Genomic DNA, 44,681 nt, shown 5'->3' with positions numbered 1-44,681 from the left:
TTTTTTTTATTCTAAGTAGCAAACTACTAACTATTTACTAATAATTTGCTAGATGGTTTAAACTTGGTTAAATTAATACCATCAACAGCTGCTTGATATTCAGTAATGTTAGGAGTTCTTCCTAATATGGTAGACAGTACTACTACTGGCGTTGATGACAACAATGATTCTCCTTTTTTCTCTTGAGAGTCTTTTACCACTCTTCCTTGAAATAAACGGGTTGAAGTAGCCATCACTGTATCTCCAGGCTCAGCTTTTTCCTGATTACCCATACATAAGTTACATCCAGGTCGCTCTAAATACAAAATATTTTCGTATCCAGTACGTGCTGTTGCTTTAGGCGCATTGTCGTCAAATTCGAAACCTGAGTATTTTTGCAATACTTCCCAATCCCCTTCTTCCTTCAATTCATCTACAATATTATAGGTAGGAGGCGCTACTACTAACGGCGCTTTAAATTCAACTTTCCCATGTTGTGCCTCGATATTTTTTAGCATTTGCGCTAAAATTTTCATATCACCTTTGTGCACCATACAAGATCCAACAAATCCAAGATCTACTTTTTTATCACCTCCGTAGAAGGAAAGTGGCCTAATCGTATCATGCGTATAACGTTTAGAAACATCTTCGTTATTTACATCAGGATCTGCAATCATGGGCTCAATTACCTCATCTAAATCTACCACAACTTCCGCATGATATTTAGCATTGGCATCAGGACGTAGCGCTGGCTTTTCTCCTGACTTGATTTCTGCTATTCTAACATTAGCTTTATCTACCAACCCCTGAAGCACTTGCTTATCGTTATCCATTCCTTTCTGGATCATGATTTCAATTCTTCCTTTAGCAATTTCTAAAGATTCAATTAAAGTATCGTCCTCAGAAATACAAATAGAAGCTTTTGCTTTCATTTCAGCAGTCCAATCCGTAAATGTAAACGCCTGATCAGCAGTTAACGTTCCAATATGTACTTCAATGATTCTTCCTTGGAATACATTTTCACCGCCAAACTGCTTTAACATCTGTTGTTGTGTAGCATGTACCACATCACGGAAATCCATATAAGATTTCATATTGCCTTTAAAAGTCACTTTTACGGATTCTGGAATTGGCATTGTAGCTTCACCTGTAGCCAAAGCCAAGGCGACAGTTCCTGAATCTGCTCCAAAGGCAACCCCTTTTGACATTCTCGTATGCGAATCTCCACCAATGATAATATCCCAGTCTCCTACAGTAATATCATTCAATACTTTATGAATTACATCCGTCATTGGAAAGTATTTTCCTTTAGGATCACGCCCGGTAATTAAACCAAAGTCATTCATAAAACTCATCAGCCTTGGAATATTCGCCTTTGACTTATCATCCCAAACGGAAGCTGTATGGCAACCCGATTGATAAGCCCCATCAACAATTGGAGAAATCACAGTTGCTGCCATCATTTCCAATTCCTGAGAGGTCATTAAACCTGTGGTATCCTGTGATCCTACAATATTTACTTCAACACGTACATTTGATCCGGCATGTAAGGTTTTACCTGGGGTAGTCCCAACCGCATTTTTATTAAATATTTTTTCAACAGCAGTAAGTCCTTGCCCGTCTATAGAAACTTCTTTTGAAGGCGCATATACTTGAGGCACTTCAATTTTTAAAACTTTACATGCAAAAGTTTGTAATTTTTTACCAAAAACTACTGCGTAAGATCCTCCTGCTTTAATAAACTCCATTTTTGGAGGTGTCAACGCTGTGGAAATGTCCTTAACGGCTTTACCATTTTTGTATAATTTTTTTCTTTAATATTTATAGTAAACACTGTTCCTGTAGAAACATCATATACTTGCTCTAAAACTGGCTCTCCATCTTCATCGTAAATGGTTTTTCCATTTTCATCCTTTTTAGTTACCCAGTTTTTTAAATCAATTCCAATACCTCCTGTTACACCTACTGTTGTTAAAAAAATTGGAGCAATCCCATTTGTTCCGGCAATTACTGGCGCAATATTAATAAACGGCACATAAGGGCTTGAAGGAATCCCTGTCCATAATGCTACGTTGTTTACGCCGGACATTCTTGAGGATCCTACTCCCATAGTTCCTTTTTCCGCTACTAACATCACTCGCTTATCAGGGTGTTGTTCTTTTAAAGCCAACACTTCCTTTTGCATATCCTTATTATGTTCAAAAATACACTGCCCGTGTAATTCTCTATCAGATCTTGAATGTGCATCAGCTCCTGGTGATAATAAATCCGTAGAAATATCTCCAACACCTGCAATGTATGATACTATTTCAATTTCTTCTTCAACATCAGGGAGTTTAGTAAAAAATTCCGCTTTAGCATAACTTTCTATAATTTCTTTTGCAATGTCATCTCCTTCATTATATGCTTTTTCTAAACGATCTGTATCAGCTTCATATAGAAAAACTTGAGTTTTTAAAACTTCGGCTGCTTTTTTGGCTAAAATAGCATCACTCCCCAAAGCCAAATCTAACAATACAGCTACTGAAGGTCCACCCTTCATATGTGATAATTGCTCAAATGCAAAATCAACAGAAATTTCTTCAACAACTGATTCGCCCGTAATGATTTCTTTTAAAAATTTTGCCTTTACACCAGCTGCACTAGTTGTTCCCGGTAAAACGTTATAGATAAAAAAGTCAAGAGAAGCTGCTCTATATTCATTATCTACATCTTTAATTTGACTTATAATATCGGTTAACAATTCCGCTCCATCAATTGGCTTCGGGTGAAGTCCCAGCGTTTTTCTTTCTGCAATTTCCTTGATGTAATCCTTGTAAGTATTCATATGTAATCGAAGTCTTTTCAGTATCAAAGGTTTGTTCTAAAATAAAAACACATATAATCAAACAAGTGGACTATATAAATTTTGAACATTTTAAATATCAAATACCTTTTCTATGATGTTTTACTTTTTAAAAATTTATAAAACTTTTGATTGTTAAAGTCGGTTTTCCATTTAAACATTACATGGTGCATTTAAATAAAAAACGTTTGCAAATATGCTTATAAAAACGAGTATATAACAAATGATTTTACTTATTTAGAATGATTCCAAAAACAAATATCATTCAGCAACACCCCTTATTTTTATTTATTTAGTAACATCTTAATTTGAGTAAAAAAAAAGACTTAAAATTATCAATTTGATAAAAATAACTACTCAAATAAAGAAATTAATAAAAGTGATGCCGTTTCCTATTTAAATAAACCTTAAAGAAAAATGATAGGTTTAGGAATTATATAAATCAGAAAAAATAAGCATAGCATGTGTTACGATTCTTTTTTATGTTGAAGTAGAATTTTTAAAGGCGCATTTTAATTCGGTAAATTTACACAGGAAACGATGTAAGGTTTTTCTTAACATTATATACGCCTAAAATTCCTAAACACAACTTTGATAAACTAACAAAGACAGCCTTAACAATAAGACTGCCTTTTGTGTAAAATGACTTATGATTTTGTAAAATTACAAGCCTTCAATATCAAAAGTATAAGATCCGTTTTCTAGCTTTTTAATTCCTATAGCTGGAAGCTTACCATCAACATTCCATGTATATGTAAAGTTTTCCAGTGAATTTTCATTAATCACATCTACAGTAATATCCAAGCCTGTTACATTCTTATAGCTAATAAAAAATCTGGACAAGCTACTTCCTTCTACTTTTTCTTATATGTATCACATACTTGTTTTCCTTTTGGGCAATCTGGAGTTTCAACAAATAAACAGAATTCGTCCCCATCTTGCGCATCATCGTATATAAATTCACCTTCAGTCGTTTCAAAAGTATTGCCACTTACAGTCCAAACATAACCTGAATCTTTAGGACCTTCTATTACAGTTAATTTCACTTTTTGGTCTCCTATCTTTTCAATAGTAAAATCTAATGGAAATTCACAACCTCCGTTTGAAGGCACACTATACTCTAAACAAGCTGTAAATTCTTCCTCACATCCTACAGTACTAATGGTAAGACATACTGTATTATCCACTAACTCATCTTTTTCAAAAACATGAGTATATTCATTTAAATCTACTCCTGATTTAACTAATTCTTTATTTACATACCATTTATAATCTACTTTTATTCCTACTAAATCATATGTTGGCCCCACAAATCTCACCTCTCTACCTTCTTGTTTTGTCTCTTGATCCATTACGATAGCTTGTACCAAATCACACATCAACATGTCTTCACCTTCGCTCTCATCTTCAGTTTTTTCAATCTCATAAACCTCACAAGCACGATTGGTTTCTTCACAACCATTTTTTGTTACTAAAACACAAACATCAAATTTTATTGCTTCACCTTCAAAAACATGTAAAAATTGTGATTTATTATTACCAGCTTCTATTTCTTCATCATTAATAAACCATTGATACGTTGCTTCTTCAAAAAATGGTGCTATTAGGGTAACTTCTCTTCCTTGTGTTTCGGCACTTACATCAAAAGTTAATGTTGTTTCTAATGTGCAATCTACTTCTGTTTCTGTTTCTTCTTCGCAAGCTATAAAAGACACACAAGCAGCTAGAATAAATGCAATTTTCAATAAATAATTTTTCATAATTAGTGTTTTATTTAATTTTCAGATTTAAATTCATATTAGTAACAGGCTACATTAAATTTACCCTACCCTAAAAAATAAAAAAAACTCAAAAAAAATTTTTGAGCTTCTTTAAATTTACTAAACATTAACTATCAAATAGTTGACAAAGCTTGCTCAATATCTTTAATAATATCATCAATATGCTCTAATCCTAAAGAACAGCGTACCATACCAGGTGTTATACCAACTACCTGTTTATCCTTATCAGATAATTTAGCATGCGTAGTGGATGCTGGATGCGTGACGATTGTACGAGAATCGCCAAGGTTTGCTGAAAGCGAACACATTTTTATATTATCAAAAAATGTTTTTCCGGCTGACACTCCTCCTTTAACCTCAAAAGCAACAATAGTACCTCCTAATCTCATTTGTTTTTTTGCTATCTCGTAACTGGGATGAGACTTTAAAAATGGATATTTTACCCACGCTACTTTAGAATGTCTCTCTAAAAACTCAGCTAATTTTAAAGCATTATCGCATTGCTTATCAGCACGCACTGCTAAAGTTTCTAAACTTTTTGATAACACCCAGGCATTAAAAGGAGACATTGAAGGACCTGTTAAACGTGAAAACAAATAAATCTCTCTTATCAACTCAGCGTTACCTACCGTAATTCCTCCCAATACCCGTCCTTGACCGTCAATAAGTTTAGTTGCAGAATGTATTACCAAATCGGCACCAAATTTTATTGGGTTTTGTAAATATGGGGTTGCAAAACAATTATCGACAATTAAAAGAATATTATGCTTTTTAGCGATATCACTTAAATATTCCATATCCAAAACATCTACACCTGGATTTGTTGGAGTTTCGCAATAAATAAATTTAGTGTTTGGCTGAATCAAACTTGCTACTTTTTCTACTTCGTTTACACTGAAATAACTTGTTTCAATATTCCATTTTGGGAAGTACTTTGTAAACAACCCGTGAGTAGCTCCAAATACCGAACGTGCTGAAACTATATGATCGCCTGAACTTAATAATGCCGCAAATGTTGAATACACAGCTGCCATGCCTGATGCGAATGCAAAACCTGCTTCAGCTCCTTCGAGCTTACAAATTTTTGAAATAAATTCATTTGTATTGGGGTTGCTGTACCGACTGTATAAATCACGTTGTTTTTCTTCCGCAAAGGAAGCCCTCATTTCCTCAGCATCTTCAAACACAAAACCTGAAGTGAGGTACAAAGGCACCGAATGCTCCATATTGGCTGTACGTTCAATTTGACTGCGTACTGCTATTGTTTCAAAATGTTTATTTTCCTCCATTTGTAGTTACTTTTTCTCCGTTTACCACAACACTATAAGTTACTGTAGCTGTCGGCTCTAATGTTTTTGATACCGAACAATATTTTTCAAATGATAATTCTGCCGCTTTTAATGCTTTTTTTGGTGCTACCTTTCCTTTTATAAAAATAGTAGCGTGTATTTTTGTAAAAGGTTTGGCTTCACCCATAGGCGTACGATCGCCTTCCACTTCCATTTGATAACTTTCAATTTCCTGACGTTGCTTTTGTAAAATTCCAATTAAATCAATGCCACTGCACCCTGCTACACCCATAAGCAACAACTCCATTGGACTGGCACCTAGATCATCACCTCCTTGCTCCTTTCGTTTATCCAAATCGACCATGTATCCACGTTCATTTTTAACCTGGAAATGGAATTTTTCGTTTACTCTATTTAATGTTACTTTCATAAATTTGGCTTTAGGCTTTCAGTTTTCGGCTGTCAGCTTTATTTATTGTAAAAATCTATTTTATTTTGTTTTGAACTTTATTTAAATATGGGTTCTAAAAAACCATCTAATTGGTCATATTCTATTAAAAAAGCATCATGACCGTGTATGGATCTAATGACCTGATGAGTTACTTTTTGACCAGTACGCTGTCTAATTTCGCGCAATTGGCTAACAGTCACTTTATCTTCTTTTAACGTAAATAATGCATCGCTATCTACCGTTACTACATGAATATCAGCCGTTATAGCGTAAACAGCTTCTTTAAAATTATTGTATTCTAAAGAAACATCAATAGTACTCAATATGTAATTTAATTGCTTATAAGCACTTAACTGAAAACGTTCTTCCAATTTTTTTCCGTGATATTGCAACCAACTTTCAATATTAAACATCCCTAAACTTTCATTTTTTGTTCGGTTGAACTTCATGGTAAAAGACTCAGGAGTACGATACATTAACATGGCATGCATACGAGCATCGTGTAATGGATTATTGGAATTTAACAAAATAGCATCCTGTATTTTTGTATTGGCTATTACCCAATCTGTAGCTTTCCAATCCGTAGCTACTACGACTAAGTTTTTTGCTAAATTTGGTTGCAGCACCGAAAGCTCCCAAGCAATACCGCCACCTAAAGATCCACCAACGTTTGCAAATAAACGTGTTACTTGTAATTCTTTCAGCGCAAGCGAAAACAAACGCGCGATATCTTTGGCAGTGAAAATTTTATAATTATCGTATAAATTTTCTGGCTTTCCATCATATCCATTTCCTGGAATGTTAAAAGCGATTATAGTATATTTATTGGTATTAATTACCTTTTCTGCACCGACCAAACTAGTCCACCACCCTCGGGATCCACTTACTTGAGAATTTCCAGTTAATGCATGAGTAACCAATACCACAGGTGCTTTCCCTAAAGGCGGTCCAAATAATTGATATGATAAATCAACATGAATGGTTTCCCCAGCATATGTGGTGTAATTTTCAATTGAAATATAGGTAAGTACTGAATCCAATCCTTGCTTATTTATATTAAATGATAATGTGCAAGCAAGGTGAGATTATTGAAATAATCTGTTGTTATCTATCCAAATTAATTAGGTAGAATTTAGCACCTTCTTTAACTATTTAAAGGGTTGCTAAGGCTTCAAAGGGTCTAATCCCTCAACCTTTCTTGATAACATATCATGTAAATGAAACTTAAACACAAAGATACTTATAAAATTGACTTCTAGAAATTTTTTTTTAAACGGAATACCTAGTTTATTTTTCAAATGAACCACTATTGACTAAAAGTACCATAGTTTCGGTTATGACTAAAAGTCATTACTTTTTTTCGCAATTAGCTATTAGCTGTATTTTAAAGCCAACAACTAATTACTAATTGCCAATAGCTCTTGTAATATTTTTAGAAGCTAAAAGCGAAATGCATTAAAAATGCATAGTTTTAACTAAACCTGAGACCTATAAGAAAATCTTATTTACAGCTTTAGTTCATTTTGTAAAACAACACACTATTTTTTTCGCCAATTGTAATAATTTCCAGCGCATTATCTTTATCTGCATTTTCCATATCAATGAGACTGTTCCCATAAATTGGAAAGCCTGTAATTGGTTTTGCATTACTATCAAACAAATAGATCTTACTTGTTTGTGTGTCGGTAATGCTTATGTAAACTTTATTTTTCAAATAGAAAATTTTTGGCTCGGAATACACTCCAAATTCAAGATCTACCTTTTTATCTTTTATACTCAATGTATTTTCAGCAAAAGACACCCATGTTTTTAGCGTAGCGTCAATTTGTGTATTTTCAATAGCAATTGGTGCCGCTTTTTTACTCAAATTTCCCGATGTAGTAATTTGGGTTAGTTGATTATCCGTAGTAAGAGAAGCAAAGGTGTTTTTATACCAAAACCAATCATTAATAGTTTTGGTAGACCCAGATTTTATTTTAATCCGTTCCTTTCCGGTCCTATTTAAAAAGTGAACTCCTCCATTACTTTCGTTAACTACAATATAATCCTTACTCCCCACTCTAATATGCTTTGGCGGATAAATAATTGTCCCTTTTGCTTTGTTTTTAAAACGAAAGCCTTTTATGGATTGCCCTTTATTACCGTACAATTTGATTTTATCATTTTGAACAATGGCGATTCGGTATTTTCTAGTTTTATCATAGTCAAAAACAGCAACGGGCTGCGTAATTGGACTATTGAAAGTTAAAGGAAATGGAGCCACATCATTTCCATTCCTGTCCAAAACGTGTAATTTGTATGGCGTAGTAAAAATAAGCTGTAAACGGCCATTACGGTACATGTCAATTTGTTGAATTTTCCCAAGAATAGGAGCTTCAATTTTTTTCTGCCACAAAATTTTACCCGTATTGTTGATAAGTGTGAGTTCATTACTTTTATCCTGTACAGCCACGTCCATTCCTTTTGAAAGGTGATTTTTTACAAATTGAGGCCTGTTTATGATATCATTTTCCAAAACTGTACTGGCAGTTTGAGCAACTTTAATAAAATCAGATCGTTTGGATTCAGATTTTGAAATGACTTGATGAATATGTGTAAACCCAATATCTGCAGTACATTGAATGGCAGCTAATTTATAGTCTGCATTTTTTGCCTTATCCCAGTTTTTAATGTAAGATTCAGCAACATGTGATGCCGTTTTTTCAATCAAAGTTTTAGTGTTTTGAAGATGCAGTACACTACTCTGATCTGCAATTTGATCTGAAAAATTGGTGTACCAGTTTTTATTAGGAAGCACATCTTCATTTTTTGAAGCTGTAATAATATCCTTTAGCACATTTTTATCTTTGGCAAAAACAACGAAATTTCCTAATTGAATGTAAAAACCAACCTGATTAACTTCAGTAATCAATGGACTTAATTTTTCATTAAAATCAATAGATTCATCTAATTTTGAAATGGTAAAATCTCTGAAAGTTTCATTGTTAGTTTCGGTACCTAAATATGCAGGTATATCAATAGTTTCATCAATCAAAGAAAAAGCAAGGGCTTGATCATTGACCAAGCGTATCACTCCAAATTCATCGGTTTCAGAAATAAAATCATCCAAAGCATCATTTTTTAAATCAGCTTCTTTGTGATTGTACAGCGAAATATTAGCTGCTAACTGAGAATAATTATCGTAGGTAAAGGAGGTAAAACTTTCAAAATTGGTCGGTGTAATAGTAGCAAGTTGATTAGTTTGAGCCTGTGTATTATTAAAAAGATTCATGTAGTCATAAATTGAATCTTTTGCTTTGTACACTCCATCAAATGTTATGGCATTGTTTTCAATTTTAAAATCTCCTGCTGTCCAGCCACTCCAGTTTTTTGTTTCAAAAGTTGAAGTATCGTAATTGGGTAATAAGCGCTGAATAATATCAAGATTGTTTTTGTTATTAATTACTACTGAAAATGAATTATCATCCTCTTCCAACACCTTAAAACTATCAGCATAAGGACTACTTTGTTTCTTTTTTGGTTTGTTTTGATATTGACGAATACTATTTTCAACCAATAATTTATTATCCGAAGCAATCCAGGTACTATCCAAAGTGGTGGTATAAAACACCTTATCATTCATGGTTACTTCGGAATATTCGGTATTGTTATAATTAAAATTTCCAGTGGTGTATTTCTTTATTTTTTCGGCGCTAAGCAAACCACTTTTTAAAGGTGTTATTAATGTATAACCTAAATCTGTTTTTCCAATAGGAGAATAACACAGGTAAAAATCATGTTTTTTAGGCGTAATTAGTTTAAATCCTCCGATTTTTTTTGAAATAATTGACTAATACGTTTTCTTTATTTTTTGCAATTAACGAGTTATTTGCAAAATGCGATTGAATTTGCCTTAAATTATTTCCTTTGATTACAAAGCTTGTATTTGCAGGAATAAAAGGAATCGGGGAATCTGTTTTAGTAGTTTTTTGAGTACAACCAATCAAAAAAAGCACCAAACTTATCCAAAAAGTTATTTTTAAAAGCGTTGTTTTACAATGGGAAATCATACTTATTTGTGCTGACATATACGAATTGCTGTAGCGTTATGTTAAAATATAACAGTAGTAATTACTGACAAAAATACTGAAGTGATTGGAACTTTTTAAATGGAAATGAAAAACAGTTGCATTAATTTCTAGCTACAAATCCAAACTGTATTGTTCAGGAAGTAGTTTAAAGCCCATACGGTGGTACTTTGTGGTACCATATTCGCGTATTGCATTACGATGTATTTTAGTAGGATACCCTTTGTTTTGTTTCCATCCGTACATTGGAAACTCTGCATCAATTTGCTGCATGTAGGCATCTCTGTGCGTTTTTGCCAATACTGAGGCTGCAGCAATATTCAAATATTTCCCATCGCCTTTTACAATACACTCATGCGGAATGTTTGCAACGGGGGTAAATTTGTTACCGTCTACTAATATAAATTGTGGAGCTGGTGTTAGCTGTAAAACGGAACGCTGCATGGCTGCTATGGAAGCATGAAGGATATTTAATTTTTGAATTTCTTCCATAAAAACATGGGTTACCTTGTAGGAAATAGCTTCTTGCTCTATGATTTTGCGCAGTTTGCTCCTATTTTTTTCAGTTAATTTTTTAGAATCATTTAAAAGTGGATCGCTAAAATCATCGGGTAAAAGTACTGCAGCGGCAGTTACTGGACCTGCTAAACAGCCCCGACCAGCTTCGTCAGTGCCACATTCAAGCAAATTGAAATGTTTTTTTAGTATAAGCAAATTACAAAATTGAAAGTCCTAATATATGTATAAAAAACATATTTTTGTCATTATGCTGAACAGGTTTCAGTATCTATAGTTAGTAGTATGAAACAATTTAGTTTATTATTTTTTTTATTGCGTGTTCCCTGGCTGGAATGGCTCAAACAACCCCAGATGACCTAGGCGGCTCTAATTATGAGGATGAAGATAAAGGTGGATCTAAACGCAAGTTTTCAAAACCAAAAGAAAAGAAAAAAAAGCCTCCAATAGAATTATATCAAATTATTTCTGCCGAAAGAGATACCACTTATTTGGACACCACACTGACTATTCGTAAAGACTATAAGTTTAATTATTTACGTAAAGATGATTTTGAATTGGTTCCTTTTGCCAATGTGGGAAGTCCTTACGTACAATTAGCCAAACAACCTAAATATTTTGAAGAAATGCCTCATTTTGGAGCTAGCGTAAGGCATTTGGCGTATTTGGAAGCCAAGGATATAAACTATTATCGCGTTCCTACCCCATTAACAGATTTATATTATAAAACTGCTGTGGATCAGGGACAGCAATTGGATGCCTTTTTAACGGTAAATACTTCGCCAAATATTAATTTTTCCATCGCCTACAAAGGAGTTCGTACCTTGGGCGATTACATTAATTCTCTTACCAGTACACGTGCTTTTCGGACTACCTTGAGTTACACCATGCCCAATAAAAGGTATGTAGCTAATATTCATTTTACAGATCAAACAATTTTAAATGAAGAAAATGGGGGGCTTTCAGGTCAAGATTTAATACAGTTTTTAGAAGCCAATGAAAATTTTGATAATCGAAGCTCTTTTGATCCGTCTTTTACAAGCGGTGAAAGCGAGTTGGAAGGAAAACGCCTTTATTTAGATCATGAATACCGAATTTTTGTTCAAGACAGTACGCAACCTAACGAGTTGTCAGTAAAACACCGACTGGAATACACTACAAAACAATTTACGTTTACCCAAGATAGTGCAAGTGAAGCTTTTTTTGGAGAAGCTGAAAACTCAGGAAATTTCAGAGATAAAACAGAATTGGAATATTTTACCAATCAAATTGGATTACACTATTCAAATACCAACTTAGGGGATTTAGGTTTTTTTATAAAATATAGTAATTATAATTACGGTTATGATAGGGTAATCATTAGGGGCAGGTTGGAAGATGATGGGACTACGCCTACACTTGTCAATTCAGATATTGTTGGAAACCGTATAACAGGAGATATTGTATCCTTGGTAGCACATTATAAAAACACTTACAAAGGCTTTTTGCTTGAAGGTGATGCACAATCCACTATTTCTGGTGAATTTGAAAATCAATATTTTTATGGGCAAGCGGGATATCAGTATAGGGATAATATTGCTGTAAAATTTGGCTACCGTTTAGCCTCCGAAGTACCAAATTATAATTATTTACTACACCAAAGTAATTTTATAGGGTATAATTGGCAAAATGACTTTAGTAATGTAATAACAAATACTTTTTCCGCTAAAATTAATGCTGAAAAAATAGTTGATTTGGAAGGATCTTATTCAATAATTAATGACTACACTTATTTTGGAAGGCGTGATGTTGAAACTACTTTTTCCAACAATGGCAGGATTGTTACTGAAAATGTAAGCATATCGACACCGCTACAAACGGACAATGTGATTAATTTATTTAAATTGAAAGCTTTTCGCGAATTTAACCTTGGTAACTTCCGATTGGCAAATACCTTGTTGTTTCAGCAAGCCTTAGGCGATGATATTGAAGAAATTTATAATGTACCTCAATTTGTAACCCGGAATACATTATACTATCAAAATCACGTATTTAAGCGTGCTATGTTTGCACAAATTGGGATTAATTTTAAATATTTTACTAGTTATTTTGTGGATGGCTATGATCCTATTATTGCTGAAAACTACGTACAGAATTCGCTTAAACTTGGAAATTACCCAATTGTAGATTTGTTTTTGAATGCCAAAGTACGCCAAACACGCATATTTTTTAAATTAGAAAATGCGCAATATTTACTAGCCCAAAATACCGATCTGGTAGCCCCAAATTATCCTGCCCGAGATTTTTTGATCCGCTTTGGTTTGGTTTGGAATTTCTTTTTATAAGCTGTTATTTAAAAACAAATGCTAAGTTAATTTTAAAGCACCTGTTAGTTTACTTTTAATTCCAGCTGCGTATCTTTAAATTTGAGTATGACGTACTTTATTGATGTTTTATTACCAATTCCTGTAAAGCACACATTTACTTATCAAGTAAATGAAACGGAAGCTAAATTTTTACAAGTAGGAATGCGTGTTTCGGTTCCTTTTGGAAAACGAAAATTATATGCGGCAATAGTAATAAGCATCCATCATGAAGATCCTGAAATTTACGAAGCCAAAGAAATTGATTGCATATTGGATGAACAACCTTTGGTTTTGAAAAGCCAATTGGCTTTGTGGCAATGGATGTCTAACTATTACATGTGTACTAATGGTGAATTATTGAAAGCAGCGCTACCATCGGCATTGTTGTTAGAAGGAGAAACAGTTTTAATAAAAAATAAAGAAATTGAAGTAGATGTCACCACATTAAAAGATGATGAATTTTTAGTGTACGAAGCCTTACAATTTTCAAGCAGCCTCAAAATTCAGGAATTAGTTAAAATTCTGAATAAAAAAACAGTACTGCCAGTGGCTTATGCGTTACTCAAAAAAAAGATCATTACCCTTGAAGAATACGTAGTAGAAAAATACACTCCAAAAATTCAAAAATGGGTAAAATTACATCCAAATAGCACTGCAGAAAAATTACCAATTATTTTGGAAGGCTTATCCAATGCCCCAAAACAACGTGAGGTTGTTTTACATTACTTCACGCTAAGTGGAAAAAAAGATAAAGTAAGCACTAAAGAACTGCTGGAATTAGCTAAAGCAACTACAAGTACGTTAAATGCTTTGGCAAAAAAAGAAATACTAGAGGTATTTGAAGAACAAGTGGACCGGGTGAATTTCGCAAACATGCAATCCAAAGGGCACTATGAGCTAAACGAGCATCAAAAAATAGCCTACCAAGCGTTACAACTTGCGTTTGAAAAAAAAAATGTATGCTTACTCCACGGGGTAACTTCATCTGGTAAAACTGAAATTTACAGTAAATTCATAAAAAAAGAATTAGACGCCAACAAGCAAGTCTTGTTTCTGTTGCCAGAAATTGCACTGACAACGCAGTTAATTGAACGTTTAAAAGTTGTTTTTGGAACCTATTTAGTAGTATATCATTCACGTTTTTCTGCTAATGAACGTGTGGAAGCTTGGAACAGGGTGTTAAATTCAAATGGAAAACCACTTTTGGTTGTTGGCGTACGTTCGGCTTTATTTTTGCCTTTTCAAGAATTAGGTTTTATTGTTATTGATGAGGAACACGAGCAAACATATAAACAATACGACCCTGCACCGCGTTACCACGCAAGGGATGCTGCCATTGTTTTGGCGCATAGTTTTAAAGCTAAGGTATTACTGGGATCAGCTACACCAAGTGTGGAAACTTATGCAAATGCGCAAAGTGGCAAATACGGTTTGGTAACTTTAAATAAAAGGCATAAAAACATTTTAATGCCGGATATTGAATTGGTGGATCTTCAAATAAAATACCGCAAAAGATTAATGAAAGGTCATTTTAGTGATCGATTACTGGAGGAAATTCAGACCTCATTGGATGCTAAAGAACAAGTTATTTTATTTCAAAACAGACGTGGTTTTTCATCCATCCAAACTTGTAACACTTGTGGTTATGTCCCGCAGTGTACGCAATGTGATGTAAGCTTAACTTACCACAAGTACACTAAAAAGTTACGCTGTCATTACTGTGGCTATCAAATAGCTGAACAATTTGAATGCCGAGCCTGTGGCAGTACACAATTATTAACAAAAGGATTGGGAACGGAGCAGGTGGAGGAAGAATTGAAAGGGTTATTTCCCAAACACGTAGTGGATCGTATGGATCAAGATACTACCCGAGGCAAATTTGGGCACCAAAAAATTATTTCAAAGTTTGAGGCACAGGAAATTGATATTTTAGTGGGTACTCAAATGTTAGCCAAAGGCTTGGATTTTAAAAATGTAAATTTAGTTGGAGTAATGAATGCAGATGGGTTGTTACATTTTCCTGACTATCGTGCGCATGAACGTACTTATCAATTATTAAGTCAGGTAGCAGGGCGTTCAGGGAGGTTCAAAAAAAGAGGAAAGGTAATTATTCAATCATTTAATCCGTTACATCAAATTTTACAGCAAGTTTCCGTTAATGATTACACAAGTATGTGGAAGGATCAAATGCAAGAACGAAAACAATACCACTATCCCCCTTTTTGCAAGTTGATAAAACTCACCCTACGTCATCGCGATTATAACAAAACAAACGAGGCTGCTGATTGGCTTGCAAAAGCACTTCGGAATTCATTTCAAAAAAATGTATTTGGCCCGGAGTTTCCTGCTGTATCGCGTATTCGCAATCAATACAATAAGAATATTTTACTCAAAATACCACCTGAACAAAGTATATCTAAAACTAAATCCTATTTATTAAAGTTGATAAAAACCTTTGAAAGCATTAAAAATTACAGTGGCGTACGTATAATTATTAATGTTGATACTGCTTAAATTATAATTAACCAAACACCTAAATTGAACTATAAGGTTATCGCAAATAATTACGCATTTTTTATTGTTTTGTAGTTTTAAAATTAGCTACTTGCAGTAGCGTCATACTTGTTCTTTAAATAGAAAGAGTGTTGTAAATTTTGTATCTTATTATAATGGACTTGACATTAAATATTCCCAATACTACCAAACCTAGAGTAGTAATTATTGGAGGTGGTTTTGGAGGTGTTTCTATAACTAAAGAGCTAGTTACCCGAAAAGATTTTCAGATTGTATTGTTGGACAGACAAAATTACCATACGTTTCAACCACTTTTATACCAAGTATCTACTTCATCTCTGGAGCCAGAATCAATTGCCTATCCATTTCGAAAAATTGTAAAAAAAGGAAAGAATACTTTTTTCAGAATGGCTGAAGTTTCCAATGTTGATCCTGTAAAAAAAGAAGTTTTCACAAATATAGGGAGTATCACCTATGATTTTTTGGTAATAGCTACCGGGGCTAGGACTAATTTTTTTGGAAATAAAACTATTGAGCAAAATGCCATGCGTATGAAAAGTGTGCCACAAGCACTTAAATTACGTAGTTTAATGTTTGAAAATTTGGAGCAAGCAGTAATTACACCCGATCCTGAATTACGTAAAGAGCTTTTAAATTTTGTTATTGTTGGCGCAGGACCTACAGGTGTTGAACTTGCTGGTGGCATTGCAGAACTAAAAGCAAATGTGTTACCAAGGGATTATCCCGATATGGATTTTTCCGAAATGCAGATTCACGTCATTGAAAGTGCCGATAGAATATTACCGCCCATGAGTCCTGTAGCAAGTAAAAATGCAGAGAAATTTTTAAAGCAACTTGGGGTACATATTCATTTAGAAACAATGGTGACTAATTATGAAAATCATCTGGTATCCACCAATACCGAATTGGAACTGCGATCAGCAACATTTATATGGTCTGCAGGGGTAACTGGAGCGCCAATTGATGGCATTAGTGGTGATTCTTTGATTGAAAGAGCTAACCGATATAAAGTTAACGAATTCAACCAAATAGCTGGATTTGATGATATTTTTGCCATTGGCGATATCGCCTTAATGCAAACCGAAGACTATGAACGTGGGCATCCTATGGTAGCTCAACCGGCCATACAACAAGGCAAGCATTTGGCTAAAAATTTGTTAGCGCTACGCCACGGAAAACCCTTACTGCCCTTCAAATATTTTGATAAAGGTTCAATGGCTACAATTGGCAGAAATAAAGCCGTTGTGGACATTAATAAATTACGCTTCGGCGGCTTTTTTGCATGGTTTATTTGGATGTTTATTCACTTAATTTTTTTAGTAGGATTCAGGAATAAAGTGGTTACCCTTTTTAACTGGGTGTATAATTATATTAATTTTGATAAGGCTTCAAGGCTAATTATAACGCCATTTAAAGCTAAGGAAGACACTAACGTGGTATAATTCCCGATTTTATTTGAGTAATTTAAACCCGAACTAATATAACCGTATTATTTACAGCGCATTACTTGTTGCTTTTCATCGTAATATGTTGACGAAGGTTCATTTAAACTGGTGTACGTGTGCTGGCTATATTTTTCAATATTATAAATTTTTGAACAAGCCCATGAGGTTACAGATTCATTTTCTGAAAACCTTCCGCTACAGCTAATGTTATTTAAAGGCTGCCTCCATTTAGTTCCATGTACTACTTGGATATTATAAGCACCTTCTTTTAAATTTTTAACTGTGAATGATTCATTGTATTTGACAAAACATTTTCTTTCAACGCTGTGACGGCTTTTGCCAATAATGCGTAAAAAAGTGACCCATATATTGGTTTTGGTTTTATCCTTATTAATCAATGTAAAACTATTTTATTTTTTAAAACATAGAAATATCTATTTGCACAATAGGCCTCATCCCCCGTTTGGTAATCAATAAACATCCAAGTCTCTGCATACTTTCGATTAATTTTCGCAATGTACGAAGTATCGATAGCTGCTTTGGTATAAAATTCCGAAACCGTTATGGGATGATCCTCATAAAAGTTTCTATTTTGAGCCTTTAATGAACAAGTCAAAAAACATATAAGAATCAAAATTGATGATAAATGCGAATTCATATCAGTTAACGATTATTAAGTTCAGTTTCAATATGGGTAGTTATTTCATTAAAAGCAGTAGCTGCATTTTTAGTTTCGTAACTTATTTTTCCTTTAGCATTAATTACAATAAATTTTGGAAATGAAACGGCATATTTTTTAAAATGAATTCCGCCTTGACTTATGACATCAAATTTAAATGATTGATTTTCTATTAATTTTAGCAGTGACTTTTTTGATCCGAAATCAACCGATAATATTTTAATCTAATGGTTATTTTTATAGCTATCAAATATTTGATTCATTATTGTGGTACTGGAAATGGACTGTTTAAATTGAGTATTCCAAAAGTGTAAAACGATTATTTTTTCAGCTAATTCTTTTAATACATATTCAGTCCCAGTAATTGACTTTACATTAAAATCTGGTGCTGTATTATCTTTTTTTTCTAAACCGGGGTTTACCATTTTTTCAAAAGTACTATCTGCGGCTGTTTTTTGCTGTAGATGAATGTTTTTCAAAGTTTTATCCTTATTGACAACTGTCCGCATAGTATGTTTACCTGAATCCATTAAGCTGTCAAATACTACAAGGTTAATATAGTTTCCCTCAATATTTTTAATCGGAGTATATGCGTCCAAATGTATCCCTTGAGATTTTGCAGTAGTAAAGATAATTACGGATATTAACAAGAATAACAATTTATTGTTCATCTAAAATAACTAATTAGTTTGTTCATCATCAACGGAAAGCGATAGTTCATAAGACGGCACATCAATCCCACTTGCTGTTTTCACAATATTAAAATCTAGAGTATCTTCTCCTAATTCAAACTGCTCATTTTTTGCAAAGTAACCCATGCAATCATTACCTGATTTTGGTACCATCCATTCATTTCCATAAGTGATTTTAAGGAAGTATTTTGCCGGTGGAATATTTTTCATCACATAAATTTCATTGGCTTTAATGAAAACAATTCGACATATTTGCTCTTTTTTATTTGAATTATCCAGTGCTACAAGTTTTACAACTGCATCAGTTGTTGATCTTGTATTGATTATTTTAAGAAAGTTATCAACATCAACGCTAAATTGAGGAACGAATTCCAAGCATTTATCCATAGGACCAGTTTCAAAGTGTATAGCTGTCAATAATGCTGGTACTGGCTTAATATTTTGAAAATTATTGTCGTTTTTAGAACAGGCAACATATACTACGGCTATTAGAATAACTGGCGAAATTGTTAAATACTTATAGTAGCCACTTTTTTTAGATTTTTCTTTAAAAATCATCTTCATACGTTTGGCTATTAATGATTTTTTTGAGTAGCTGTTTGTTAGAGAAAATGTTTGGGTGTTAAAAATTTCATTTATGATAGATCTTGCATATTGTTTTTTATCCTTTTGACGCGTTAAAGTATCATCTACCAAAAATTCATGTATTTCAGTAATTCGTTTTTGAAATAGGTACACAAAGGGATTGTACCAAAATAAAATTCGAACCAGCTCAAAAAATAATAAATCTAAAGTGTGTTTTTGTTGTACATGGACTAATTCATGAGCAATAATTTGTTGCTGCTGTTCTTTATCTATATTATTTCCTATGCAAATAAAATTCAAAAACGAAAAAGCGTTATTTTTACTACTCAACAGTATAAGTTTGTACTTGTTTTTATTAATTAAATTTCCTGACCGCATGAGATTAATGAGGTGGTAAAATTTTACACCAAACAATGCAAACGAAACCACCATTCCAAAATAAATAACCCACATCCAGTTAAAATCATAAGTACTCGCTTTCTCTAACGCATTAAAATTATTGATCCTGTTAAGGTTATAAGATACTTGCACATAAGTAGTTTTAAGTTGCTTTGGAAGCTGACCGCTTAATACATTAATATTAATAAATGGAAGCCCAATAACTACAAGTTGTGCTACTAAAAGATAAGCACGATTGAGTTTGAAAAAGGTTTCTTTTTTAAGTACAAGCTCATATAACAAAAAAAATAGCGCTTGTAAAATGAGTACCTGTATTATGTAATGATTCATTTTATTCTTTTTCAGAATTTATTTCCTTCAAGATCTCATCGAGTTCAGCGACACTTACATTGTTTTCCTTGACAAAAAATGACACCATACTTTTAAATGACCCGCCAAAATAGCCTTCCATTAATTTGTTAATGGACTGCTTGCTATAGTCCTTTTTATTTATAATTGGATAATAGATATATCCCTTTCCTTTTTTTTCATGATCAACAAAACCCTTTGTTTCAAGAATTCTGATAATAGTAGAAACCGTATTGTAGGCTGGTTTAGGAGCTGTCATTTCCGCTATTAATTCAGCTACGCTAGCCTTATTTAACTGCCATAGCAATAACATAACATCCTCTTCTGCTTTAGTAAGTTGCTTTTTCATTATTCAAATTTAACTAAGCTTTTAGTTTAAACTAATTTTTTAGTTTAAAAGTTTTGTTAAAAGAATTTAAGGTATTTAATTGTTAGGTAATAGTTGCCAGTTTTTAGCAAATAACTGTTGATCATTTCTGATAGTAGCTTTTCTTTGATAAATTAAAGTTTTTTTATGTTTCTACCTTAACGCTACTTATTCTTTGGACTAATTGAGTAATTATGTAATAAATTGGTATTCTATTTGTAACTAATGACACATCCAACTATTTTTCCGGAATTACAGAAACAAAATGATGAAGCCTATTACTTTAATTTCCATTTTACTACTTATCACTTCTTGCGTAAGCACAAAAAAATACAATGCTGAGCTTTTAAATAAACATAGTATAACTGATTTGCAGAGCGATGTAGATGAGACTTATAATGAGTTAAAAAAACTTCATCCTAAACTTTACCGATACACTTCCAAGGATCAACTGGACTATAAATTTGACAGCCTGAAACAATGTATACAGGCGCCATTAACAAGTCATATGTTTTATAAAAAACTTGCTCCTGTTGTGGCACAAGTTAGGCAAGGACATATTAGCGTCACTCCTCCTTTTATAAAACGATCCAGAAAACAGAAAAAACAACGTGCAAAAACATCATTTGATTTCAATAAGCTTGAATTTGAACAAGTGTCGGATGCTTTTTTAATTAGTGCGGACTACAGCGAAAAACATGAAAACCTTATAGGTAGCCAAGTCCTTACCGTAAACAATGAACCTATTCAGAAAATAATTGCTGATACAAAAAAATTAATTGCTTCCGACGGCTATAATACCACGTTTTACAATTCGATAATTGGACATTATTTTTCAGGATATTATTTGAAATATAAAGGAGTGGTACTAGATACCATTCAACTTAAATTGAAAAAAAACGATTCCATATTCAACAAAACGTTTAAGCGTGAACTTAAAGATAAATACAAAAAACAAGAGCGCCCACTATCAGATAAAATTACAAAAACAAAACTTACAACTGCTGAAAAAAAAATAGAAAGTATACATATAAATTTTCTGCTTCAAAAAAAAGAAAGCAAACCCAACGCTTTGAACTTTAAAGGATATATATGTATTAATTAATGGCACTTCGTTTTCTGCCTCGTCTATACTTGCTAGCAATTTACATGCAACCAAGCGCGCAATATTTGTAGGAGATGAAACAGGCGGGGCTTATAACGGAACAGTTGCAGGAATTTATAAAACCGTGGCACTACAAAATTCAAATGTAAAATTAAGTTTTGGTTTAATGCAAGTTGAAACTCCTTTTAAATCTAAAATAGAGGGTTATGGAATTAAACCTGATATACGAATTACCCCAACACAAAAAGACAGAGCACAACAATTAGATCCTGAATTTGAATGGATTCTAAATACTGTAGAAAATAAAAATCCGAGCCTCAAAAAATGAAGCTCGGATTCCGTTTATATTAAAAGATGACTATTCTTTTATCAAACTTAGTGTTTAATGAATCTAGCAGTTTGCTTAGCTACTCCATTTATTACTGTAATGAAATAAACACCTTGTGCTAAACTTTCAACATTAATTGAATTATCCGCATTTAATTCTGCTTTAAACTCTGCACCCGAAATATCGTATAAATGGATAGTAGCTGAATTATTACTATTTAAACCATCTAAAAACACGATGTCAGTTGAAGGGTTTGGATATACTATTAATTCAAGTGAAGCTACATCATCCAAATCTTTAGCGCCTGAAGTTCCTGTTGATAATGTGATTTTATCCAAGTTCCATTGCCAAACATTACTTCCTGTAGCTGTAACTCGTATCACATTTGTACCTGCAGTTAATGCAACAGTACCCCCTGATAAAGGTTCAAAACTATCCCATTGTCCGTTGTTAGGCACATTGGTCGTTAATGATGCTCCAGAACCAACAACCTCTAGTTCAATTTGAGCGTTGTTTGAAGGAGAAGAAATTAAATAGTCAATATTATATGTACCCGCAACAGCAACATCAATACTGTATTCCGCATAGTCACCACTGTTTACATAGTTGATATTATTAGCTTCTGCATTTACGCCTAATCCTTGTCCTCCAAATTGTGCATCGTCAATGGTTCCATCTGTTGAATCAAAATCTTCAGCTTCAATAACAAGAGTTGCGTTTCCACCACTAGGCGCCGCAATACGATTTACTCGCACTGAATTTGATGACAACTCATAAGTTCCTTGCAGTCCTGAAACATTTTGTCCAGCAACAAGTCCTGTTAAACCATCTTCATATGAAATGTGCCATATTAAACAAACTCCTACTCCTGCTTCATCAAAATTAACAGCTTGTGGTGTTGGTGGTAAACCTAATATGTTTAAGTCTTCATCGGTAACCACCCAATTAGCATTTGCTCCTTGATTTTCTGAAACCGTAACACCAGACACGTTATCTGCAATTCCATCAACCGTAAATGTAAACGGACCTCCTGATAATGTTCCTCCACTTACAATAGGAGTGCTTGTCCCACCGTTTTGTCTAGTTAAAGTCACTTTATCCAAATTCCACTGCCAAAGGTTGGTTCCTGTAGCAGAAATTCTAATAGTTTGTACTCCTGCACTCAAACTAAGTACTGAACTGGAAGTTAAAGCAGTATAATCTTCCCAATCACCATTGTTAGGCACATTATCTGTAACTGTTTCAGATGTTCCTTGAACAGCTATTTGAATTTGCGCATCATTTGATGGCGTAGAAATTAAGTATTCAATAGCGTAATCCCCTGCAGTACCCACATTAATTGTATAGTCTGCATAATCACCACTATTTACAAAATTTACACCAATTGCAATAACGTTCACACCTTGACCTGAACCTCCTGCACTAGCATCATCATAGGTTCCATCAGTACTTGTTAAGCTTTCTGCTTCAATAATTATAACATCTCCAGAAGGTGTTCCTGGAATTACAACTGCATTTCTATCAACACGTACTCTGTTTGATAAATCAAAATCACCTGAAAGCCCTGAAATATTACTACCTGCAGCTAATCCGCCAATAGTACCATCATAACTTAAATGATAAATAAAACAAGTACCTGCACCTGCTTCATCAAAATTTACAGCCTCAGGTGTTGGTGGCAATCCTAAAATATTACCTGCATCATCAGTAACTACGTACTGAGAATTTGCACCTGTATTACCTGTTAGCGTTACACCTGATACGTTGTCAGCTATTCCATCTCCTACTGTAAAAGTAAATGGTCCTCCTGATAGCGTTCCTCCATTAATACCACTTGGAGCGGTAGCTTGGTTTCTATCTACTCTTATGCGGTTGGAAAGATCAAAATCACCTGAAAAGCCCGAAATATTTTCACCCGCAGATAATCCATTCAGCGTTCCTTCAAAACTTACATGGTAAATAAAACAAGTTCCTTCACCTGCATCATCAAAGTTTACAGCTTCTGGTGTTGGTGGTAATCCCAAAATATTTCCAGAATCATCAGTAACTACATACTGAGAGTTTGCGCCAACGTTACCAGAAAGCGATACTCCTGAAACGTTATCAGCTACTCCATCGCCTACAGTAAATGTAAATGGTCCTCCAGTTAATGTACCACCGTCAACCTGGACTGTTGGAGTTCCTCCATTACCACCTCCTGTTGAAGTACCTGCAGTAATAGTAACAGTAATTGAATCTGTTTTACCTCCGTCTAGTGTAGTAGCCGTAATTGTAGCTGTACCTTCTGCAACAGCAATAATATCACCTATATTACTTATAGTAACCACATCTGAATTAGATGAAGACCATACTACTGATTGAACGGTAGCATTAAAAGGGATGATTCCAGCTGTAACTTTACTGGTTTCACCTGCTTCTAAAGTTAAAACACTAGGTGAAATACTAACGGCATCCACTGAAATTGTCTGATCAATTGGTCCGATAGGCTCTCCAGCAACTGTTACTGTTACTACATCTGAAAACCCTCCATCAAAAGTAGTTACTGTAGCTCCCACTGTTCCATTTGAAAGACCTGTAACCTGACCCAATCCATTTACTTTAGCTATTTGCTTATTACTAATTTCCCAAGTAACAATTTTTTTAGTTGCATTTGCAGGAGTAATAGCAAATCCTAAATCAACAGTTTCACCTGGACGGATAGTTATAGCCCTATCGCCAACAACATCAATTCCAGTTACAGGAACTTTTCCTCCTGTTGGTACTGCATCATATACTCTAATCCAATCCACCATAAACAAGTTACGACCATTTGCATCATCAAGATCTTCTGGAGTTGGAAAAACATTCATTTCCGTAATCCATGATTGTTGCTCCATATTAATGATAATATGTTGAGGCTTACTTAAACCTGTACCACCAGTATATCCAAATTTATCAATTGCATCAAATGTAGTAGTGTGCTCAGACAAATTTCCTTCAGGATCAATAAAATTATGTTCGTTAGATTTGATTGTTCTAACTAACTTACCGTTAATGTAATATTGTGCGTGGTGAGGATTTACCCAATACACACCAATCGTAAAATATTCACCTCTCCAGCTATCTCTACCGTCTTCCATATACCAAGTTCCAAAAACTCCTTCCTCGTCTCTTGGTTGGTAATCTGTAAAAGGTTCTCTAATAAAAGTATGATGACTCAAATGAATACGTTTGTCAAAATATTCTTGATTTTCTCTTATGTTAGGATAAGATTCCAACATATCTAATTCCTCTGTTTCATCAGCACTAATCATCCAAATATTATTGGCCAACATACATCCAGCTTGCAAAACACTAGCTTCCATATACATTGGATATGTCAACGGCTCTTTTGAAGAAATACAACCTGTGTAAATGATTGGTAAGGAAGCATCCCAAGCTGCATGAATATTCAACTTACCACCAGTAATCCAAGTATGATCTTTATGATACGAGGTAGCCGATGGCCCTGAAAAGGTATTAATGTACAATTCATTCCATCGTTTTTCAAACTCTGGATGCAAAGCACGACTGTTTGATTCGTAATTAAAACTATCCGATACTGGATTTAGTTCCCAAGTCATTCCCGAAGGTGCCGACGCAGGTATTGGAATACCATCCCAATCTTGTGCTAACGCACCAATTGAAGTGAAGCATAAAGCTGCTACCACAAATTTTAAACATTTCATAATTGTAAAAGTTAGAGTTGGAGTAAACCATAAAATCTCCTTTATTTTAGTTGTTTTATGTAATTAAATGGTTTGATGTTATTTTCATTATTTTTTTCACAAATTATCAACTAAAACGATATAATTTTTTTAGCTGAATCATATTAATATTGTTATTCTGAGTTTTCGAATTACACCTTATTGATAGTTATTTCTTATTCAACTCTTCAAAACTATTAGACAAACGAACTGATAGTATACTTAGTATTGTTTGCTATATAAAATAAATTCTTCCAAAAAAGCGAAAACATTATCATAACAAAACAGTGATAATAAAAAGCAAAAAATTAAAAAACAATTAAATAATTATTGTATTATCAAAATACCGCTGCCACTTATGCCATTTTATTAATATAAATTTATGTTTTAAGATGCCGTAAGAAAAATAATTAAAGTAGTTTTCGTTTAAAAGCAAAGTCTATTCGACGAACTACTTTAAACAGAAGTGATCATATTGTAATACGAAAAAGTTTTATTATTTTACGTTTAATCAACCCGATCCTTATATAAACAATTTACAAACGAATTACTACTATTTGTCATAAAAAAATCAAACGTGACAGCTACTTATTTAGAGGTTTAAACATTAATATCCTTTTTTATTTCTCTTAACGTTAAAAATGATTAATGGCTACAATAAAGAAGAGACATTATTTTGCAATAAACACATGATGAGAAAGCGTATAATCTTCGGATTTAACCTATTATATTTGTTCTGTTTTTAGATTGATCAAATAAAATTCATTTTTTTTGTTTAGAAAAGAAAGAAAACATAAGCGTAACCTCAGCTACTATTTTATTTTGAAGCATCATATAAAAAGAATTATTTTGTATGGAAAATTCGAAGTTAAAACAGAAGTAACACCACAATACATCAACTAAAAAGACTGCCAAGATATTCTTTGGCAGTCTTTTTTTATCTTATGAAGCACAGACACTTCAACAATGTTTATTTTGTTCTATCGCAATAAAGCAAAATGCCCACGGAATTCGTCACCATTTTCGCGTACTGCAAAGTACCAATAATCATCAGCAGGCATATGCAGGTCATTGTACGTTCCATTCCACCCATTACTTTGCGGGCTAAAAGAACTCATTAATCTTCCGTAACGATCAAAAACTGAAATTACAAAATCATTAGTCCTAACCCCTTCTACATTCCAGGTTTCATTTTGACCATCATTATTAGGGCTAAAAAACTTAGGAAACCCAAATAGATCAAATTGAACAATATCTGGTGGTGCGCAATTATTATTAACAACTGCAAAATGAACACCCAACGGAAGGTTAGTAAATGAATTTTCAGATTGAGGACCAATAGTACTCCCATCCTCCAGCTCAATTGTATATTCTAAGTCCAGCCCAACCGGAGTATTAATTGTTGCGCTTCTATCACCAGTGGTCACCGTAGTACCCGAAGGGGAAGGTGTTTCTATAACAGCAACTATAGCTACGTCCGCTAAACAGGTCGTACTAATTGGACTTACGGTATAAGTATAAATATCTGGCCCTGCTACCTCAGGATCCCATACACCTCCCGGGTCGGCATCAACTAAAAAGTTGTCCAGCATGCTAATTGTTAAAGTTTCACCTTCACAAATTGTAAAACTACCACCCGTGCCAGCGTTTGGTGCTTCAAACACAGTTAAACTGAATGGTGATAACTCACTCTCACATCCCGTTACTGGATTTACTGATTGCAAAAAGAAATCAAAAATTCCTAAACCAGAAACTGATGGACTAAACCTATCCTCGCCTGAAGATAACAAAGTAATTCCATCACTATCAAACCAATTTGCCGTTAAGCCCGCTGCTATACCCGCTCTAAACTCAACAAAATCACCCTCACAAATTTCTACATCATTAATAATTGGATCCGCAGGAAGTGGTGCTACTGTAACCATTCGGGTAGTAGAAGCATTCCCACAAGGGCCTGAACTTACTAATGTATATTCAATGACAGCAGTTCCAAAGTCGTTTCCAGTAATTACCCCATTAGTATCTACACTAGCAATACTTGGACTCAATGACCTCCAGTTCCCTCCAGTAAAGCCTAATTCAGGAGCAAAAGTTGTTGTTTGCCCCAAACAAACAGTTTGTTCACCCGTTAACGTGCCTGCATCCAAAGCCGCCTCAACTATAACATTGGTTTGTCCCATTGCCTCACAATCACCTGATGTAGTTAACTCGTAAGTAATTGTAGCTATACCTGGCGATACTCCTCTTATTTCTCCAGTTATGGCATCCACAGTTGCAATAGTTTCATTTAAGGAAGTCCACGTACCACCAGTATCGCCAGTCCCTATAGAAAGTATTACTGATGAGCCATCTTCACAAATTCTTTGATCAGCAAGCAATTCTCCTGGATTTGGAGTTGACTCTACAGTTATTCCTCTGGTTACAGTAGCTGCTGCGCAAGTTCCCGAACCTGCTACTGTATATTCAATAGTTGTACTTCCGCCTGAAACTCCAGTAACATTCCCGCTTGCATCCACTGTAGCGATCGCACTATCTAACGAATTCCATGTTCCAGGATCACCATCAGACACAAACATCACCGTATCTCCCTCACATATCATTTGATCACCTGACAAAATCCCTGGATTAGGCACTGCATTTACTGTAATATCAATAGATCGATTCACCTCTATTTCGCAACCATTTCTGCTCACGGTGTAGCCAATAGTAACCACTCCTTCACCTACAGGCTCAAAAGCTCCTGTAGTGGCATTCACTCTGGCAATACTAGGATTACTAGAAATCCATACTCCGCCAGAAACAGTAGATAATAATACTATTGGAGGTTCATTATTTACGCAAGTTTCCACGATACCGAAACGAGTAGAGATAGTCACATCTGGTTCTGTTAAATTCTCCACAATTACATCCCTGGTTTGCGACCCTGCCGCACAGGTACCTCCAAAAGGATCACCAGGTACTGTATACTGTATCCTTGCTGTTCCTCTGCTTACCCCTGTAACTTCTCCAGTTAAACGATCAACAGTAGCGATAGCTGCATCAAGAGATGTCCATTCACCGCCTGATTGCGTAGATGTAAAATTAGTTGTCCCGCCTACGCATATATTTTGTTCTCCATCCAACGTACCTGCATCGGAAGCTATTCGGCTTACTCGTATATCTTTACTTGCCGAGTCACTTGAACAAGTTGCTGTACCAGGAATAGTATAAGTTATAATTGCTCTTCCTACATTTATACCTGTAACTATACCAGTGGTTGTATTCACAGAGGCAATAGTAGGATCAGAAGAACTCCAAGTTCCTCCAGGCTCGGTAGATGAGAATAAAGTATCACTACCCACGCAAATTTGATCACCTCCCGTTACCATACCTGCATCTGGTGTAGTATCTACGCTAATTTCTTTTGTAGCAATACCATCGCCACAACTTACTGCTGCTCCAGTAGCAGTTATTGTATACCGAATAGTTGTTGTCCCTAAGCTAACTCCTGTAATTTCACCCGTAGTGGCGTTGACTGTTGCAATACTAGTATCATCAGAACTCCAAACTCCTCCGGGTTCGGTAGAAGTAAAAATAACTGACCTAGCCTCACAAACACGTTCAGCTCCCATTATTACCCCTGGATCCGGTGACCTGTTTATTGTTATGTTTTTTGAAACTATTTCATCAGGACATCCTCCTGAACCTGTAACTACATACTGTATGGTAGTGGTACCTACAAGCACTCCAGTAATTAGTCCCGTGACGTCATCAATAGTAGCTATACTTCTGTTTGACGAGCGCCATGTTCCTCCGGGTTGGGTTGACATAAATGTCGTAGTATCTCCTAAACAAATATCATCAACACCAGTAAGTGTTCCTGCATTTGGGCTTCCTGAAACAGTAACCTCTCGATTTTCTATACCTGGTGCACAACCTACCGTACTAGTTACAGTATATGTTATATTAACCGGACCGCCTGAAGCCACTCCTGTAACCGTACCCGATGCCGCGTCAACTGTTGCAATACTGGTATTAGACGAACTCCAAGTACCCCCTGACACTGTAGAATTAAAAATTGTAGTACTCCCTACACAAACTTCCTGAATGCCTGATAAGGTTCCTGCATCTTCACCACTACCTACTCTAATTCCGTATGGAGGTGATGTTACCCCAGGGCATAAAGTATACACTATGGTAGTGACACCTTCACTTACTCCAGTTACCACACCTGCTGCATCAACAGTAGCAGTAGCAACATCAGAAGACACCCAAGTTCCTCCTGGCATTGATGAAGTTAATGTAGTTGTACCACCAACACATACATCCTGATTTCCTGAAATTGTACCCGCTTCACTATCAAATTCTCTCCAATCTCTTTCAGGTGTTCCTGGTATTCTTAAATTAGGAAAACTTGTTGGAGTTGTTCCATTAGGTGAGTTCGTTCCGGAAGTGGCAGGCTCCAAAATCACTGTATCAAAAACATCAAGTAATCCATCTAAATCTGTATCTGAACCCGTTGCTGCGGTGTCCGAAATACCATCTAAATTAGTATCGTAAGCTTCTGTATTATCATCAAAACAATCTCCGTCAGAATTTGTATCGACGTAATCGGGAATGCCATCGCCATCTGTATCTACTGGAACAATTCCTGGACTTCCTGTTCCATCATAAGCATCATCTAAACCATCAGCATCTACATCGCTCCCTAATGGCGGGACATAGGCGTTAGAGAATTGAGCTTCAATATTGTCAGGTATTCCATCATCATCTGAATCTATATCAGCGTAATTTGGAACTCCCTCTATACTATCTAAAATCCCATCATTATCCGTATCAATATCCAATGAATTGGGAATACCATCTTTATCAAAATCACATTCTAAAAGTGAAAAACGAATATTATCAATTCCCAAATCATTCCCGTTTTGGTCTTCAGATTGACTATTAATTATAGATAATGTAACCAAACTTGATGCGGCTGGTGTAAAATCCAAACGTACCTCTCGCCATACATCATCATTTGCAATTCCTAAAGTTGCTGATGTTGCATTTGCCAACACACTACCAGCACCATCTTTAATTTCCAAATCAATGATTGGTAAATTTGGACATCCATCACAAAGACCCGCCAAATCAATTCTAAAAATATAAGGTTTCCCTCCAACTACTGGAATATTTGGTAAATTATAAATTACTTGTCCTATAAAATTTCGCTGTATGTTTATTGATAAAAATCGACCATCAAGCGTACCATCGGCATCTAGATTTCCAATGGCATTTGTCGAAGCAAAAAACGAAGCTACCGTTCCAATTCCCTGATCTAAAAAAGTAGAAGTAGCTACTGCAAATTCTCCTCCAATAGGAGGATTATTTACAAATGTGTGTCCTAAAACATTTGGATCGTCGGAAGCAGCTTCTGTAGCTGGGCCTACGTGTACTCCAAAATCAATGTCTACAATTGGCGCTGTTTCTGTTAAACCTGTAGCAGCACACAAAGATTCTTCTTCTAAGTCAGTAATTCCATCATTATCATCATCGGGATCCATATCATCATTAATTCCATCGCCATCAGTATCCACATCTGGACATACCCCAATTACTATTCGGGCAGATGAACCTGGGCTTGCGCAAGGACCAGTACCTGATGCAGGAAAACTATACGTATAAATAGTTGGCGTGTCCAAACCAACAGTAAAAATATTAGTTCCTGTAAACAAAACGGGAGACCAAGTTCCTCCTGCATCCCCTCCAGTTAACGCTAATAAATCAATAGCATCACCTCTGGATCTGCCACAAAGGTCAATATTCCCTCCAGTACCAGCATCTTGAGGCAACCCAGTTGCTGCACCATCTACTGTAATTAAAATTTGACCAAAGTCCGAGTCAACACCATTTCTAGTCGCCCTAAATTGAGTATCAGCAATTACTGGAAAACCTGCACCGTTTAATTCTAAAAAATCTCCTCCCGCACTTACTAAAGCACTTTTAATTACCCCAGCGGTATCAGGAAACAAGCGCCATTCGATCCTATCATTAGGATCCAAAGGACCTGCCGAACTAATCAGCCTAATTGTTTCGGGGGCACCTGCACAAATTGTGTTTGGCGGACCGCTGTCAGGTGTTATTGAAAGCTGTGCATGAACATCAAAAAAAGTCACAAAAAACAATACTGTGCAACCAAAAATAATTTTCTTAATCATATGCCTTCACTTTATTTTTAAAACAATAAACGACTGAAAAATCAGTATGTCGTATATTTATTTTGATTTAGCTGTTTTAAAACTCAAAAATACCTCTTGCAAAACGACGACTTAGCTTATATATTTCACAAAAAAACATAATTGTTACTATCTATTTGCCAGAAGGAAATTTAAGTCGATAAACCTAATAAATAAACCATTATTGAAAAACAAATTAAGATGTTTCCTACAAATTATTTACTACAAAAAACTAAACCTGCATCACTTTCATTTAAAAAAATAAAAATCAAAAACTTGTAAAACAAATACTTATAAAAACAACTTACTTAACAAATTATAAACAACGAAAATTAACAATCGTCATATAGCATAAAAAAACAGCCCTAACACAACTATAAAAAACTAAGTACTGCTTGAATAACTTTATTTAAATCCCTCAAATTCAATTATTTAAAACTTAAAAAACACCTTAAACGTTATAGTTAAAATTCTATCCATAAAAAATAAGTCATGTCGATATAATTTATCATTCCAAATTTACGCTCACATTAGCATTGATAACAATGTTTAAAAAAATTAAAAAGCCACTTTTATTTTTAGCTTGAAGCTAATTACAAATTGAATACCTCATTTTTTATTTTACAAACTTTTTAATCTAGTTTGATGACAACTTTAATTCTGAATTCGTTCTCCTAAAAATTTACAAAAAAAGACAAAATACTCCATTTTTATTCTCTAAAAAACAACTATTGTATTCCTCCTCTTTTAAGTTAAAACTAGCGCTTAAAAAATAAACACTTCTCCAAAAATTTCTAATTTACGCAAGTAAAATTTAAATACAAATAACTTATAATCAGGTATTTAAAATATTTAGTACATTTTGGCGTTATATCTATGTCTCGTAAAAACAACTAATTAAAATCATATTATGAAAAGTGTATTCAAATTTCACCAAAAAAGGTGTGATATTGCCTTTCCTATTTATCAATTAATAATAACAACTTTGATATTTATAGTTTGCTACTCTGCAAACTCTCAATCAATTGTTGAGCAACACGGAAGGCTTAGGGTTATAAACAACCGAGTAGTTGACAAAAATAATGCTGCACTCAGCTTAGCTGGCAATAGTATTTTTTGGAGTAATTTTAGTGAAGGTGCTAAATTTTATAATGCACAAACGGTCAATCACATTGCTACCGATTGGAAATCAGACATAATTAGAGCCGCAATGGGAGTTGAAAATCCTGGTGGTTACATCTCAAATCCTACCCGAGAAAAAAATAAGGTGAAAGCCGTAGTTAATGCTGCAATTAATGCAAGCATTTACGTGATTATTGATTGGCACTCCCACAACGCAGAACAATACGAAAGTCAAGCTGTTGCGTTTTTTAGCGAAATGGCCGAATTATACGGCGACAATGACCATGTTATTTATGAAGTTTATAATGAACCCATAGCACAAAGTTGGTCAACTATAAAAAATTATTCAGAAGCCATTATTAGGGCAATCCGAGCTAAAGATCCAGACAATTTAATTATTGTAGGATCCTCACAATGGTCACAAAAAGTTGTCGAAGCTTCTAATAACCCCATTAATGATCCAAATGTAGCTTACGCGCTTCATTTTTATTCAGGAACTCATAAACAATTTTTAAGAAACGAAGCTTCAAGAGCTATGGCCAATGGTATTGCGTTATTTGTTACCGAATGGGGGGCTGTTAACTCCAATGGAGACGGCACTGCCGATAGGGCAGAAACACAACGCTGGCTTGATTTTATGAAATCCAACGGCATTAGTCATGCCAACTGGTCTATTAGCGACAAGGCCGAAGGTGCCTCGGTTGTTGCCAGCAATACTGGAATAAGGGGATTAATTAACAATAACCTTACCACTACTGGGGAATACATCAAGGGAATTATTGAAAATTGGAATACCGTTGGCGGCTCCGCTTCTCCAACTGAACCAACTCCGCCTTTAGTGGATGGTTGCACTGGAAGTGGTCTAACTATTGCAAATAAAATTGAAGCAGAAAATTATTGTGCACAAAAAGGAATACGTAAAGAACCTACACAGGATACAGGTGGCGGTCAAAATATTGGATATATTGATAATGGTGATTATTTAAAATACCGAATAGCCATACCTGAAAACGCAACTTATACCATTACATACAGAGTAGCAAGTATTGTTTCCTCGGGAAGGCTACAGTTTAAAAGTAACACAACTAACTTAAAAACTATAACTATACCAAACACTGGAGCTTGGCAAAACTGGATGACTATTGAGACTGAAGTAAATTTGCAACAAGGTAGCAAAACTTTTGAATTATTTGCACAATCAGGTCGATTTAATATTAATTGGTTTAAAATTTCAAAAAAACAGACTGACTCTCCGAATCCACCAAGTAATAATGATGATTGCACCTTTGGACTGCCCATTAATAATGCTTTACCATCTACAGGAAACGCATCCTACACAAATATACACCTCATTGGAGCCTCCAATTTAAATTTAAATAACGTAACAAATTTTACGGTTAATTGGGATTTGGCTAACAATGACTTGTATCAATTTTCAATGAATACGAATAATGGCAATCCAAACTGGTGGATTGATCTTAAAAAAAATGCATCTTACGATTTTAATAGTACCCAACCTAGTATTACTCTCAATTCAACTGGATTTGCCAATTTAGATGGTACTTACTGGGTAGGATTGGATGGCGACAATTTTATAATGAGATCAGCAAATAGAGATTTTACTATTTATTTCAGCAATCAGGACTCCACTCCGAATTGTGCTACAAACGGAACTAAAATACTTGATTTAAATCCATTCAATGTATATCCTGTCCCTACCAAAAATATTTTAACTATTAATGGATTATCTGAAACTTCCACAGTAAATGTGCTAAACATGCAAGGGAGTATAGTATTTACCGAAACAATTTATCCGAACAATGCATCAATTGATATAAGCACTTTGAGTACTGGTCATTATTTTTTACAAATACTATCTACAACACCTAACAATTTTGTAAAAACCATCCCTTTCATTAAGGAATAGCTTAGTTGAGCGCTAATTTTCAATTAATTAAAAGAGCTGCATGAAAACATGCAGCTCTTTTTGATATGATAATATTGCAATTAAGTGATTAGATGATTAACATGGCATCACCATAACTATAAAATTTGTATTTTTCCTTTACTGCTTCATCATAAGCTCTTTTCATTAAATCATGACCTGCAAAAGCAGAAACCATCATTAACAAAGTTGACTTAGGGGTATGAAAATTAGTAATCATGCAATTTGCAATACTAAAATCATAAGGAGGAAAAATAAATTTATTGGTCCATCCACGAAATTCATTTAGTGTACTTTCCGAAGAAACTGAACTTTCCAAAGTTCGCATTACTGTAGTACCTACAGCGCAAATACGACGCTTTTCTTTGATTGCCTTATTTACAACTCGCGTAGCTTCCGACTGAATTTCAGCCTCTTCACTATCCATTTTGTGTTTGGATAAATCCTCTACCTCAACAGGACTAAATGTTCCCAAACCTACATGCAAAGTAACCTCGGCAAAATCAACTCCTTTGATTTCCAAACGTTTTAACAAATGCTTGGAAAAATGCAACCCAGCTGTTGGTGCCGCAACAGCACCTTCATTTTTGGCATAAATCGTTTGGTAGCGGTCCATATCTTCTGGCTCTACCTCTCTTTTTATATATTTAGGAAGTGGTGTTTCCCCTAGGTCATTCAATTTTTTTCGAAATTCTTCGTAAGAACCATCGTATAGAAAGCGTAAAGTTCTTCCTCTTGAAGTGGTGTTATCAATAACCTCAGCTACTAAAGTTTCATCATCACCAAAATACAATTTGTTACCAATTCGAATTTTACGTGCTGGATCAACTAAAACATCCCATAATCGTGTTTCTGAATTTAATTCACGTAATAAAAACACTTCAATACGGGCACCAGTTTTTTCCTTATTTCCGAATAAACGTGCAGGAAATACTTTCGTATTGTTCAATACCATTACATCATTTTCATCAAAATAATCGATTAAGTCTTTAAATTGTTTGTGTTCAATTGTATTTTCCTTTCGATTTAAAACCATTAAACGGGATTCGTCACGATTCTCAGAAGGATATTCTGCTAATAATTCTTCGGGTAAATTGAAATCGAAATGTGATAACTTCATATATCTAGTTTTTGATAAGAGGGCAAATATACAATCTGAGCATAGGGGTTGTCAAGTATTTAATCAAAAAAATACGTTGCTGTACTCGATTTCATGTTTTCAAATTAAAAACTAAGTTTTATCTCTTCCAAATAGTCTTTCCCATTTACTTTTTGAAATCAACACGCTAGTACCTACATTACCATTATAATAATGAAAAAACTCCACATAAGAAGTTCCTAATGAGGATGAAAACTTAAACTCCACGTTGCAGTTAGGGAATGAAATATTTACAGGATCTTCAGGCAAATCTTCAAATCCTTTAATAATTGTATTATAAAAGCTATCAAATGAGCCTTCCAAATCATCAAAGCAAAAACTTTTATATTCATAACTGCTTTTATGCTTTGTATCGATATAATTTAAACAGTAGGTCTTTTCAAATCTAGTAAGTTCTACTTTATGCCTTTTAATGGGTTGAATGCCGCCCACAAGTTCAATTTTATTCTTTTTTTCAACAACAACAATTTGTGCATTGAAATAAAAAGGCAGCAATAAAAATCCTAAAAATAATAATGATTGTTTCATGAATATAGTATATGTGTTATGCGAGCATTAACATCTGATATTCAAAAATATTGCGTTAAAAATTCGATAAAAAAAATACAACGTTTTAGCTGTAGAACAACTCTTACAACTATTAATCATAGTTCTATTTTTACTCAAAAAATGATACTTAATTAACGCTAATAAAAAAAATAATTTTAATGTGTACTGTTGAAAAAATTTAATGTCAATTTTTACTTTTATTACTAATGAATTACAAAAATGACCTATTATGGACTAAAAGTCATTACTTTTTAAACATCCGTTTTTACAATTAGCTATTAGCAGTATTTTAAAGCCAACAGCTAATTACTAATTGCCAATAGCTCTTGTAATATTTTTAGAAGCTAAAAGCGAAATGCATTAAAAATGCATAGTTTTAAAAAAACCTGAGACCAATAAACTGTACAAATAAAACAAGGAGGTGTTTGATAAATTTCACTGAACACAGCATTTTTACATAATTATTTGATTCTGAAACCTTTTTTGCCTTTATATATTACTCTTAATTACAACAAATTATCGCCAGGTTGAGAACCGGTTTGATGCAATACAATATTTTTGTTTATAATACGTTGTGTCTATAATTTCCCATGCCTTCAATCAACATAACTAATATTTAATAAATTATTGCTTAAAATGAAAAAGTTACGTTCAAAAAAAATTACTTTACACGCTCATCTCAAAATATATGCATTATGTATAATGTGTATGTTTTTTTCTTTTCAAAACATACAAAGTCAATCCGTCATTAGGGCTACTAATAACGGCCCATGGAACTCTGCTGCTACATGGGATAGAGGGATTCCTGGTCGCAACGACCGAGCAATCATCTCCAGAGGCATTACTGTAGACATTACTGAAAATCACTCCGCCAATGAAGTCGTTGTCCATGGTGTATTGAGAGTTCCAGAAAACTCAAGGTTTCCTACGAACCGCTCGTTGACTACGGACTGGGTACATGTCAACAGTGGTGGTGTGTTTCAGATCGGAACACGAAGCAACCGTTTCGACACTGGTAATTTTACGTTAACCCTAACGGGTACTAATCCCCTTGCCGATCACATGATACCAATGGCTAATGGTAGTAATATGAACATCACTGACAATGACGGCTTCTTGATGGCTGGCGGTGGCGGTCGTTTACAATTCTTTGGAGAAGAGCGATTAAGCTTTACCAAGCTTGAGCAAACTGCCGAGGCAGGTTCTAACAGCATCGTTGTACACAACGTTATTGAGCGAAACTTCGACGGGGATACCTCAATCGCTTCTGATCGCAGTTTGAACTGGGAGGTCGGTGACCAAATCGTCATCGCATCTAGTCGCTTTGGTTACGCTGACGAAGATGTTCGTACAATCACCCGCGTTCAAAACTATGGTAGGAGGACGCGACTGACGCTCAATCGCGCAACCACCCATCGACACTATGGTGAAATTGAGACCTATGGTCAAAACCTACGTCCTGGTAGTCGTCGAGCAACAGGCCGTCCAAATTCCATCGACCTACGTGCTGAAGTTGCCTTACTCAGTCGTAATATTGTAATCAAGGGTCTTGATTCGCAGGATACCGATAATTCTTTCGGTGACCGCGGGAGACTTAGAGTGCACAGTAGCGGTAGCCAAAATGGTAAGACTATCAACGGTATTGGTGGTCACATCATGATTATGAATACAGCGGGGCAATCAACCGTTGATGGCGTTCAGTTGGATCAAATGGGGCAAGCAGGACGACTTGGGCGTTATCCGATCCACTGGCACTTTGCCGGCAACAGACGTGGCGACATTATACGAAATTCAAGCATCACCAATTCCAACAACCGCGCTGTCGTGGTTCACGGAACTGACAATGTATTAATCCAAGGCGTAGTGGCACATGACATCCATGGTCATGGTTTCTTCTTGGAAAGCGGTGTTGAGCGTGGCAATCGGTTTGAGGCTAACATTGCTTTTGGGATTCATAGGACAGGTGGCTCCCGAGATCTTTCCGATCCGTTTATCGTTGATAACTCTGATCGGTTCGGTGACGGCGGGGTGCGCTTCAGGACGACTGCGGCATACTGGATCACCGGTGTAAACAATACATTCGTGGGCAACATTGCTGCCGGTTCAGAAGGTACCGCATATTGGATCGCTCAGCCTGGCAATCCGGTCAGTACTCCAAACGAATCTTTATTGGCATCAAATTCATACCTTAGAAGGATGTATCAGCGTAATCCCGTTAGGGAGCGAATGGGACGCTTTGATCACAACTCAGGGCACTCGATGTGGACTGGTTTTATTGCTATTCCCGCGGGGCATAGAAGTTTCCAAGCTAGCAATGCTGGTAGGTTCCGCGAAGGTGTCCCCTACTTTGACAACGTCGATCCAGTGTTTTCAAACTTGACTTTATACAAAAGTGCTACGGGGCTTTATCCCTTAGTAACCAATGTCACACTGCAGTTCCCTAATTTCCGAGCTGCCGACAATGAAGTCGTGATGATGGACTCGGATCCGATGCGTATTGATGGCGGACTCATTGTAGGTGATAGTCGCGGAAATCATCAGCGTGGTGGTCCTCGAAGAAACCGTCAACCCGTCATGCTGAACATGTATCACGGTTATTCCGTTTGGGATGATATTCACATTGCAGGCTTCGCCAGAAACGGCATCTTCTTTCAAAATGGTATTGGCGATCGAACTCGCCCCGATGCCTCCATCTCCGGCGTGTCTTGGGAAAACGATGGAAGCCACGACCAGTTGCTAAATACCAATAGTGGTGTCAATCGCCAGTATTCTCAAAAAACAATTTATGATGTTGATGGATCGTTGACCTCTGGGATTGGTGGTGGTGCCGGGTATACCATTGTAACCTCCTTCAACAACTGGATCATTGATGTCAATGACGGTGACATTCTTCGTACCGACGATGGCGGATACACTGGTCTAACCAAAAAGCGTGTCGCTACATTACAATTAGAACGCCGACACACTAGCCCGTATGAAAATGCACGCTGGACCATCACTAATCGACAGGGACGAAAGTACAGTATGGGCGGCAATGCCAGTGAGCGAGACGACGATATCTTGATCAACCGTCGTCCGAGACTTCAGGTGGTTTTAGGTGAAGAGTACGAGGTGGAATTCGCACGTGCTGTTGATTTAGACTCCGAGGGGGTTCGGTTCAGCCTGTTTCAATATTCGATCCCCGATGGATCCCAAAGTGTCACTTTAAGGTTTAAAGGCATGGCGAATGTAATGCGACCAACTTTCTTTGAAACTGGAGAAGATGTACAACAGAACAGTCAACTTAGATTCCTGCGTAGATCGAACAGCACCACCTATTTCCCTGATCCATCATCGGGAGATTTATTTGTAAAAGTGTTTAACAACGGAGTCGGGGTTCAGTCAGGTTACATCAACATGGTTCCGGTTGGCACTCCTCCTGTTGTATCTACTAATGCGCAACCATCGATATCATTTACAAGGCCTAATAACAATAATCAAACTTTTACTGCACCTGGTAATTTGACTGTAAACGTTAATGCCAGTGATAGCGATGGCAGCATTTCAAATGTGAAGTTATTTATTAACAATAGACTGGTACGACAGGAAAACACTGCGCCGTATGATTGGGGTCTCGCAGCACAAAATGATTCACAATTAAAAAATCTAAGTGCGGGCACCTACACACTAAGAGCTGTTGCTACTGATAATGATGGAGCTACAAAAGAGGTTAGCAGAAGGGTAACTGTGTCTAATCCAAATGCTGGTCTCTGCGATTTCACCCGATTAAATGGAGGAGGAAGAGATATCGGAAGTGGATTAGGAAAAACATTTATTGTAGGTAATAATAGACGTGTTTGGGAACGCGTAAATAATAGATGGGTACGTTTACCAGATGGTGGTTTCCGAGCCGATAGAGTTGATGTAGGAGGGGCTGGACAACCTATGGTTCTTGCGACAGATGGTAAAATATACCGTTATAGTCCAGATAACCGATGGGTTCTGATTAGTGGTAGCGGTAAAGATATAGGCGCCAATAGAAATGAATTGTATATTATAGGTAATGATGACGCAGTTTACAGACGAAATTCCGCTTCAAGAGATTGGACACGACTGAATCCTCCTGTTAAGGCTAGGAAACTGGACGTATATTCGGATGGTAATCCCTGGATAGTAGGTACAGATGGTTTTGTTTATCAACTAAGTAGTGACAGGTGGTCGCGAAAAGGAACTTTCAAAGCAAGAGACATAAGTATTGCAGAAGGAACTGGAAATGTATGGGCATTGTCTGAAAGTAATGGCAGCGTATATTTTTATGAAGGAAATCGCGTATGGTCTAAACAATCAAACCAAACTGGCAATCATATTTCTGTTGGAGATGATAATAGAATATGGGTTCTCAATGATCGAGGAAATGTATTTAATAGTGATTGTGTACGCGGTTCTAGACGTGTAGGAGAAAAAAATATCGATATTGAGGCTAATTTAGTGAAACTTCATCCTAATCCGGCTTCGAATCAGGTAACTATTTCTGGATTGCGAGTTGGTATCCATCATATCACACTTTATGATATGCAAGGTGCAACAGTTTTTAATACTAACGTAGAAATTGATGAGAATCTCACAGTCCCGCTATCGCTATTGGGAATCGAATCAGGAATGTACATCTTAAAAATAAAAGGTCAAGGTACAAATCAATTCGAAAAATTGATCATTCAATAGTTAATAATCATAAAAAGAAAGGCTGTCTAAAAATTTAGACAGCCTTTTTTTATTTAGAGCTATTTTATGCTTTGTAGCTTTTTACTTCAAAAAATTGTTAGTTTCCTAGCTTATTTACCATCTCTAGCATCAAATTTCCTGTTTAAAATGATTCTTTTTCATTTGACACTTCAAATACAAACTGATAAATGAGTTCCTGTGATACGCAAGGAGTATTTTTCAGACGAGCTCTATTTATCTATCCTGGACTGAACTGGCTTTTGAGTCCATCGCTAACGAGCTTTTCTATACAAATTATCCATTTGAAATGATGTTTTTACTTCTAACTTTAAAAATAAAAACAACGAACTATAAAATTTACATCTTATTCTAATGACACATTTTCTTCTTTACTTGAAATCGCCTCTTCTGTAACATGTTCAGTAATTAATGTTTCTTCATTTGATGTTGAAACATTTTCATCCGTTACCACCTCATCAGAAAAATAAGGAAATACATCCAAAATAGGCGATTCTGCAATAGCTGGAATGGTATAATCCCCTGTTGTTCCTTTCATTGCTGCATTTGTGTTATCAAAAGCTTCTTTTAAATCATTAGCTTGTACTAAAATATAAATGTTCGATTTTCTTTCTTTCCCACTTTCTTCATCAAAAGCTATTAAAGATACTTTGGACTTAAACCAGCGATCTGAGTTTTCAACAGGATGAATTTCAGAATAATTAGCTACTTTAATATTTGTTATTTTAAATTCTTCGCCGATGTAAGCGGACATTTCTTCATTAATACGTGCTTCCGCTTCAGTATATGATATGGCATCTAGCAAATAGGCTTCCGTTACTACTTTTTGCTCGCCTGATTCTACTGTTTTTCTATATTTTACTTTGCACTCGTACCAAGTTACGCTCATGTTTTAAATTTATAGATGATAAGGGCGACAAATATAAATGATTACAAAGGCACAAATTTAATTTTACAAATTAGATATTCACAAAATAAAAAACTTAATCTTATTAACTCAAGCTCTCCATTACTATGGCATTGCCAAGACTTTTTTCAACGCTGGTAATTTGCTCCCTTAATAACAATTTACTACTCATAGGCAAGTAATCGTCATTTAAAATTTGCTTGTAGTGTTTCACTGCTTCTTTTTCCCCTTTGACCACTTCTTTTATTATCTGGTCTTCATTATTAGAAGAAAACGTTGCTTTAATATCCATCCATACTCGATGCACTACCCCACCAACACTTCCAGTTTCGTTATATTCTTCCCCCAAATCAATTAACTCCTGCTTTAAATCTTCTAAAAAAACCTTTCGCTCATTCATCCTTCCTATAAAATAATCAACAATTTTTTGATCATTTACGTTTTCAGCTGCGGTTCTAAATCCATCAATAGCATCATGCGTACTTTGAATTAAACTATTTAATTGGTTTTTTACTTTTTCGGTATTTGACTTCATAATATTTGTGTTTAAAAGTAAATGTACTATCAACTAAATAATAGTATGCGTGCATTTGATTTTAACTTTAACACAAAAGAGTAATCTTTCTACTTTTTACACGCACCACAAACTAGTTTAATTCCAACAGTATAACTAAAAATTTTACAAAACTATCTAAAAATTATGCAATGTGCTTACCTGTGTAATTTGGCATCTTTGTAAGAAATAAAATATCATTTACATATAAGATAATTAAAATTAATTAAGTAATACTTACTTAAAATATATCGAGTAAAGCTTACTATATTTAATTTTCATTGCTGTATGAAATAATATCAAATAATTGTTTTAACTAAAAAATTCATACTATGGGAAATAAAAAACACCCTTTAATTTTCGGAATATTCATTTCAATCTTACTTATTGTATCTTTTTTAATTTTTGCTTCTTTAGATTTGCATACTGAGCCAATTTATAGTTTAATAAATGGAGTAATAATGGCGGCAGGAATTTTTATTTCGCTACAATTATATAAGAACAAACAAAATAAAGATTTAAGTTATCAAGATGGCTTTCAGATCAGTTTGTTAACCGGGATGAATTCCACCATAATTTTCACTGGTTTTTTTGCTATTTATAGTTATGTACTGAATCCAGAATATATTCAAGAAATGTTTGGATATTGGCATATGAGTATTCCTGTACTATCTGCCCTAACCATATTTTCAGTATTTGTGATGGGGATGGCAACTTCAGTAATATTGACACTTACCTACATGCAGTTGTTTAAAAAACCTCATACTCACCAAATGGGAAGCTAAAAATCAATTTAGTTTTTACAGCACATAACATATTTAATAATTTAAAAAATTCTAAATTTTAGCAATATAAATTTAGATTACCTTAAAAAAAATAGATTAATATTGTATATTATGCAATTAAGTATTTATTGAATATGTAAAAATTAGCTTTCGATACGTATTATACATTTTAACTTTTAGCCATACTTTTTTATTTTTATGCCACACAAAAGCTTGACCCTTGGAGAATTTATTATTGAAAAACAGGGAGATTTCCCGTATGCTAACGGAGAATTATCTAGGCTTATAAATTCTATAAGACTAGCAGCAAAAGTGGTAAATCATGAAGTTAATAAAGCTGGCTTGGTAGATATTACGGGTGCTGCAGGTGAGACAAATGTACAAGGTGAAGCGCAACAAAAACTTGATGTATTTGCTAACAAAACTTTTATAAATTCATTAATTAATAGAGAAATTGTTTGCGGAATAGCTTCCGAGGAAAATGACGAATTTATTACCATTAAAGGTCAAAATAAAGACCATAGTAACAAGTACGTGCTTTTAATGGATCCTTTGGATGGCAGTTCTAATATTGATGTCAATATTTCGGTAGGTACAATTTTTTCCATTTATCGAAGAGTAACTCCTGTAGGTACGCCAGTATCCATGGAAGATTTTTTGCAACCTGGTAATTTGCAAGTTGCTGCTGGATATATTATTTATGGTACTTCCACCATATTAGTATACACCACGGGTAATGGAGTAAATGGTTTTTCACTAAGTCCTGCGTTAGGCACATATTATTTGTCGCATCCTGAAATGACATTTCCAGAAGATGGTCATATCTACTCAGTAAACGAAGGGCATTATTTACAATTTCCACAAGGAATAAAAAATTACATCAAATATTGCCAGGAGGAAAAAGAAGACAGGCCTTACACCTCAAGGTATTTAGGATCATTAGTAAGTGATATACACAGGAATATGATACGAGGTGGAGTTTATATGTATTCCAGTTCATCAAAATTACCTGATGGAAAATTACGCTTGCTTTATGAATGTAACCCTATAGCTTTTATTGCTGAACAAGCTGGCGGTGCTGCCAGTGATGGCTACAAACGTATTTTGGATATTAAGCCTACTGAACTTCACCAACGCATTCCATTTATTTGTGGAAGTAAAAATATGGTTAAAAAGGTGGAAGATTTTATGAGCAAATCTTAATACCATTTCTAACATAAATAAAAACAGAAAAGCTACCTAATATTTAGGTAGCTTTTCT

At 35.0% G+C, this 44,681-nt stretch carries 27 protein-coding genes, 2 pseudogenes and 1 riboswitch; of the genes and pseudogenes, 10 read left to right on the top strand and 19 right to left on the bottom strand.

Annotation, left to right across the window (positions count from 1 at the left end; genetic code table 11):
* Window positions 1–26 precede the first annotated feature (26 nt).
* From GMC_RS19660 to rnhB, 8 genes and pseudogenes are all read right to left on the bottom strand, one after another.
* Window positions 27–2,806: pseudogene (locus GMC_RS19660) on the bottom strand (bifunctional aconitate hydratase 2/2-methylisocitrate dehydratase).
* A gap of 681 nt (window positions 2,807–3,487) precedes the next feature.
* Complete coding sequence (locus GMC_RS0110045) at window positions 3,488–3,667, bottom strand: hypothetical protein (protein ID WP_029489710.1); 180 nt, start codon at window positions 3,665–3,667, stop codon at window positions 3,488–3,490.
* A gap of 11 nt (window positions 3,668–3,678) precedes the next feature.
* On the bottom strand, window positions 3,679–4,569 hold the full coding sequence (locus GMC_RS0110040) for a hypothetical protein (RefSeq protein ID WP_138940607.1): 891 nt from the start codon (window positions 4,567–4,569) through the stop codon (window positions 3,679–3,681).
* Window positions 4,570–4,718: 149 nt separating this feature from the next.
* Complete coding sequence (locus tag GMC_RS0110035; protein WP_010522011.1) at window positions 4,719–5,894, bottom strand: trans-sulfuration enzyme family protein; 1,176 nt, start codon at window positions 5,892–5,894, stop codon at window positions 4,719–4,721.
* A complete protein-coding gene (locus GMC_RS0110030) occupies window positions 5,881–6,324 on the bottom strand; it encodes an OsmC family protein (protein WP_010522010.1) in 444 nt (147 codons plus the stop codon). Before GMC_RS0110030 ends, GMC_RS0110035 begins: the two co-directional genes overlap by 14 nt.
* Before the next feature lie 77 nt (window positions 6,325–6,401).
* Window positions 6,402–7,385: an alpha/beta fold hydrolase gene (locus GMC_RS0110025; RefSeq protein ID WP_010522009.1), complete on the bottom strand. Its 984-nt coding sequence runs from the start codon at window positions 7,383–7,385 to the stop codon at window positions 6,402–6,404.
* 61 nt (window positions 7,386–7,446) lie between these two features.
* A riboswitch (SAM riboswitch) is annotated at window positions 7,447–7,553 on the bottom strand.
* 305 nt (window positions 7,554–7,858) lie between these two features.
* Window positions 7,859–10,045, bottom strand: a complete 2,187-nt coding sequence (locus tag GMC_RS0110020) for a hypothetical protein (RefSeq protein WP_010522008.1) — start codon at window positions 10,043–10,045, stop codon at window positions 7,859–7,861.
* Between the two features lie 481 nt (window positions 10,046–10,526).
* Window positions 10,527–11,120: a ribonuclease HII gene (gene rnhB / locus GMC_RS0110010; RefSeq protein WP_029489708.1), complete on the bottom strand. Its 594-nt coding sequence runs from the start codon at window positions 11,118–11,120 to the stop codon at window positions 10,527–10,529.
* Window positions 11,121–11,263: 143 nt separating this feature from the next.
* On the opposite strand from rnhB, the gene GMC_RS0110005 reads away from it, so the two are divergent.
* The 3 genes from GMC_RS0110005 (at window position 11,264) to GMC_RS0109995 (ending at window position 17,250) form a co-directional block, all read left to right on the top strand.
* Window positions 11,264–13,252 (top strand): putative porin, encoded by a 1,989-nt coding sequence (locus tag GMC_RS0110005; RefSeq protein ID WP_010522005.1) that lies wholly within the window; start codon window positions 11,264–11,266, stop codon window positions 13,250–13,252.
* 87 nt (window positions 13,253–13,339) lie between these two features.
* Window positions 13,340–15,787, top strand: coding sequence for a replication restart helicase PriA (gene priA, locus GMC_RS0110000; protein ID WP_010522004.1), 2,448 nt, complete (start codon window positions 13,340–13,342; stop codon window positions 15,785–15,787).
* 155 nt (window positions 15,788–15,942) lie between these two features.
* Window positions 15,943–17,250: an NAD(P)/FAD-dependent oxidoreductase gene (locus GMC_RS0109995; protein ID WP_010522003.1), complete on the top strand. Its 1,308-nt coding sequence runs from the start codon at window positions 15,943–15,945 to the stop codon at window positions 17,248–17,250.
* A 47-nt stretch (window positions 17,251–17,297) separates the two neighbouring features.
* Here the strand turns inward: GMC_RS0109995 and GMC_RS0109990 are convergent, their stop codons facing one another.
* The 5 genes from GMC_RS0109990 to GMC_RS0109970 all read right to left on the bottom strand — a co-directional run bounded on the left by GMC_RS0109990 (window position 17,298) and on the right by GMC_RS0109970 (window position 20,305).
* A complete protein-coding gene (locus GMC_RS0109990; protein WP_010522002.1) occupies window positions 17,298–17,651 on the bottom strand; it encodes a hypothetical protein in 354 nt (117 codons plus the stop codon).
* On the bottom strand, window positions 17,648–17,911 hold the full coding sequence (locus GMC_RS0109985) for a hypothetical protein (protein ID WP_029489707.1): 264 nt from the start codon (window positions 17,909–17,911) through the stop codon (window positions 17,648–17,650). Before GMC_RS0109985 ends, GMC_RS0109990 begins: the two co-directional genes overlap by 4 nt.
* 245 nt (window positions 17,912–18,156) lie before the next feature.
* Complete coding sequence (locus tag GMC_RS0109980; protein WP_238527965.1) at window positions 18,157–18,582, bottom strand: peroxiredoxin family protein; 426 nt, start codon at window positions 18,580–18,582, stop codon at window positions 18,157–18,159.
* Between the two features lie 30 nt (window positions 18,583–18,612).
* Complete coding sequence (locus GMC_RS19655; RefSeq protein ID WP_010521999.1) at window positions 18,613–19,938, bottom strand: M56 family metallopeptidase; 1,326 nt, start codon at window positions 19,936–19,938, stop codon at window positions 18,613–18,615.
* 1 nt (window position 19,939) lies between these two features.
* Entirely contained in the window at window positions 19,940–20,305 is a 366-nt protein-coding gene (locus GMC_RS0109970) for a BlaI/MecI/CopY family transcriptional regulator (protein ID WP_010521998.1), read from the bottom strand.
* A 283-nt stretch (window positions 20,306–20,588) separates the two neighbouring features.
* Here GMC_RS0109970 and GMC_RS0109965 point away from each other — a divergent pair, with 283 nt between their 5' ends.
* Window positions 20,589–21,428 carry a hypothetical protein gene (locus GMC_RS0109965; RefSeq protein ID WP_138940605.1) on the top strand — a complete coding sequence of 280 codons (840 nt, stop codon included), beginning with the start codon at window positions 20,589–20,591 and terminating at the stop codon, window positions 21,426–21,428.
* A complete protein-coding gene (locus tag GMC_RS21260; RefSeq protein WP_094766282.1) occupies window positions 21,412–21,756 on the top strand; it encodes a S41 family peptidase in 345 nt (114 codons plus the stop codon). The genes GMC_RS0109965 and GMC_RS21260 overlap by 17 nt, the downstream gene beginning before the upstream one ends.
* Before the next feature lie 47 nt (window positions 21,757–21,803).
* On the opposite strand, the gene GMC_RS0109955 is transcribed toward GMC_RS21260, so the two are convergent.
* Entirely contained in the window at window positions 21,804–25,463 is a 3,660-nt protein-coding gene (locus GMC_RS0109955; protein ID WP_010521997.1) for an Ig-like domain-containing protein, read from the bottom strand.
* A 998-nt stretch (window positions 25,464–26,461) separates the two neighbouring features.
* Window positions 26,462–31,663, bottom strand: a complete 5,202-nt coding sequence (locus GMC_RS19650) for an Ig-like domain-containing protein (RefSeq protein WP_010521996.1) — start codon at window positions 31,661–31,663, stop codon at window positions 26,462–26,464.
* A 928-nt stretch (window positions 31,664–32,591) separates the two neighbouring features.
* Between GMC_RS19650 and GMC_RS0109945 the strand changes: the two genes are divergently transcribed.
* On the top strand, window positions 32,592–34,730 hold the full coding sequence (locus GMC_RS0109945; protein WP_010521995.1) for a cellulase family glycosylhydrolase: 2,139 nt from the start codon (window positions 32,592–32,594) through the stop codon (window positions 34,728–34,730).
* Between the two features lie 88 nt (window positions 34,731–34,818).
* Here GMC_RS0109945 and queA read toward each other — a convergent pair whose 3' ends face one another.
* Together queA and GMC_RS0109935 are read right to left on the bottom strand one after the other, a co-directional pair.
* On the bottom strand, window positions 34,819–35,868 hold the full coding sequence (gene queA, locus GMC_RS0109940) for a tRNA preQ1(34) S-adenosylmethionine ribosyltransferase-isomerase QueA (protein WP_010521994.1): 1,050 nt from the start codon (window positions 35,866–35,868) through the stop codon (window positions 34,819–34,821).
* A 111-nt stretch (window positions 35,869–35,979) separates the two neighbouring features.
* Window positions 35,980–36,435, bottom strand: a complete 456-nt coding sequence (locus GMC_RS0109935) for a hypothetical protein (RefSeq protein WP_010521993.1) — start codon at window positions 36,433–36,435, stop codon at window positions 35,980–35,982.
* Window positions 36,436–37,092: 657 nt separating this feature from the next.
* Between GMC_RS0109935 and GMC_RS23255 the strand changes: the two are divergent.
* Window positions 37,093–38,709 (top strand): annotated as a pseudogene (locus GMC_RS23255) (right-handed parallel beta-helix repeat-containing protein); the annotation flags it as partial.
* A 549-nt stretch (window positions 38,710–39,258) separates the two neighbouring features.
* Window positions 39,259–41,157 (top strand): Ig-like domain-containing protein, encoded by a 1,899-nt coding sequence (locus GMC_RS22230; protein ID WP_238527964.1) that lies wholly within the window; start codon window positions 39,259–39,261, stop codon window positions 41,155–41,157.
* A gap of 364 nt (window positions 41,158–41,521) precedes the next feature.
* Here the strand turns inward: GMC_RS22230 and GMC_RS0109925 are convergent, their stop codons facing one another.
* On the bottom strand, window positions 41,522–42,064 hold the full coding sequence (locus GMC_RS0109925; protein ID WP_010521991.1) for a DUF4494 domain-containing protein: 543 nt from the start codon (window positions 42,062–42,064) through the stop codon (window positions 41,522–41,524).
* Window positions 42,065–42,167: 103 nt separating this feature from the next.
* Window positions 42,168–42,617 carry a ferritin-like domain-containing protein gene (locus tag GMC_RS19645; RefSeq protein ID WP_010521990.1) on the bottom strand — a complete coding sequence of 150 codons (450 nt, stop codon included), beginning with the start codon at window positions 42,615–42,617 and terminating at the stop codon, window positions 42,168–42,170.
* A 350-nt stretch (window positions 42,618–42,967) separates the two neighbouring features.
* Here GMC_RS19645 and GMC_RS0109915 point away from each other — a divergent pair, with 350 nt between their 5' ends.
* The gene (locus tag GMC_RS0109915; protein WP_010521989.1) at window positions 42,968–43,420 is read left to right on the top strand and encodes a DUF4199 domain-containing protein; all 453 of its coding nucleotides are present in this window, start codon (window positions 42,968–42,970) and stop codon (window positions 43,418–43,420) included.
* Window positions 43,421–43,618: 198 nt separating this feature from the next.
* Window positions 43,619–44,623 (top strand): class 1 fructose-bisphosphatase, encoded by a 1,005-nt coding sequence (gene fbp / locus GMC_RS0109910; RefSeq protein ID WP_029489704.1) that lies wholly within the window; start codon window positions 43,619–43,621, stop codon window positions 44,621–44,623.
* The last annotated feature ends 58 nt before the right edge of the window (window positions 44,624–44,681 follow it).

This window comes from Aquimarina agarivorans (assembly GCF_000218485.1).
Taxonomy (GTDB): Bacteria; Bacteroidota; Bacteroidia; order Flavobacteriales; family Flavobacteriaceae; genus Aquimarina; species Aquimarina agarivorans.
The sequence above is the reverse complement of the archived record's forward strand: the minus strand, read 5'-3'. Positions and strand labels throughout refer to the sequence as shown.

Coding starts and splice junctions, on each gene's coding strand:
- GMC_RS0110035 (WP_010522011.1), bottom strand. CDS start 5,894: ATGGAGGAAAATAAACATTTTGAAACAATAGCAGTACGCAGTCAAATT.
- GMC_RS0110030 (WP_010522010.1), bottom strand. CDS start 6,324: ATGAAAGTAACATTAAATAGAGTAAACGAAAAATTCCATTTCCAGGTT.
- GMC_RS0110005 (WP_010522005.1), top strand. CDS start 11,264: ATGGCTCAAACAACCCCAGATGACCTAGGCGGCTCTAATTATGAGGAT.
- priA (WP_010522004.1), top strand. CDS start 13,340: ATGACGTACTTTATTGATGTTTTATTACCAATTCCTGTAAAGCACACA.
- GMC_RS0109995 (WP_010522003.1), top strand. CDS start 15,943: ATGGACTTGACATTAAATATTCCCAATACTACCAAACCTAGAGTAGTA.
- GMC_RS0109985 (WP_029489707.1), bottom strand. CDS start 17,911: ATGAATTCGCATTTATCATCAATTTTGATTCTTATATGTTTTTTGACT.
- GMC_RS19655 (WP_010521999.1), bottom strand. CDS start 19,938: ATGAATCATTACATAATACAGGTACTCATTTTACAAGCGCTATTTTTT.
- GMC_RS0109970 (WP_010521998.1), bottom strand. CDS start 20,305: ATGAAAAAGCAACTTACTAAAGCAGAAGAGGATGTTATGTTATTGCTA.
- GMC_RS0109965 (WP_138940605.1), top strand. CDS start 20,589: ATGATGAAGCCTATTACTTTAATTTCCATTTTACTACTTATCACTTCT.
- GMC_RS0109955 (WP_010521997.1), bottom strand. CDS start 25,463: ATGAAATGTTTAAAATTTGTGGTAGCAGCTTTATGCTTCACTTCAATT.
- GMC_RS19650 (WP_010521996.1), bottom strand. CDS start 31,663: ATGATTAAGAAAATTATTTTTGGTTGCACAGTATTGTTTTTTGTGACT.
- GMC_RS0109945 (WP_010521995.1), top strand. CDS start 32,592: ATGAAAAGTGTATTCAAATTTCACCAAAAAAGGTGTGATATTGCCTTT.
- queA (WP_010521994.1), bottom strand. CDS start 35,868: ATGAAGTTATCACATTTCGATTTCAATTTACCCGAAGAATTATTAGCA.
- GMC_RS0109935 (WP_010521993.1), bottom strand. CDS start 36,435: ATGAAACAATCATTATTATTTTTAGGATTTTTATTGCTGCCTTTTTAT.
- GMC_RS0109925 (WP_010521991.1), bottom strand. CDS start 42,064: ATGAGCGTAACTTGGTACGAGTGCAAAGTAAAATATAGAAAAACAGTA.
- GMC_RS19645 (WP_010521990.1), bottom strand. CDS start 42,617: ATGAAGTCAAATACCGAAAAAGTAAAAAACCAATTAAATAGTTTAATT.
- GMC_RS0109915 (WP_010521989.1), top strand. CDS start 42,968: ATGGGAAATAAAAAACACCCTTTAATTTTCGGAATATTCATTTCAATC.
- fbp (WP_029489704.1), top strand. CDS start 43,619: ATGCCACACAAAAGCTTGACCCTTGGAGAATTTATTATTGAAAAACAG.